This window comes from Promicromonospora umidemergens (genome assembly GCF_024171995.1).
GTDB classification, from domain to species: domain Bacteria; phylum Actinomycetota; class Actinomycetes; order Actinomycetales; family Cellulomonadaceae; genus Promicromonospora; species Promicromonospora umidemergens.
In genome coordinates, this window is sequence record NZ_JAMTCT010000011.1 from 57209 (window position 1) to 113935 (window position 56727).

General features: G+C 71.8%; 57 protein-coding genes and 1 pseudogene (2 of these 58 only partly in view). 34 read left to right on the top strand and 24 right to left on the bottom strand.

All coding sequences use genetic code 11. From position 1 onward, the window contains the following. The 3 genes from APR04_RS17265 to APR04_RS17275 form a co-directional block, all read right to left on the bottom strand. Positions 1-102 carry the 5' portion of a lysylphosphatidylglycerol synthase transmembrane domain-containing protein gene (locus APR04_RS17265; protein ID WP_253872311.1) on the bottom strand. The gene continues 2487 nt to the left of window position 1, outside the view, so the window shows 102 of its 2589 coding nt (coding positions 1-102); its start codon is at positions 100-102; its stop codon lies off the left edge, out of view. 106 nt (positions 103-208) lie between these two features. Further along, positions 209-988 carry a CPBP family intramembrane glutamic endopeptidase gene (locus tag APR04_RS17270; protein WP_253872312.1) on the bottom strand — a complete coding sequence of 260 codons (780 nt, stop codon included), beginning with the start codon at positions 986-988 and terminating at the stop codon, positions 209-211. Positions 989-1058: 70 nt separating this feature from the next. Next, positions 1059-2579, bottom strand: a complete 1521-nt coding sequence (locus APR04_RS17275; RefSeq protein ID WP_253872314.1) for a S10 family peptidase — start codon at positions 2577-2579, stop codon at positions 1059-1061. Between the two features lie 194 nt (positions 2580-2773). Here APR04_RS17275 and APR04_RS17280 point away from each other — a divergent pair, with 194 nt between their 5' ends. Genes APR04_RS17280 through APR04_RS17295 form a run of 4 tightly spaced genes read left to right on the top strand, consistent with a single transcriptional unit; the run spans position 2774 to position 5403 of the window. Further along, on the top strand, positions 2774-3493 hold the full coding sequence (locus APR04_RS17280) for a hypothetical protein (RefSeq protein ID WP_253872316.1): 720 nt from the start codon (positions 2774-2776) through the stop codon (positions 3491-3493). Further along, complete coding sequence (locus APR04_RS17285) at positions 3486-3788, top strand: transcriptional regulator (protein WP_253872317.1); 303 nt, start codon at positions 3486-3488, stop codon at positions 3786-3788. Before APR04_RS17280 ends, APR04_RS17285 begins: the two co-directional genes overlap by 8 nt. Further along, positions 3785-4633: an ABC transporter ATP-binding protein gene (locus APR04_RS17290; protein ID WP_253872318.1), complete on the top strand. Its 849-nt coding sequence runs from the start codon at positions 3785-3787 to the stop codon at positions 4631-4633. The genes APR04_RS17285 and APR04_RS17290 overlap by 4 nt, the downstream gene beginning before the upstream one ends. Next, positions 4630-5403 carry an ABC transporter permease gene (locus APR04_RS17295; RefSeq protein ID WP_253872319.1) on the top strand — a complete coding sequence of 258 codons (774 nt, stop codon included), beginning with the start codon at positions 4630-4632 and terminating at the stop codon, positions 5401-5403. Before APR04_RS17290 ends, APR04_RS17295 begins: the two co-directional genes overlap by 4 nt. An 18-nt stretch (positions 5404-5421) precedes the next feature. On the opposite strand, the gene APR04_RS17300 is transcribed toward APR04_RS17295, so the two are convergent. The 12 genes from APR04_RS17300 to APR04_RS17355 form a co-directional block, all read right to left on the bottom strand. After that, positions 5422-7881, bottom strand: a complete 2460-nt coding sequence (locus tag APR04_RS17300) for a heavy metal translocating P-type ATPase (protein ID WP_308292364.1) — start codon at positions 7879-7881, stop codon at positions 5422-5424. An 84-nt stretch (positions 7882-7965) separates the two neighbouring features. Then, a complete protein-coding gene (locus tag APR04_RS17305) occupies positions 7966-8274 on the bottom strand; it encodes a heavy-metal-associated domain-containing protein (protein ID WP_253872320.1) in 309 nt (102 codons plus the stop codon). Between the two features lie 32 nt (positions 8275-8306). Next, positions 8307-8627 carry a metal-sensitive transcriptional regulator gene (locus APR04_RS17310; RefSeq protein WP_301312647.1) on the bottom strand — a complete coding sequence of 107 codons (321 nt, stop codon included), beginning with the start codon at positions 8625-8627 and terminating at the stop codon, positions 8307-8309. 111 nt (positions 8628-8738) lie between these two features. Beyond that, entirely contained in the window at positions 8739-9677 is a 939-nt protein-coding gene (locus tag APR04_RS17315) for a hypothetical protein (RefSeq protein ID WP_253872321.1), read from the bottom strand. A gap of 66 nt (positions 9678-9743) precedes the next feature. Continuing rightward, positions 9744-10379 carry a hypothetical protein gene (locus APR04_RS17320; RefSeq protein WP_253872322.1) on the bottom strand — a complete coding sequence of 212 codons (636 nt, stop codon included), beginning with the start codon at positions 10377-10379 and terminating at the stop codon, positions 9744-9746. Next, positions 10376-10789 (bottom strand): hypothetical protein, encoded by a 414-nt coding sequence (locus APR04_RS17325; protein WP_253872323.1) that lies wholly within the window; start codon positions 10787-10789, stop codon positions 10376-10378. The genes APR04_RS17320 and APR04_RS17325 overlap by 4 nt, the downstream gene beginning before the upstream one ends. After that, complete coding sequence (eccCa, locus tag APR04_RS17330) at positions 10779-14897, bottom strand: type VII secretion protein EccCa (protein WP_253872325.1); 4119 nt, start codon at positions 14895-14897, stop codon at positions 10779-10781. Before eccCa ends, APR04_RS17325 begins: the two co-directional genes overlap by 11 nt. Beyond that, positions 14894-15691 (bottom strand): MinD/ParA family ATP-binding protein, encoded by a 798-nt coding sequence (locus APR04_RS17335; protein ID WP_253872326.1) that lies wholly within the window; start codon positions 15689-15691, stop codon positions 14894-14896. Before APR04_RS17335 ends, eccCa begins: the two co-directional genes overlap by 4 nt. After that, positions 15691-17049: an EsaB/YukD family protein gene (locus tag APR04_RS17340; RefSeq protein ID WP_253872327.1), complete on the bottom strand. Its 1359-nt coding sequence runs from the start codon at positions 17047-17049 to the stop codon at positions 15691-15693. Before APR04_RS17340 ends, APR04_RS17335 begins: the two co-directional genes overlap by 1 nt. Further along, complete coding sequence (locus APR04_RS17345) at positions 17046-17261, bottom strand: hypothetical protein (RefSeq protein ID WP_253872328.1); 216 nt, start codon at positions 17259-17261, stop codon at positions 17046-17048. The genes APR04_RS17340 and APR04_RS17345 overlap by 4 nt, the downstream gene beginning before the upstream one ends. Next, positions 17251-18417, bottom strand: a complete 1167-nt coding sequence (locus APR04_RS17350; protein ID WP_253872329.1) for a DUF6177 family protein — start codon at positions 18415-18417, stop codon at positions 17251-17253. Before APR04_RS17350 ends, APR04_RS17345 begins: the two co-directional genes overlap by 11 nt. Continuing rightward, positions 18414-19298: an FHA domain-containing protein gene (locus tag APR04_RS17355; protein ID WP_253872330.1), complete on the bottom strand. Its 885-nt coding sequence runs from the start codon at positions 19296-19298 to the stop codon at positions 18414-18416. Before APR04_RS17355 ends, APR04_RS17350 begins: the two co-directional genes overlap by 4 nt. Positions 19299-19571: 273 nt before the next feature. Here APR04_RS17355 and APR04_RS17360 point away from each other — a divergent pair, with 273 nt between their 5' ends. The 21 genes from APR04_RS17360 (at position 19572) to APR04_RS17460 (ending at position 38048) form a co-directional block, all read left to right on the top strand. After that, on the top strand, positions 19572-19907 hold the full coding sequence (locus APR04_RS17360) for a hypothetical protein (RefSeq protein WP_253872332.1): 336 nt from the start codon (positions 19572-19574) through the stop codon (positions 19905-19907). A gap of 39 nt (positions 19908-19946) precedes the next feature. Next, complete coding sequence (locus APR04_RS17365) at positions 19947-20258, top strand: pore-forming ESAT-6 family protein (RefSeq protein WP_253872334.1); 312 nt, start codon at positions 19947-19949, stop codon at positions 20256-20258. Positions 20259-20262: 4 nt separating this feature from the next. Next, a complete protein-coding gene (locus tag APR04_RS17370) occupies positions 20263-20610 on the top strand; it encodes a DUF6507 family protein (RefSeq protein WP_253872336.1) in 348 nt (115 codons plus the stop codon). A 71-nt stretch (positions 20611-20681) separates the two neighbouring features. Then, positions 20682-21314, top strand: a complete 633-nt coding sequence (locus APR04_RS17375; protein WP_253872337.1) for a hypothetical protein — start codon at positions 20682-20684, stop codon at positions 21312-21314. A 114-nt stretch (positions 21315-21428) separates the two neighbouring features. Further along, positions 21429-22064 carry a hypothetical protein gene (locus APR04_RS17380; RefSeq protein WP_253872338.1) on the top strand — a complete coding sequence of 212 codons (636 nt, stop codon included), beginning with the start codon at positions 21429-21431 and terminating at the stop codon, positions 22062-22064. A gap of 1 nt (position 22065) precedes the next feature. Further along, positions 22066-23013: a hypothetical protein gene (locus APR04_RS17385; RefSeq protein WP_253872339.1), complete on the top strand. Its 948-nt coding sequence runs from the start codon at positions 22066-22068 to the stop codon at positions 23011-23013. A gap of 330 nt (positions 23014-23343) precedes the next feature. Beyond that, positions 23344-23664 (top strand): hypothetical protein, encoded by a 321-nt coding sequence (locus APR04_RS17390; RefSeq protein WP_253872340.1) that lies wholly within the window; start codon positions 23344-23346, stop codon positions 23662-23664. A 77-nt stretch (positions 23665-23741) separates the two neighbouring features. Next, positions 23742-24443, top strand: coding sequence for an SAF domain-containing protein (locus APR04_RS17395; RefSeq protein ID WP_253872341.1), 702 nt, complete (start codon positions 23742-23744; stop codon positions 24441-24443). Position 24444: 1 nt separating this feature from the next. Next, entirely contained in the window at positions 24445-25239 is a 795-nt protein-coding gene (locus APR04_RS17400; RefSeq protein WP_253872343.1) for a CpaE/TadZ family protein, read from the top strand. Continuing rightward, positions 25236-26948 (top strand): TadA family conjugal transfer-associated ATPase, encoded by a 1713-nt coding sequence (locus tag APR04_RS17405; RefSeq protein ID WP_253872344.1) that lies wholly within the window; start codon positions 25236-25238, stop codon positions 26946-26948. The genes APR04_RS17400 and APR04_RS17405 overlap by 4 nt, the downstream gene beginning before the upstream one ends. Further along, a complete protein-coding gene (locus APR04_RS17410) occupies positions 26945-27820 on the top strand; it encodes a type II secretion system F family protein (RefSeq protein WP_253872346.1) in 876 nt (291 codons plus the stop codon). The genes APR04_RS17405 and APR04_RS17410 overlap by 4 nt, the downstream gene beginning before the upstream one ends. After that, the gene (locus APR04_RS17415) at positions 27820-28728 is read left to right on the top strand and encodes a type II secretion system F family protein (protein WP_253872348.1); all 909 of its coding nucleotides are present in this window, start codon (positions 27820-27822) and stop codon (positions 28726-28728) included. Before APR04_RS17410 ends, APR04_RS17415 begins: the two co-directional genes overlap by 1 nt. 67 nt (positions 28729-28795) lie before the next feature. Continuing rightward, positions 28796-28996, top strand: coding sequence for a hypothetical protein (locus APR04_RS17420; RefSeq protein ID WP_253872350.1), 201 nt, complete (start codon positions 28796-28798; stop codon positions 28994-28996). A 32-nt stretch (positions 28997-29028) separates the two neighbouring features. After that, positions 29029-29409, top strand: a complete 381-nt coding sequence (locus APR04_RS17425) for a TadE/TadG family type IV pilus assembly protein (RefSeq protein WP_253872352.1) — start codon at positions 29029-29031, stop codon at positions 29407-29409. After that, the gene (locus APR04_RS17430; protein ID WP_253872353.1) at positions 29406-29858 is read left to right on the top strand and encodes a TadE/TadG family type IV pilus assembly protein; all 453 of its coding nucleotides are present in this window, start codon (positions 29406-29408) and stop codon (positions 29856-29858) included. The genes APR04_RS17425 and APR04_RS17430 overlap by 4 nt, the downstream gene beginning before the upstream one ends. A 1-nt stretch (position 29859) precedes the next feature. Continuing rightward, positions 29860-30312, top strand: a complete 453-nt coding sequence (locus APR04_RS17435; RefSeq protein ID WP_253872354.1) for a pilus assembly protein — start codon at positions 29860-29862, stop codon at positions 30310-30312. Then, complete coding sequence (locus APR04_RS17440) at positions 30309-33635, top strand: LysM peptidoglycan-binding domain-containing protein (RefSeq protein WP_253872355.1); 3327 nt, start codon at positions 30309-30311, stop codon at positions 33633-33635. Before APR04_RS17435 ends, APR04_RS17440 begins: the two co-directional genes overlap by 4 nt. Positions 33636-33667: 32 nt before the next feature. Further along, positions 33668-34285: a hypothetical protein gene (locus APR04_RS17445; RefSeq protein ID WP_253872356.1), complete on the top strand. Its 618-nt coding sequence runs from the start codon at positions 33668-33670 to the stop codon at positions 34283-34285. After that, entirely contained in the window at positions 34279-35184 is a 906-nt protein-coding gene (locus APR04_RS17450; RefSeq protein WP_253872357.1) for a PKD domain-containing protein, read from the top strand. The genes APR04_RS17445 and APR04_RS17450 overlap by 7 nt, the downstream gene beginning before the upstream one ends. A gap of 42 nt (positions 35185-35226) precedes the next feature. Continuing rightward, positions 35227-37596 carry a hypothetical protein gene (locus APR04_RS17455; RefSeq protein ID WP_253872358.1) on the top strand — a complete coding sequence of 790 codons (2370 nt, stop codon included), beginning with the start codon at positions 35227-35229 and terminating at the stop codon, positions 37594-37596. A 251-nt stretch (positions 37597-37847) separates the two neighbouring features. Beyond that, the gene (locus tag APR04_RS17460) at positions 37848-38048 is read left to right on the top strand and encodes a hypothetical protein (protein WP_253872360.1); all 201 of its coding nucleotides are present in this window, start codon (positions 37848-37850) and stop codon (positions 38046-38048) included. Positions 38049-38078: 30 nt separating this feature from the next. On the opposite strand, the pseudogene APR04_RS31325 reads toward APR04_RS17460, so the two are convergent. Continuing rightward, positions 38079-38355: pseudogene (locus APR04_RS31325) on the bottom strand (transposase family protein); the annotation flags it as partial. Between the two features lie 142 nt (positions 38356-38497). On the opposite strand from APR04_RS31325, the gene APR04_RS17470 reads away from it, so the two are divergent. After that, entirely contained in the window at positions 38498-39550 is a 1053-nt protein-coding gene (locus APR04_RS17470) for a helix-turn-helix domain-containing protein (protein ID WP_253872361.1), read from the top strand. Between the two features lie 151 nt (positions 39551-39701). Then, positions 39702-40364 carry a hypothetical protein gene (locus APR04_RS17475; RefSeq protein ID WP_253872362.1) on the top strand — a complete coding sequence of 221 codons (663 nt, stop codon included), beginning with the start codon at positions 39702-39704 and terminating at the stop codon, positions 40362-40364. An 82-nt stretch (positions 40365-40446) separates the two neighbouring features. Here the strand turns inward: APR04_RS17475 and APR04_RS17480 are convergent, their stop codons facing one another. The 7 genes from APR04_RS17480 to hemE form a co-directional block, all read right to left on the bottom strand. After that, positions 40447-40746 (bottom strand): hypothetical protein, encoded by a 300-nt coding sequence (locus tag APR04_RS17480; protein WP_253872363.1) that lies wholly within the window; start codon positions 40744-40746, stop codon positions 40447-40449. 145 nt (positions 40747-40891) lie between these two features. After that, the gene (gene hemL, locus APR04_RS17485; RefSeq protein WP_253872510.1) at positions 40892-42235 is read right to left on the bottom strand and encodes a glutamate-1-semialdehyde 2,1-aminomutase; all 1344 of its coding nucleotides are present in this window, start codon (positions 42233-42235) and stop codon (positions 40892-40894) included. 35 nt (positions 42236-42270) lie between these two features. Then, positions 42271-43218, bottom strand: a complete 948-nt coding sequence (gene hemB, locus APR04_RS17490; protein ID WP_253872512.1) for a porphobilinogen synthase — start codon at positions 43216-43218, stop codon at positions 42271-42273. Positions 43219-43268: 50 nt separating this feature from the next. Further along, a complete protein-coding gene (locus tag APR04_RS17495) occupies positions 43269-44120 on the bottom strand; it encodes a uroporphyrinogen-III synthase (protein WP_253872364.1) in 852 nt (283 codons plus the stop codon). Then, positions 44117-45163, bottom strand: a complete 1047-nt coding sequence (gene hemC / locus APR04_RS17500; RefSeq protein ID WP_253872365.1) for a hydroxymethylbilane synthase — start codon at positions 45161-45163, stop codon at positions 44117-44119. Before hemC ends, APR04_RS17495 begins: the two co-directional genes overlap by 4 nt. 85 nt (positions 45164-45248) lie before the next feature. Beyond that, on the bottom strand, positions 45249-46673 hold the full coding sequence (locus tag APR04_RS17505; RefSeq protein WP_253872514.1) for a protoporphyrinogen/coproporphyrinogen oxidase: 1425 nt from the start codon (positions 46671-46673) through the stop codon (positions 45249-45251). Positions 46674-46700: 27 nt separating this feature from the next. Continuing rightward, a complete protein-coding gene (hemE, locus tag APR04_RS17510) occupies positions 46701-47786 on the bottom strand; it encodes a uroporphyrinogen decarboxylase (protein ID WP_253872366.1) in 1086 nt (361 codons plus the stop codon). Between the two features lie 49 nt (positions 47787-47835). On the opposite strand from hemE, the gene APR04_RS17515 reads away from it, so the two are divergent. The 3 genes from APR04_RS17515 (at position 47836) to APR04_RS17525 (ending at position 51837) form a co-directional block, all read left to right on the top strand. Continuing rightward, positions 47836-49317 carry a glutamyl-tRNA reductase gene (locus APR04_RS17515; protein ID WP_253872367.1) on the top strand — a complete coding sequence of 494 codons (1482 nt, stop codon included), beginning with the start codon at positions 47836-47838 and terminating at the stop codon, positions 49315-49317. Positions 49318-49462: 145 nt separating this feature from the next. After that, complete coding sequence (locus tag APR04_RS17520; RefSeq protein ID WP_253872369.1) at positions 49463-50755, top strand: hypothetical protein; 1293 nt, start codon at positions 49463-49465, stop codon at positions 50753-50755. A gap of 248 nt (positions 50756-51003) precedes the next feature. After that, on the top strand, positions 51004-51837 hold the full coding sequence (locus APR04_RS17525; protein ID WP_253872371.1) for a hypothetical protein: 834 nt from the start codon (positions 51004-51006) through the stop codon (positions 51835-51837). A 6-nt stretch (positions 51838-51843) separates the two neighbouring features. Here the strand turns inward: APR04_RS17525 and APR04_RS17530 are convergent, their stop codons facing one another. Next, positions 51844-53193 carry a CoA transferase gene (locus tag APR04_RS17530; RefSeq protein ID WP_253872373.1) on the bottom strand — a complete coding sequence of 450 codons (1350 nt, stop codon included), beginning with the start codon at positions 53191-53193 and terminating at the stop codon, positions 51844-51846. Between the two features lie 126 nt (positions 53194-53319). Here APR04_RS17530 and APR04_RS17535 point away from each other — a divergent pair, with 126 nt between their 5' ends. The 4 genes from APR04_RS17535 to APR04_RS17550 form a co-directional block, all read left to right on the top strand. Beyond that, positions 53320-54144 (top strand): DUF5926 family protein, encoded by an 825-nt coding sequence (locus tag APR04_RS17535; protein WP_253872375.1) that lies wholly within the window; start codon positions 53320-53322, stop codon positions 54142-54144. A 195-nt stretch (positions 54145-54339) separates the two neighbouring features. Then, a complete protein-coding gene (locus tag APR04_RS17540; RefSeq protein WP_372496125.1) occupies positions 54340-55137 on the top strand; it encodes a glycosyltransferase family 2 protein in 798 nt (265 codons plus the stop codon). A gap of 39 nt (positions 55138-55176) precedes the next feature. After that, positions 55177-56295: a diacylglycerol/lipid kinase family protein gene (locus tag APR04_RS17545; RefSeq protein ID WP_253872377.1), complete on the top strand. Its 1119-nt coding sequence runs from the start codon at positions 55177-55179 to the stop codon at positions 56293-56295. A 47-nt stretch (positions 56296-56342) separates the two neighbouring features. Beyond that, on the top strand, positions 56343-56727 hold the start of the coding sequence (locus APR04_RS17550; protein WP_253872379.1) for a hypothetical protein. 3959 nt of this gene lie beyond the right edge of the window; only the first 385 of its 4344 coding nucleotides appear in the window; its start codon is at positions 56343-56345; the stop codon falls past the right edge of the window.

The following is a 56727-nucleotide window of genomic DNA, read 5'->3' on the forward strand; positions in this document are numbered from 1 at the left end:
GGAGTCGACGACGCGGACGAGGCCGTACCCGGCCGGTGCTGCCTGCGGTGCGTCGGAGCGTTCGGCACCGGCGTCAGCGCGGCCGGTGCGCGAGTTGGACATCCTCGGATTCTAGGGGCGTTGGGTCGCGCATGACCGGAGGGTCGCGGGTGACGCCTGTTATGTCCGGGTCAGGTCGTGAATGTCCCCTGTGTCCACCTGCACGTTCTCACCGGATCCCCAGCGCCTCGCGCCACTCGGCGGGCACGAGGGCGTAGCCGACGAACGCCACCACGTCGAGCAGGGTGTGGGCGATGACCAGCGGGACGACCCGGCGTCGCCCGCCGGCCTGGAACCTCGGCGAGGTGTAGAACCACGAGAAGACGACGCCCATCACCACGTTCCCGAGGAACGGCCCGATGCCCTGGTACAGGTGGTAGGAGCCACGCAGGAGCGAGCTGGCGACGATGAACTTCACCCGGTTCCAGCCGAGCTCCCGCGTGCGCTCGTACAGGTAGCCGACGGCGATGACCTCTTCCACCAGGCCGTTCTGGAACGCGCTGAGCAGCAGCACCGGAACGGTCCACCAGTGCACGTCCAGGGCGCTGGCCTGCACCTCGACGGTGATGCCGAGCGCGCGCCCGAGGGCGTAGAACGCGAGGCCAGGGATACCGATCGCGGCAGCGAGGGCGACGCCCCAGCCGAGGTCCCGGCCCGGCCGGCTCCCGTCCAGGCCGAGGCTGCGGACGGCGCTGCGGCCCTGCCCGCTCAGCAGGTACAGGGCCAGGGCCACCGGGACCAGGGCGAACCCGATGCTCAGCAGCTGGTACACCAGGTCGAGGTACGGCCGCTCGGACTGGCTCGCGTTGAGCGTGGCGGTCTGCTCGGCGAGCGGTGTGCCCGCGGTGAGCCGGGCCGCGATGTTGACGATGGCGTACACCGCGGACTGGCCAAGGCTGAGCCCGAGCACTATCCACACCTCGGCGGCGACGCGACGGTTGGAAGACACGGGCCGTTTATAGCAGCCGCCGCTGAGCGCGGGCCGCACCCACGCTCAGCGGCGGCCGCCGTCGGCCCGGTCAGTCGCGGTCGGACGCGCGCCGGACGAAGTCCGCCAGGTCCGCCGCCTGCGCCGTCCGCGACTCCGGGTGGACGTACATCATGTGCCCCGCCGGGTAGACCCGGGTCTCTATCCGGTCGCGGTAGGACGCAGGGATCGCCATCTGGTCGAGGCTGTACTCGATGGCCTCGACGGGCACACCGCCGTCGTACCGGCCCATGGCTACGTGTACCCGCAGGTGCGGGTTGATGATCATCGCCGTAGCGAGCTTGTCGGCGACGTCGACGGCCTGGCCCTCGAACTCCTTGTACGACCACGGGTGCACCTGGCGGGACAGCACCTCGTAGATCGCGTCGTGCTCGTACTCGAGCTCACCGCGCAGGTAGTGGTGCAGCGCCGCGGTGTAGGCCCCGGCGGTGGCGGTCATGAACGGGTCGTACGGCATCTGCTCGTGGAGGTAGTTGTCCGCGGGGCCGGTGAACCGGGTGTCGAGGCGGCCCGTCACGAGCCGGCGGGAGCGCAGCAGCTCCGCGTAGACACGGGTGTGCTCCAGGCGGAGGTTCGCCCGGTCCACGTAGTCCTCGCTGAGCCCGGTCAGGGACGAGATCTTGGTGACGGCGGCGGCCCGCTCGTCGTCGGGCACGCGCGCGCCGCGGGCCAGGACGGAGGCGTAGGTTCCCGCCCAGTCCCGGGCCTCGGCCACCACGTCGTCCAGCGTGCGGTCGCCGAGGAGGCCGTGGTACTGCGCCGTCGCGGCGTAGAGCGGCAGGAACAGCGGGTGCGGCAGGTTGGAGCGCTCGCCGTCGAACAGGGCCTCCAGGTTCAGCGCCGGGGCCACCAGCATGACGCCGTTGAAGAACATCCCGAAGCGCTGCTGCAGGTACTCGGCGAGGGCAGCGCCCCGGGTCCCGCCGTACGACTCGCCGATCAGGAACTTGGGGCTCATCCACCGGTCGTTGCGGCTCGTCCACAGGCGGATGATCTCGCCGACCGACTCGAGGTCGCCCGTGAACCCGTGGAACGGCTTGGCCTGCTCGCCCTCGGTGGCGCGGGAGAAGCCGGTCGAGACGGGGTCGATGAACACGAGGTCGGAGACGTGCAGCAGCGTCTCCAGGTTGTCGACCAGCCTGTACGGAGGCGGGGTCAGGTTGCCGACGTCTCCCGAGTCGACCCGCCGGGGTCCGAGCAGGCCCAGGTGCAGCCACACCGACGACGAGCCGGGGCCGCCGTTGAACGCGAACGTCACCGGACGGCGCGTCACGTCGGTGTCGCGGGGCTCCGAGCCCGGCGCGGAGTCGAGCGTGTAGTACGTGATCGAGACCTCGGCCTTGGCCTTGCGCCCGTCGTACTTGTCCTCGGTGAGCACCTCCTGGCGCAGCACGATCCGGCCGGTCGTCGCCGTGTAGGAGAGGTCACCCTGCGGGGTGTGCAGCGTGTGGCTCGTGGTGACGAGGTCGTCGGTGGGTTCGGGCTTCTCCGCCGCCCTCGAGGTGTTCGTCGTCGCGGGGTCGGTCTGCGTCGTCTTCTCGTCGTCCGTCACGCGGGGGAACCTACCGCGCCGGGTGCGGCGACCTCCAGGGCGAATGTGTTCGGCAGCTCGTCAGGAGATCGGTAGTCCGGGCTACCGACCACCTGACATCTTGCCGACCACACCGGGGACTGAATTACCTTGCGCGCGACGCTCATCTTGTGCAAACTGGTTTGCAGGACAAACCGAACGACGAGGTGGAGACGATGGCAGACCACGACAACCCAGCGGGCGAGCGGGCTCGGGCGGGCGACGACCCGGAGGCGGGGTCGGACCGCGGGCTGAGCCCTGCCGAGACGCTCCGGATGATCCGGCAGCAGCAGGAGGCGGCCCGGGACGCCACCGAGCCCGACGGTCGCCTGCTGTTCGGGGTCTGGGGCCTCGCCTGGCTGGTCGGGTACCTGGCCATGTGGACCAGCGCCCGCGACACGGGCACCCCCGAACGCTGGGCCGGCTGGGTGCTCGCCGGCTGCATCGTCGGCGCGATGGCGTTCACGATCGTGCACAGCATCACGCGGACCGCCGGCACACGCGGAGCGAGCGCCCGGATCGGCGCGTTGTACGGGTGGACCTGGTTCCTGGCCTTCACGACGTTCGGCGTCCTGATCGGCGCCATGGGCGACGCCGGTGCTCCGCCGGAGGTGATGGCGATCGCCGCCAACGGGGTCGCGTGTCTCATCGTCGGCATCATGTACATCGCGGGTGGCCTCCTCTTCGACGAGAACCGCATGTCCGCCGTCGGCGCGTGGATGCTCGTCACGGCGGCGCTCGCGGCGTTCGCGGGCATGCCGAACACCTACCTCGTGATGGCGGTCGCGGGCGGCGGCGGCTTCCTGGCCATGGTCGTGGTGGAGCAGGGGATCCGTGCCCGGCGCAGGTCGACCGGAGCCGTGGCCGCGACGCCGGGCGGTGGGCGGGATGCCTGACGAGCTCGACCCCGTCATCCACGCCCCCGCGCGCCTGCGGGTGGTGGCCTCGCTCGCGGCCCTCGGCCGCGGGGACGAGGTGGCTTTTCCCAAGCTGCGCAAGCTGCTCGACATGACCGCCGGAAACCTGTCGACCCACCTGCGCAAGCTGGAGGACGCCGGGTACGTGCGGGTCACCAAGACGCACGAGGGCAGGATGCCTGCTACCTACCTGGCCCTCACCGAGACCGGCCGCACCGCGTTCGCGGACTACCAGGCGGCACTGATGGACCTTCTGAAGGGAGTACAGGGATGAGTGCGGTAGAGGTCAGAGGGGTGACCCGGCGCTTCGGCGACGTCGTCGCTCTCGACGACGTCTCGCTGGAGGTGGGACCCGGCGAGCTGGTGGGCATGCTCGGCCCCAACGGGGCCGGCAAGTCGACGCTGCTGTCGCTGGTCAGCGGCCAGCGCAAGCCCGATACGGGCGTGGTGCGCCTGGACGGCCGCGACCCGCGGGACGCCCGCACGCGCACGGTGCTCGGCCTCACCCCGCAGGAGACCGGGCTGCCCGCGACGCTGCGGGTGCGTGAGGTGGTCGACTTCGTGGGGGGCCACTATCCCGACCCGGTCCCGACGGGCGAGCTGCTGGAGCAGTTCGGGCTCGCCGACCTGGGCAAGCGCCAGACCGGCTCGCTGTCCGGCGGGCAGAAGCGCCGGCTGGCCGTCGCGATGTCCCTCGTGGGCAGGCCGAGCGTCGTGCTGCTCGACGAGCCAACCACCGGGCTCGACGTGTCCGGCCGCACCGCCCTCTGGGACGCCATCCGGGAGTACCACGCGGGCGGCGGAACGGTGCTGCTCACCTCGCACTACCTGGAGGAGGTGCAGGCCCTCGCCGAGCGCGTGGTCGTGATCGACCACGGGAAGGTGCTCGCGGACGACTCCCTTGAGGAAGTCCTCAGCCGGGTGGGCGTGCGCAGGGTGCAGCTCACCGACGCCGCCGGGGCGCGGCAGGAGCACCTCGTCCCCGACTCGGACGCCTTCGTACGTGACCTGGTCACCTCCGGCACGGAGTTCCGCGACCTGGAGATCCGGGGCGCGTCGCTCGAGGAAGCGTTCGGACAGCTGGTCAACCACGAGGCCCCGGAAGGAGCACTGCGATGAGCGCGACGACCCAGACCCAGCCCTTCCTGGCGCTGTCCTGGCTGCACCTGAAGTACCAGTTCCTGGAGACCGTCCGGGTCCCCATCTCGGTGATCGGGAACGTGCTGTTCCCCTCGCTGTCCATGTTCTTCTTCGTCGTGCCGCAGACCGAGGTCGCCGGAAACCCCGAGTGGGCAACGACCGCCGTCGCCGGCCTCGGCCTGTTCGCCGTGTGCTCGGCCAGCCTGTTCACCTACGGGCTGGGCGTGGCCGAGGACCGGCAGCTGCCGTTCTACCCGTTCCTGCGGTCCTTGCCCGCCGGGCCCGGCCCGCAGATGGTGGCGCGGGTGCTGAACGGCGGCATCTTCTCGCTGTTCGGCCTGCTGCCGCTGATCCTCATCGGCTGGCTGTTCACGGCGGCCACCGTGACCATCGGGCAGCTGCTCGCCGGCATCGGGACGATCCTCGCCGTGTCCGTGCCGTTCGTGCTGCTCGGCATGGCGATCGGGTACGCGCTGTCGGCAAAGGCCGCGCTACCCGTCGTGCAGGTCATCCTGTTCCCGCTGGCCTTCGCGGGCGGGCTGTTCCTGCCGCCCCAGATGTTCCCCGGCTGGCTGGACGCGATCTCGCAGGCCACGCCCACACGCGCCGGCCGCGACCTGCTGGTCCAGGCCACCACGGGGGCGGAGGCCTACACCCTGGCCCTCCCGGTCCTGGCCGGATGGACCCTGCTGTTCATTGCCCTGGCCGTCCGCTCCTACCGCACTGACGAGGGCCGCCGCTTCCGCTGACCCTCACAAAAAAGCGGGTCAGGAGGCGCTGCGGAGGCGAAGGGAGTTCGCCACCACCAGGACGCTGCTCAGCGCCATCGCTCCGCCCGCGACCATCGGGCTGAGCAGCCCGGCCGCCGCCAGCGGGAGCGCCGCGACGTTGTACGCGAACGCCCAGAACAGGTTCTGCTTGATGATCCGCAGAGTCTTCCGGGATAGGCGCACGGCGCTCGCGGCGGCCCGCAGGTCGCCACGGACCAGCGTGATGTCGCTCGCCTCGATCGCGACGGCGGTGCCGGTGCCCATCGCCAGACCGAGGTCGGCGGTGGCGAGGGCGGCGGCGTCGTTCACGCCGTCGCCCACCATAGCCACCGTGCGCCCCTCCGCCTGGAGCCGGGCCACCACGGTGGCCTTCTCGGCGGGCAGCACGCGGGCGATCACATCCGCCTCGGGGATGCCGACGGCCAGCGCCGCCACACGGGCGGCACCCGCGGAGTCCCCGGTCAGCAGGTAGGGGCGCAGGCCCAGCTCCTTGAGCTCGGCCACGGCACGGGCCGACGTCGGCCTGGCCCGGTCGCGCAGCGTGATCACCCCGCCGGCGGTGCCGTTCCAGGCCACGGCCACGGCGGTCGCCCCGGCCTCCTCCTGCTGCCCGACGGCGGCGCGTACCTCCGCAGGGACGGTCACCCCCTGGTCCGCGAGCCAGGCGGGACGGCCCACCAGTACCCGACGGGTGTTCAGCGCCCCGCCCAGGGCCAGGCCGGAGTGCGCGCGCCGGACGAGCCCTTCGACACCACCGCCCGCGTGGGCGATGAAGCCGGTGACCTCGAGGGGCGTCTCGGTGTCCGGCTCGCCGGCGGCCCGTCCCGCCGCGGTGATCGCCTGCGCGATGGGGTGCTCGCTCAGCGACTCGACGGCGGCGGCGTACCGGAGGACGTCGGGCGCGTCGGTGAGGTGGTTGGCGTCGTCGGGGGCCTCGACAGGCTGGACCACCGGACGGGCGGGCGCAGCCACCGATGGGGGCTGCCGGGTCCCGGCGCCCCACACGTCGACCACTCGCATGCGGCCCTCGGTGACCGTGCCGGTCTTGTCGAGCACCACGGTGTCGACGCGCCGCGTGCTCTCCAGGATCTCCGGTCCGCGGATCAGCACGCCGAGCTGGGCGCCGCGGCCCGTGCCGACCAGGATCGCGGTGGGAGTGGCCAGCCCCAGCGCGCACGGGCACGCGATGATCAGGACCGCGACGGCGGCGGTGAACGCGGCCTCGACGTCGCCGGTCACGGCGAGCCAGGCCGCGAGGGTTAGCACCGCGAGCACCAGCACCACCGGCACGAACACCGCGGAGATCCGGTCCGCGAGCCGTGCGACGGGTGCCTTGCCCGTCTGCGCCTGCGCGACGAGCCGCCCGATACGGGCCAGCATGGTGTCCTCGCCCACGCGGGTGGCGCGCACCAGCAGGTGTCCGGAGGTGCTCACCGTGCCGCCCACGACGTCGTCCCCCTGTGCCACGTCGACCGGTACCGGTTCGCCCGTGACCAGGGAGGTGTCGAGGGCGGTGGTGCCCTCCACCACCGTGCCGTCCGTGGCGACCGTTCCGCCGGGGCGTACCGCGAAGACGTCCCCGACCTGCAGTGCGGTGATCGGCACCGCGGTGGTGCGCCAGCCGCCGTCGGGCAGGAGCATGGGGGTGCCGTCGAGGCCGAGGGCGAGGCGCTCCGCGTCCTTGGCGCCGAGGCTGAGGAGGGCCCGCAGCGCATCGCCCGCGCGGCGCCGCGACCGGTGCTCCGCGTACCGGCCGGCCAGGAGGAACGTGGTGACCACGGCGCCGACCTCGAAGTACAGGCCGGGACCAGCACCGGCCCCCGCCGGCCGGAGGGCGCCGGCGACCAGGACCCAGAGCGACCAGAGGGTCGCCGCGAGCACGCCGATCGACACCAGCGTGTCCATCGTGGAGCTCGCGTGCCGCGCGGCGCGGGCGGCGGCGGTGTGGAACGGCCAGGCGCCCCACGCGACGACGGGAAGCGCCAGCGCGGCGACCACCCACTCGCTGCCCGGGAAGAACAACGCCGGGACCATCGACAGCAGCAGCACCGGGACGGTCAGCACCGCCGAGACGCGCAGACGGCGCAGCAGGTCGGCGCCGCGATACTCGGCATCGGCACCAGCACCGGCACCGGCGGGTGCGCCGCGGCCCTCGCCGGACGCACCCTCGGTGCCCGACGCTTCCTCGGTGCCGGACGGCGCGGCCCTGTTCGGTGTCCGACGCCGCGTCACGCGCGCCTCGTACCCGGCCGACTCGACGGCGCCGACCAGGTCCTGGTCCGTGACCTGCGTCGAGAGCACGACGTGGGCCGACTCCAGGGGCAGGTTGACGGTGGCGGCGACGCCGTCGAGCCGGTTGAGCCTGCGCTCGACCCGGGCGACGCACGAGGCGCAGGTCATCCCGGACACGGCGAGCTCCACCTCGCCGACGGGGTGCTCTGCCTCAGCGGTGGTCACGGATTCTCCTCGGGGCTGGCCGGTATCGCCCAGCGGAGGTCGTCCACAGGCCTGGCGGGGTGCGGGTCGTGCGTGGTCGAGCGGTCAGGACGAGACGATCGGCAGCGTCCGGTTGGCCTGGCGGGCCGGGGCCTGCGCGGCGGACTCGGCGGCGACGGCGTTCTCGAGCACGTCGACGTCGGTCACGTCGTAGCCGGCCTCGTCGATGGCCTCCCGCAGCGGCGCCTCGGCGAGCGGCAGCCTCGAGATCACGCGCACCAGGGACTCGGCGCCGACGTGCAGCTCCACGCTGACGTCCTGGACCTCCGGGACGTTCCGCAGCTCGTTGGTCACAGCGGACACGCAGTGCCCGCAGGTCATCCCGGTCACGGCAAGCTTGGTCACGGTGGGCATGTCATCTCCTCGGATCGCGTGCTGGTTGGCGTTCACATGCGGACGAGGCGGGCGATGGCCTCGGAGGCTTCCTTGACCTTGGCGGCGCCCTCGTCGTCGGACGCCTTGGCCGCGTCCACGACGCAGTGCCCCAGGTGGTCCTCGACGAGGGCGAGGCTCACCGCTTGCAGGGCCTTGGTCACCGCGCTGACCTGAGTGAGCACGTCGATGCAGTACTCGTCCTCGTCGATCATGCGCGCTATACCGCGTACCTGCCCCTCGATACGGCGCATCCGCTTGAGGTACGCGGGCTTGTCGGACGCGTACCCGTGGGGCCCGTCGTGCGGGTGGGTGGTCTCGGTCGCCTCGGTCATCACTCCATGAGATACCCCATGGGGGTAGCGAGTCAAGTGTGCTGGCCAGAGCCGCGGCGGCGCCCGGTCGACCGGCGGTCGACCGGCGGTCGGTCGGCGGTCGGTCGGCGGTCAGCCGGCGGAGCTGGCGGTGGCCCAGGACCGCGGCGCCAGCTGCACGGTCTGGGAATCGCGGAGCGCGTCGGCAGGGACCTGCATCTCGTAGACGCCGGCATCGATCTTCCGCAGGCCGAAGGCCTCGGCCAGGACCGAGAGGTGCTCCGTGTAGCTGACCCACAGGAGCGGGCCCTCCTCGCCCCGGTACACGTCCACGACCCGCACAGGGAGCCCCGCGACGGTCCCGGTCATGACGAGCTCGGTGAGCTCGGACAGCGCACTCATCGGGACCACCCTGCGGTAACGGCCCAGCGGCGTGCGCTCGAACCCGTCGGTCTCCTGGGCGGCGCACAGGGCGACGGACTCGCCGTCGAGCAGGGGATCGGCCGCAAAGGTGCCGCCCTGGTAGACCGCCGTCGGGCCGACCAGGCGCGACACCGGCAACGGGGCAGCGGGCGGCGTGAGCGCCGGGAGTCCTGGCGCCGCCTGCCATCCGGTCGCGGTGTCCACGAACGTTGCGACATGGGCGCGCTCGCCGACGGCGGTGACCCGGTGCAGCTCGGAGCCGGCGGGAACGCGCGAGTGGCGTACCCAGTAGACGGGCACGACATGGCCCGGCCAGGGGGCGAAGCCGGTGCCGGTGAACGGTGCGGGTTCGACGAAGGGGCCACCGGTCTTCTCCGCGCCCTCCTTGTCGTTCCCGCCGATCGCGTCCTCGACGTGCATCTGCGGCTGTGCGGGGAAGAGCAGCACGTGGATCTCGGCATCGTCGGCGCTGAACGGGCTGCCGTCGAACCCGAGCGCGTGGGCCTGGAACAGCGCGGCCGGGGTGGCGGCCTCGAGCCCGTCCGCGGCCCGCAGGGTAAATCCGGACACGCGGTCGAACCCGGACCTCAGGTAGCTGTCGAGCTGCTGCGGCGTCACGGCCTTCTGCAGGATCGTCTGGTTGCTCACTGCTCTCCCTCGTCGGGGCCGTCGGGGCCCGGGCGCTCGACGCCGGACTTGCTACGTGGCAGCACGCTATCCGATCGGGCCGGACGCCAGCGGGCCGCGGGCCGCCCTGCTGCCGGCGGAATATGCCCGCGCGAGCGCCTCGACGGCGACAGCGAGCACGGCGTCCCGGGCCGGGGCGCCGAGGAGGTCGTCGCGCACGGCACCGGGCGCGGTGAGCGCGACGTCGTACGGCAGCCCCAGATCGTCCGGGACCCGGCGGGAGCTGCGGTGCAGCCACGCCGTGTCGATCCCGACCAGGAGTGCGCCGGGCAGCCCTGCGGCCGCTCGGTCCGCGAGGTGCAGCCCTTCCGGGTGCCACGGCGCCACCACCAGCGGCACGGCGCCCGGCGCGCGCGCGGGCGTCTCGCCCGGCAGCAGCGCGGTGGCCCCGGCGCACTCGACCGAGACCTGGGCCATGCTGGGTGCCGCCCACGCCCAGGCGTCCGGCGGGTCGCCTGCGCGCTCGGCCAGCGTGCCACCGGTGTGGTCGACCAGGGCGACACGGCCCGGCCGCGCTCGTGCGACGACCCGGGCGACGAGGGCCGCGAGCGTGGTGGCACCCACACCGCCCGCGACACCCGCGACGACGACGCGCGCGGTGCGCGGACCCAGGTCGGCCGCGAGCCACTGCTGCGCGGCGAGGTCGTCCGGCGGGGCCGTCACGGGACGTCCCTGTACGTGTCGTCCTGGACCACGCAGGTACCGCCGACGTACCGCGCGATCGACTCGCACACGGTGTTGCCCAGCTCGCCCACCTCGGTCAGGGGCGCGTGCGCCTCGGTCCAGGTCGGCAGGGACTCGGGAGTGCTGTCCGGCCCCGCGTCCCGTGCGGCCTCCAGCAGCTCGGGGCTCACCGGCACGCCGGGCAGCAGCCGCTCGATCTCGTCCGGCGCGCGGAGCAACGCCGGCTGTCCGATCGAGACGACCAGCTGCTCGTCGTCGTTCAGGAGCTGGGTGAACGCGCCGTGCGCGATGACGCGGATGAACAGGTGGGGGTCCACCTCCCTCGCGCCCCGGATCACGTCCTCGAGGGTGACCGGGCGTGGCGCCAGGATGACGATCTCACGAGGCACGGTTGCCCCCATCTGTTGTCGCGGTGGCGGGCGGTGCGGTGGTGGGCGGTGCGGCGAGCCACGGGCGCCCCACCTGGACCAGCACGGGGCGTTCGCCCCGGCGGGCCCACACACCCCGGCCCGGCGGGAGGTGCTCGGCGCGGACGCCCGGGAACAGCTGCCCCTCGGACCGCTCACCGGACATGACGAACCCGCTGGCCCCGATGTCCCGCAGAGCCTGCAGCACCGGGTCGTACAGCGCGCGGGACGCGCCGGCGACCGGGCGGGAGATGATCACGTGCAGGCGCAGGTCGCGCGCTGCGGGCAGGTACCGGAGCAGGGGCCGCAGGGGATCGGTGCCGCCCGAGGAGAGGATGTCCTCGTCGTCCACCACCACCACGATGCGGGGGCCTTCGATTCCCGTGCCGCGCGGCGCACTGCCGAGCGACTGCGTCCGCTTCTCCAGCTCGACGGCCACGGTCGCCGACAGCTCGAGAGCCTTGATGGGGTTGGTCGCGAGCCCGCCGATGTACTCGTCGTCCGGGACGACGTCGGCCACGGAGCTCCGCATGTCGTACAGCGCCAGCGTGAGCTCGTCCGAGGTGTTCCGGTCGGTCAGGGCCGTGACCAGGGTGCGCAGCAGCGTCGAACGGCCGCTGCCCGAGTCGCCAAGCACGAGCAGGTGCTGGTCCTTGTTCTCGAGGTCCAGCAGCGCCGGCTGCATGGTGTCCTGACGAAGGCCGAAGGGGAGCCGATCGGGCTCGTCCAGCGGGTCCGGCAGATCGTCGGACGACAGGTCGTCGGGCAGCATCCGGATGGGTGGCGCGGCCGGGCCCGCCCACGCCTCGGCGGAGAGCCGCGCCAACGCCTCCACGCCGTCGCCTGCCCGCGCGCCCGCCTCGTCCGACCAGCCGGGCGTCTCCAGCAGCGGGAGCGCCACCTGCGCGAACAGCTTGTCGTCGGTCAGCACCCGGCCCGCCTGCCCGGCCCGGATCGTGCCGTTGAGCTTGCGCGCGATCGTCGAGTCGGCAGGATCGTTGAGCCGCAGCTCCACCTTGGTGCCGATCAGGTTCTGCTGCGCGGACCGCAGGTCGTTCCAGCGCCCCGTCGCCACGACCACGTGCATGCCGAACCCGCCGCCGCGCTGCAGGAGCTCGCCGAACCCCTCCTCCAGCTCCTCGAAGTCCTGGCGCAGCAGCCCCACGCCGTCCACCAGGAGCACCACGTCGGCCGCGGGCAGCTCCGGGATCCCGCCCGTGGCGTGCCGCGCGCGCAGCATCGCCAGCGAGTCGATCCGGTACCGGGCGAACATCCGCTCGCGGGTGGCCAGCATGCCGAGCAGCTCCTCGAGAAGCCGCCGCAGCTGGTCCCGGCGGGACCGGGTGGCGACCCCGCCCACGTGCGGGAACCCCCCGATGCGGGCCAGCCCGCCACCGGCCAGGTCCATCCCGTAGACGGCTACCTGCTGCGGCGTGTGGGTGAGCGCGAGGCCGACGGCGACCGACCACAGGAACGTCGTGCGACCGGACTGCGGTGCGCCGAGCGCGACGAGGTGCCCGCCCGCGCGGGTCAGGTCGAGCTCCCACGTCTCCTGGCGCTGGCGGGCCGGGTCGTCCAGCAGCCCGACCGGCACGGCCAGCGGGCGGCCGCGCACCGCGGCGCTCCCCAGCTCGTCCGACGTCGGTACGTGCGTCCGGCCCAGCACGTCGCCGAGGGTGACCTGGGCGGGCAGCGGGGCGAGCCACACCGGCCGCGCCCGCGCGCCGGCTGCGGCGAGCTGCGCCACGATGACGTCGACCATCGGCTTCTCGACCGACGGCCGGGCCAGCTCCGGCTCGCCGACGCTCGACCCCGCGGCAGCGATCCCGTTGGCTCGCCGGATGTCGTTGTACTGCCCCAGCAGCAGCGGACGGCGCAGCTGGTCGTCCGGCTCCGGCGCCGAGCCGGCGGCCTCGACGGGGCCGGACACGTACCCCGCGCGGAACCTCCGGTACACGCTCGTGTCGACCTTGAGGTATCCGAACCCCGGCACAGCGGGCAGGTGGAACGCGTCGGGGGTGTCCAGCACCATCGACGACTCCGCCTCCGAGAAGGTCCGCAGCCCGATCCGGTACGACAGGTACGTCTCCAGGCCACGCAGCCGCCCGGCCTCGATCCGCTGGCTCGACAGCAGCAGGTGTACGCCGATCGACCGCCCGATCCGGCCGATCATGAGCAGCAGGTCCACGAACTCCGGCTCCGCCGTGAGCAGCTCGCCGAACTCGTCGATGACCAGCAGCAGGTGCGGCAGCGGTTCCAGGTCGGGGCGCTCGCGCCGCATCTCGCGGTAGTGGGTGATCGACGGCGACCCGGCGTCGCGCAGCACCTGCTGGCGGCGCAGCACCTCGCCGGAGAAGCTCGCGCGGGCCCGTTCGGTGAGCCCCGCGTCGTCGGCCAGGTTGTCCAGGATCCCGGCCACGTGGGGCAGGCCCTCGAACGGCGCGAACGCGGCGCCGCCCTTGTAGTCCACCAGGATCATCGCCAGGTCCTCGGGCGGGTGGGACGCGGCGAGCGAGGCGACGAGCGTGCGCAGCAGCTCGCTCTTGCCGGAACCGGTGGCGCCCACGCACAGGCCGTGCGGGCCCATGCCGAGCTGGGCGGACTCCTTGAGGTCCAGCAGCACGGGCGCGCCGTCGTCGTCCATGCCGATCGGCACGCGCAGGAAGTCCCGCGGCGACCGCGGCCCCCACAGCGCGGGGACGTCCAGGTGCGTGACGTCGTCGACCCCGAGCAGCTCGTCCGTGCGCGCCGCGCGTTCGGCGGACGGTGAGCCGTCGGCGGACGACACGCTGAGCCGCACCGGGGCGAGGGCGTGGGCGATCCCCCGCAGCACCGCGGCGCTCGGGGCGTCCGGCGCCGCGCGGACCGGGGGCGGCGCCTGGGCGGCCAGGCCGTACCGCAGGTCGTCGACGACGAGCTCGACGTTGCCGTCGGACCCACCCGGCGAGCCCATCGAGCCCGTGGCGCCCGTCGCGCGCGCGGTGACGCGCAACGCGGTCTCCGAGGGTTCGTGCAGTCGGTTGGAGACGAGATGGATCACGGTGACGCCGAGGTCTGCGAGGCCCAGCGCGACGTCGGGGCTGCCGAAGGGCTGGGCGGTGTCGCCCCACCCGTCGACGACGACGATCAGCCGCGGACCGCGGTCGGCCGCTCCCGGCCCCGACCGTCGGTGCGCCTCAGCGGCGCGTGCGGCGCGGCCCTGCAGGTCCGCGCCCAGCAGGCGGCGCAGGCCGGCCGGGTCGGGCGCGATGCGTCGCACGGCGGCGGGCCCGTCGAAGGCCGTGTCGTCCACGACGTGGGGCAGCAGGTCCATCCCGCGCCAGTCGGCCAGCCGGTCCGGTGGGGCGACCAGGGCGACGCGCACGTCGTCGGGGGCGTGCAGGGCGGCGACCTGAGCGAGCATCGCGTGCACGACGTCGAGGGTCTCCGCGCGCGTGCCCACCACTGCGACGTCGCCGACGCTGTCCAGAGGGACCACCACGGGGACGTGCCGCAGGCGCGAGTGGCGGTCCACGACGCTCCGCGCCTCGGCCAGCAGCATGGGGTCCGGCGGCTCGGCCGGGCTGTCGGTCAGCGGCATCGTGAGACCGGGACGCGGCACATCGCCGACACCCACCCGGACCTCCAGGAAGTCCGGGTCCCAGCGCCGCCGTTCCCACAGCCGGGCGGGGTCGCGGACGACGTCGAGCAGCGCCTCAGGGGCCGGGTGCACCGTGTGCGCCTCGGCGCGGGCGGCGTGCTCAGCGGTGCGCAGGTCGGCGCGCAGCGTCTCCAGATGGTCCAGGTAGCGCTCGCGCTGGTCGTGTCGGGTACGGGTGGCGTTGCCGCGCTGGCTGAGCGCCGTGCCCAGTCCGCCGACCAGGGCCACGACCAGCACGACGAGCGCGACCAGCACCATCACCGGGTTGTTGCGCAGCACCAGCATCATCGTCATCGACGACACCGCGCCGACCAGCGGCAGCAGCGCCTGCATGGGCAGCCCGGCGACGTTGCCGCTGCCGACGGCCGGCGGTGTGGCCAGGGTGCGCTCCGGCGGCGCCGCGAGCGGGCGCACGGTACGGGCGGGGCGGTGCACGATCCGTTGTGTCATGCCGACCTCGCCTCGGTGAGCAGGTGCGCGGCCGTCTGCGCGACGGCGGCGCGGGTCTGTGCGTCGAGCTGCGGCAGGGGCGTCCCGAGCGACCGTGCCGCGGCATGGTCGTGCGGCACCGCCAGCGACCCGGGCCGCGCGCTGTGCACGAAGGGCGGTTCGCCGGGCGCCACCCCGACCAGGACGAGCACCACCGGGGCGTGGGGGAGCGCGCCGCGGAGGCTGTCGGCCAGGGCCCGGCCGGCGGCGAACGCCCCGGCGTCGGTCCGGGCGACGACGGCGGTCACGTGCGACTCGGCGGCGAGCTGAGCGGCGTCGTCTGGGGTCCGCCGTCCGGCGTCGGTCACGACCACCTCGAAGAACCGGCCAAGGGCCGCCGCCGCATCGGTCCAGAGGGAGAGGTGCGGCGGCCAGCTGGACGCCCCGGCGAGATGCAGACCGGGCCGGGCCTCCCGCGTGGCCTCTCGGGCGTCGGCGAGGGACCGGACGGGGGTGCCGTAGGCGACGTCGTCGAGCGCCGGGGCATCGTCGACCTCCAGGCGTGTACGCAGGGCGGACGGCCCGCCCGCCGCATCGAGCGCCAGGACGGGCCCGGTGCGCCGCCGCGCGAGGGTCAGGGCGACTGCCGAGGCGAGGGTGGTGGTCCCCGTGCCGCCGTCGGCCGCCAGGAACGTGATGCGCCGGCTGGTGCCCACCGGCGCGCGCACGGCGGTGTCCCAGGCGGCGGCGTCCTGCGCGAACCGGCCGGCGCCGCGCAGGACGGCGCGGAACGTGACAGCGGTGCCGGTCTCCATCAGAAGACCCCGAGCAGCAGCTCGTAGACACCGAACACGCCGAGCACCGCCGGCACCACGACCAGCATCGCGAACAGCTCCAGCACGTCCCCGGCCCGGCGCCAGCGCGCACGCTGCTGCGCGTTCGGCGTGCGAGACACCATGAACGTCACGAGCAGGGCCAGGGCACCGAGGACGACGGCGGTGAGCGTGGGCCGTCCACCCAGAGCGGCGAGGGCGCCGATGACCGTCGAGGCCGCCACCGCGCCCCACAGGGAGGCGACCTGGGCGGTGAGCGGCAGCGGACGCACGCGGAGGGCCGCGACGAGGAGCACCGCGATGCCGAGCAGCCACGACCAGCCCGTCGGGGTGGAGAGCAGGACTGCCGCGGCGAAGGCGAGCGCGATCCCGGCGGCGACGGTCGTCCAGGTCAGGGCACGGTAGGCCTCCTCGAGGGAAGGGACCACCACCTGCCGGTCGGGGGTGTCGCCCTCGAGCGTCGCGTCGTCCAGGCGGTGCACACCCGACGTGCTCAGCGCGACAGCGGGCAGCACCCCCAGGAGCATCGCGGCGACCGCTGCGACGACGGCGGCAGCCCGGTCGGACCCGAGGTCGAACCCGACCGGGACCGAGGCCACGAGGACCAGGCCGATGCCGGTTCCCGCGCCGGCGAGCATCCCCCGGCTGCGATGGGAGACACCGGCGGCCCACAGCGCACAGCAGGCGACGGCGAACGCGACGATCCCGGCGAGCTGGAGCGCCGCCCTGTCCGGGACGGGACCGACCAGGTCCGCCACGGGCGGGAGCGCGGCGACCGCGAGGCCGAGCGCCGGGCCAAGGCCCGTCGCCGCTGAGCCGGCCGCCAGCCGGAGCCAGGCGCCGCGCTCGCGGCGGCTGCGGGCGCGCGGGGCGGAGGCGCTGAGGACCAGGAGAACCAGCACGATGATGCCGAGCATCCCCGCGGCGGTGCTGTCCGGCCCGGCGCTGTACGCGGGGACGATCCCGGCCGCGCCGGCGATCAGGCCGACGCCGACGGCCCCGGTGGCACGGCGAGCACGCTCGTCCCACTGGCCGGGCAGGTCGGCGAGCACGTCGGTCGCCGCCTCGGTGACGTCGGCGATCTCGGCGGGCGGTGGTGCGTCCTGGGTATGGACGACCCGGAGGATCTCGCCGTCCGGCAGGCCGAGGGTGTCGAGGTCACGGGAGACGTCGAGCTGGTCGCCGGTGTGCCGCACCAGGGTGACTGCCCCTTGTCCGGGCGGCTCGGCGACGAGGTCGAGGATCTGCGGGAGCAGTACTGCGAGCTCCTCGTCGGACGGCAGCACTATGTCGCCGCGGCGGGCGGAGCCCACCACCGTGACGCGGGTGAAGCGGCTCACTGGCCCAGTCCTCCGAGGTTGGCCTGCACGAACGAGTACCCGGCACAGCCGGCGCACGCCACGGCGGCGAGCACGGTGCTGCCGATCAACCGCTTGACGTTGTCGGAGACGTTCCGCCGCCCGGCGAGGTCCCCGTGCAGAAAGGCGGAGATGAGGCGTGCGCGACGGGTCTCGACGGATTCGAGCAGCTGCCTGTCCGGATCACGCGCCATCGGTGGCCACCTCTCTGAGCGGGATCTGCTGCGTGTTGCCTAGGTTCGGCGGGTTGCCCAGGCCCGGCGGGCTGCCCAGCGCGGCCAGGACGTCGTCGGCCTCCAGCCAACGCACGACCTCCGACGTCGTGCCCCAGTCCGCGTGGTCGAACGTGCCCAGCGGGAAGCGGAGGCCGGGCAGCCGCCGCTTGCCGACGCGCACCGCGTCGAAGCGGCGGGCGGCCTCGTCGAGGTCGACCTTGAGCTGGCGTACGCCGGGTGGCCCGAGCAGCATCGCCAGCGGCACGGGCGGGGCCTGTACCTCGGACGGGACCAGCAGGTCGGCACGTCCGGTGCGGGTGGTGGCCAGGAAGAACAACGGGACCGACTCTTCGGCCAGCGCGTCGAACAGCCTGGCCACCCGGTCGACGACGTCCCGCGCGGCGGCTGACCCCGACGGGCCGGCAGCGAGCTCGAGCGTGGTGGTCTCTTCAAGGCCGTCCTTGGTGCGGCGCACCAGCACGGTGCCGATCGCGCCCCTGCCCACGACGACGAGGCGCGCGGGCTCCGGCATGCGCTTCCGGGCGTCCGAGGTCAACGCGGTGCGGTCCCACGGGACGAGCGCGGGCTCGTGCCTGCCCCACGACGTCGGTGGTGCGCCGGTCAGCGTCTCGATGGCGAGCTCCGCGGTACGGCCGAGCACGGTGGTGCGGCGCGCCGAGTGCCGCACGGACAGCGAGAGGGTGATCAGCCGCGCGGTCGGGGCCGCGCGGCGGCGCTCGATCTCCCGGACGACGTCGGGATCGGTGCCGTCGGGCGTCTCGCCGAGGAAGATGCGCGAGGTGGTCTCGAGTGCGAGCGGCCCGGCCGGGTACGTGATTTCCGCGAGCCGGTCGACGCTGCGCCCGGTGCTGGCGTCGCGGGCCTTGCCGCGCGGGGCCTCGCGCACCACCCACATCCCGCCCGTGCCGAGCAGCGCGTCGCGGAGGGGCGGGGTCAGGGACGACCGCTCGTCGGTCACCAGCACGAGGCGCTTGGAGCGCTCGGTGAGCTTACGGAGCAGACCGGCTCGGGCCTCGGAGAGCCCGACGACGCGCGCGCGGGTCTCGCTGAAGATCGCGTCGTCGTACCTGAAGTCGGCCAGCGGGTGGGACCGGTTGGAGTGGGCAGTGGTCATGGTGCCTCCACACGGAACGTGCGGTTGCCGAGCTGCACGCCGCCGCCCGCCGGGGCGGCGATGGGACGGCCGGCCTCGGCGCGCTGCCGCGTGCCGTCGGCCCGCACCACCCAGGAGCCGTTGGTGGATCCGCGGTCCACGAGCCACAGCGTGGCGCCGTCCCAGCTCAGCAGGGCGTGCGTGGACGAGACGGAACGGGTGGGATCGGTGAGCTGCACGACGGCGCCGACCTCCTCGTTCGGTTGGGGCCTGGGGCGGCGGCCGAGCAGCGCGGTGCTCGCCACCTCGATGCGCTCGGCGCCGTCGGTCAGGACCGCGACGGGGACGTGCTGGGGCTGTTGGGCCTGCTGGACCTGCTGGGGTGGTGCGGGGGATGCCGGGGCGGGCGTCGGCGTCGCGAGGAGAGTCGATGTCGCGACGGGTGCCGGCGGCGTCGGACGGCGCTGTGCGAGGCGGACCGACGCGACCCCGGCGCCCGGCCAGCGGCCCGGTCCGGGCGGCGTGCCGACGAGCGCGTCCACGTAACGGGTCCGGGTCAGCAGCGCGCCGGGCGTCCCGCCGGTCTGCCGGAAGGTCCGCACGAGCAGCACGGCGACGCCCGCGACGAGGACGAGGCCGAACGGGACGGCGACCGCGGGCGGCCAGACGCCGGCGGCGCCCAGCACGACGGGCACGGCCGCCAGGACGACGAGTCCGACGTCGAGGGCGGCGGCCAGCGTCCGGTCACTGCTCGACGCCGGGGCGAGGCTCGCCAGCAGCGCGGTCGTGACCGGGCGGGAACCGACAGCCGGGGCCTCGCACCTGTCGCACCGGGGCGCACCCGGCGCGAGCACCGCACCGCAGGCGCCGCACGATCCGATCGCGGCATGTCCTGCTGTCACGGTGGCGCCCCCCACTGGTCTTCGATGTGCCGGCCAAGTCGCGGCGTGGAAGATTCTGGCACGCCAGGCGGATCTTCTGGACGAAACTCCCAACGGGGATGGATTGGCCCGAAGTCCGTCTTCTGGGGGTCGTGGACGTTTCGTGGACACGGTGAATCGCGCCCTTGTACCTTGGCCCGGAGTCTCACGCCCCCCGTACGGGATCGCTCGTGCGCTGGTGGGGCGGCCGATCGGTGGTTGTTCCGATGTGATTCCGACGTGGGGGAGCTTGCTATGAAGTTCGCAATGGGTTCGGAAGTCCTCTCGACCTTGACGAAGAAGACCGGCGCGTCCTCAGAGGACCTGGGGTCGCTGGTGCGGGAGCTGGGCGCGGCCGCTGAGCCGTTGGAGGGCAAGTTCAACGGCGCGGGTCGCGCGGCGTTCGACGCCTTCAAGGGCCGGACGGAGGAGATCTCCATCGAGCTGAACCAGGCGCTCAACGCGGTCCTGACCGGTGTCTCGGGCATGGACAGGTCGTTCAGCGAGGGCGACACGACGATGGCCGACGAGACGCGGGCGAAGCAGGGCTCTGTCTCGTTCGACGCCGCGCGTTTCGGCGCCGGCAAGTAACCGGCAGACAGCACAGAGACCAGGGGAGGGCTAAGACTCATGGCCAATGCAATGGATCGTCGGGACTACGAGCTGGGTGCGTCGACCGAGACGCAGGAGAACTTCGAGCGAGTCGCATCCCGCCTGGAGGCGCTGATCGATCAGCGCGACGGGGACGTCAAGGCCGCGATGGCCGACTACGAGGCGTCGGGCGTCTCCGAGGACTACCGGGCCAAGGAAGTGCGATGGAACACCGTCGCCGGCGAGGTCCGGGGCATCATCCGCACGCTGCGTGGTTCGCTGGAGCAGAACGACGCGACTGCCCAGGACGCGATGTCGCGCGCCCGGGCCGCGGTCGACTCGATCGGCTGACCAGATGACCGGCTATCGGGTCTCGCCGGAGGGCGTTGAGGCGACGCTGCGCACGGTCCAGGACCGTGCTCAGTCGTTGTCCACCACCCTCGGCGGACTTGAGGGGCATGTGGCCATGGCGGTGACCGGTGCCGGCGAGAGCCCGATCATCGCCGAGGCGCTCGGGACGTTCTTCAGCGGGCGGGTCGAGACATTGAGGTCCATCGGCACGCGGATCGAAGCCGGTATGACGGGCGCCGTGCAGGCGGTCGGCAGCTATGACCGCGCCGATGACGAGATGGCCCAGACGCAGACGAGTGTTGCGTCGCGGGCGACGACGTCGGGTGGGTTCTCAGGCACGACCAAGGGGTGAGTCGTGCGGCTGGTTGACGTTGCGACATGCTTCGTTGCACGCCCCTGAACGGCCACCGAGGAGATTTCTGCATGTTCCGCACGCCCCGTCCCGCCGCTCTTGGTGCCGTTGTTGCCCTGGCCCTGACGGTTGGCCTGTCTGCTTGTCAGGCCGGGACTGAAGCGGCTGCCGAAATTTCGGCGTCACCGTCGGCTTCACCGACCCCGACAACCTCGCCGTCGCCGTCCGCGTCGCCGACTCCGGAGGATCCCGCCAAAGCAGCCAAGGCGAAGAACATCGCTGCGGCGAAGCAGCGCTACCTGGAGTACCAGGCGATCGCGAGTAAGCATGGGAAGAAGGGCGAGAACCCGTTCAGGGTGCTGATGAGCGGGGGTTACATCGGTAGCGCGGAGCTCCAGGAGTCGGAGCAGTCGTACTGGGAGCAGTTCGCCGACCTGGGTCTCAAGGAGACCGGCAATGCGAGCCTCGACGTTGTCGAGGCGACCAAGTACGAGGGCGACCCTCTCAAGAAGGACGTCACCGGTCAGCGCGTACGCATGGAGGTCTGCATAGATAGCAGCGCCGCGGACGTTGTCCGACCGGATGGGACCTCAACCCTCCAGAAGGGCGGTCCAGACCGGGTGCTCATGAAGGTCACCATGCAAGGACAGCAAGGCGGTCTGTGGTCGGTCAACGAGAACACGTCTACCGGGAAGAAGTGCTGACTGTGCCGGACGGCGACGTCGGTTCGGCTCGCAGGCTTGTCGAGGGGTGAGGCCGGTCGATGTTCCGACACACTTCGTTGCACGCCCCTGAACGGCCACAGAGGAGATTCCTGCATGTTCCGTAAGCCGCGTCCCGCCGCTCTTGGTGCCGTTGTTGCCCTAGCCCTGACGGTCGGCCTGTCGGCCTGTCAGGCCGGCGCTGAAGCGCCTGCCGAAATTTCGGGGTCACCGTCGGCTTCACCGACCCCGACAACCTCGCCGTCGCCGTCCGTGCCGCCGACTCCGGAGAACCCGGCCAAAGCAGCCAAGGCGAAGAACATCGCCGAGGCCAAGCAGCGCTACCTGGAGTTCCAGGAGATCACCACCGCGAAGTCGAAGAAGGGCCAGAGCCCGTTCTCGGAACTGATGAGCGGGGGTTACATCGGTAGTTCCGAGCTCCAGAGTCAGCAGCAGTCCTTCTGGGAGCAGTACACAGACCTGAAGCTCAAGCAGGTCGGCGAGGCGAGCATCGAGGTGGTCGAGGTGACCAAGTACGAGGGCGATCCGCTGCTGAAGGATGTGACTGGTCAGCGTGTGTACATGAAGGTGTGCATCGACAACAGTGGCAGGGACGTCGTCAATCCTGACGGGACCTCGGCCCTCCGGAAGGACAGCCCGGACCGGGTGCTCATGACGGCTGTGATGCAGGGTCAGAAGCAAGAGGGCATCTGGTCGGTCAACGAGACCACGTCTACCGGGAAGGCGTGCTGATATGCGCCGGATCGCGACGGTCCTCACGACGGTGGCCCTCGTCTTCGTTGGTATCCCGGCTGCGACTGCCGCGTTTGATGCGACGGCTGTGTTCACGGCCGACTCGGATCCCACGGGCGGCGCCGCCGCTGACAAGCAGGGTGGCGTCTTCCTTGAGATTGAGGCAGGCGGTACGGCTGGTGGCACCACCCCGGTGAGCAAGCCCAGCGGTGGCAAGAAGCCGGTCTGTAGTTACGAGGGCGAGAAGATTCCGTGTACCTCGGACGATGGGGTCTGGGACGGCGCTTGCTATATGAAGGCCGTCGACCCACAGCCTCCGAAGAGCGAGGCCGTGTGGCAGGGGAACGAGAACGGCCTGATCGTGACCTGCACGCCGTACTGCAACGAAGCAAACACCGACTACGGGAGCCAGATGGGGAACCCGGGGGTGTTGTGTGCAGTATCGGTCACCCGCTGGGTGCCGGCCCTGCCCGGCGCACCAGACCCTGCAGTGCTCGCTCAGCGCGCGGTGTCACAGATGCAGCTGCGCGGGATCGACGTCGGCATCGTGCCTGAGGAGGGTCCCGACCGGGTCGGGATCGTCGGGATGCCGCAGTGGATGTGGGTGAACGAGCCCGCGCCGAACACGTTCGGCCCGATCACACGGTCGGCATCGGCCGGCGGCGCTACTGTCACCGCTACGGCGAAGGTCGACAAGGTCGTGTGGGACATGGGTGACGGCACATCGGTCACCTGCGTGGGTGCTGGCACTCCGTACGAGGATCGGTTCGACATCATGGAGTCGCCGGACTGTGGACACCGCTACACGAAGCAGGGCAAGTACGAGGTGACCGCGACGTCCTACTGGACGGTGGAGTGGGAAGGCATCGGCCAGACCGGCACCATCCCGCTGGACTTCACTTCTACCGCGAACATCGTGATGGGCGAGGCTCAGGTCATCACCCAATGACCACCGGGCCTGCGGAAGTGGCGAGCCGTACGGCTGGTCGAGCCTGAGGCTGTTCCCGGAGTCGGCACTGACGTCGCTGGGACGCTCCAGGTCCGCCGAAGCCAGAACGACCCCTACACGATGCACGCGACACGCCGACGACAGCGTGCACGGTGTTGGAGTCGATTTCCCGGCCTGCCGAGCCACACGCCTCATGCGCGCAGAATAAGGACTCGGACGCCGAATTTCCACGAAAGTACGCAAGTGTAGATTTTCGCCCTTACCCCGTACCGTGGCCTCTGGAAAGTCGGGCGCATCCCAGGGCGCGCGACTCCGGTGGAGGGGGCGGGCATGGCCGCGGGGCGGATTCTTCGACTCGACGCGGAGCAGTGGGCCTCGATCCAGGAGCCGGCACTCGAGGGCGGCGGGACCGCCGTCGGTACGGCGTTGGCAGACCACCAGAAGGCTCCGGTGTGCGCGACGCCGGTCGCGACGGCCGGGCACCGCGGCTCGATCGCGCACCTGACGCCGCTCGACGTGCGTCGCCGGGACGGCGTGGCGACTCCGGTGGAACGTCCGGCCCGATCGGTCGCTGCAGAGCTCTCGTGGGCCCTGGTAAGTGCGATAGACGCGGTAGGCGAGGTTCCTGCTGATCTTTCCTCTGAATCCTGACAAGCCCCGATTACTATGCGGGGGCGGGCGCAACCTTCCCGTCCGAGGCCGTGCATACCCATGAGAGGCCCTTCAGCATGACGACGACCACACCCGCCCCCGACAGCGCCCGCATCGAGCGCCCAGGACGAGCCGGTGGCGGGGCGGCCGGTCCGGCTCAGATCGCGCCGCCGCCGAAGATGCGCCGTCGTCCCGCCATGGTCGCTCTGTCAGTGGCGTTGATCTGTGTCGGTGGTCTGGCGAGCGCGTGGGCGTGGCAGTCGACGTCGAACGCGCAGGAGGTGCTGACCGTCCGAGAGACCGTGCACCGTGGCGAGGTGATCGAGGAGGCCGACCTCGTGGCCGTGCAGATCGGCCTCGATCCGGCCATCCAGGCCGTGCCGGCCGCGGACCTGTCGACACTCGTGGGCAAGCGGGCGGCGCTGGACATCGCGGCGGGCGGCGTGGTTACCGCTGACCAGGTGACCGACGCGATGGTGCCGCCGAAGGGCTACGCGGTGGTCGGGCTGAGCCTGACCGCCGCGATGCTCCCGACGGACCAGATCATCGTCCCCGGCGATCTGGTGCGCGTCGTGACGACGGCAGGCGAGGCCGGCGCAGCTGTCGAGCCAGGCACCGAGATCCCGACGTATGCCGCGTCCGTCGTCGGGGTGTCCATTGACGAGATCACCGGCAACACGCTGGTCAACGTGCAGGTGGCCAGGCCGAAGGCCGCGATCGTGGGCGCGCTGGCCGCGAACGGCCAGGTCGCGCTCGTGCTGGACAGTCAGGAGCAGTGACATGGCGCTGATCGTCCTGACCTCCGCCAACGGCTCACCCGGCGTGACGACGACGGCGCTCGGTCTGGCCATGACCTGGCCGCGTCCCGTCGTCCTCGTCGATGCTGACCCCACCGGGGCCCGGGCGATCCCTGCCGGGTACTTCGGCGGCGCCCAGCTCCCGACCGACCAGACCATCGTCGACCTCGCGGTCTCGCACCGCCAGGGCACGCTGGCCGAGGACCTGCCGCGGATGCTGATGCCGATACCGGGCACCCAGGTGCAGCTGCTCTGCGGGCCGCTGAACCACTACCAGGCACGTGCCCTCGACAGCCTCTGGGAGCCGCTCGGCGGGGTGTTCAAGGCACTGGAGCGCACGGGGCAGGACGTGATCGTCGACGCAGGGCGCCTAGGTCTCGAGGGCTCCGCGATGAAGCTCGTCACGCAGGCCGACCTGGCGCTGCTCGTGACGCGGTCCACCCTTCCTGCTCTCGTCGCGGGCAGCTCCTGGGCGGTGACGCTGCGGGAGTCGTTCATCCGCGCCGGCGCCCTGGACAGCCTCGGTGTCCTCGTCGTGGGGCCGGGCAAGCCGTACGACAACCGCGAGGTCGCCAAGGTCCTGGACCGACCGGTGATGGCGAACGTGGCGTGGGACCCGGGATCGGCCGAGGTGTACTCGCACGGCGCGAAGCCGCCGCGCAAGTTCGAGTCATCGGTCCTGACCAAGTCCCTGCGCGCCGCGGTGCAGAGCGTCCGGGCCGGTGTGACCCGCTCGCGGGCCCAGCTGGGCGTCGTCGCCGAGGGGAACCTGCGATGACGGAGCAGCCAGTGGATCCCACCGCCCTGCCGATCTTCGGCGGGCCGGACCAGTGGCAGGATCCGCCGGAGCCCGTCCGCGAGTCGCCTGTCGGCCAGATCCGGCAGCAACGCCCGGGTGCGCACGCCCTGGCCGGGCGGATCGCGGCGCAGCCTGCGGTTCGGGTTCCCGCTGCCCCGGCGACAGTACCCAGCCCGAATCCGGCACCGCCCGTGCTGGCGCAGCCACCGTCGGGGACGATGAGCCCCTGGCCGGACAAGGTGGTCACCACCTACGTCGACCCGACGGCGGCCGACCGGTTCGCCGTCGCCCCTGGTTCCGGTACCACGCGGGCGCGGCCCCCCGTCGTCCCCACGGTCAAGATCGACTGGCACCAGGTGGCGATCTTCCGCGCCCAGGCGTCGGAGCGGCTGGTCGAGCGACTGGGCGAGGACAAGGGCAAGGACCTGGAGGCGGAGCGCGAGCTGGGCAAGACGATCATCCAGACCCTGCTCGACGACGCCGTGGCCGACCGGTTGCACGACGGCGAGCAGGTGTGGAGCACCGACGAGCAGGACGCCCTGGCCAAGGCGATCTTCGACGCACTGTTCGGGCTCGGCCGGCTGCAGCCCCTGGTCGACGACGACTCGGTCGAGAACATCATCATCAGCGGCGCCGACAACGTGTGGGTCGAGAAGATCGACGGTGAGCTGGTCCGCAAGGAGCCCATCGCGGACTCCGACAAGGAGCTGCTCGACGAGCTCGCCTTCATCGCGACGCGCTCGGAGTCCAGCGCCCGGAGCTTTTCCACGTCCAGCCCGCGGCTGCACATGCGGCTCGACGGCGGGTCCCGGCTCGCCGCCGCCGCGTGGGTCACCGCACGTCCGTCCGTCGTGATCCGGCGTCACCGGCTGCGCAAGGTCACGCTGGACGACCTGGTGGGCCGCGACATGCTGAGCGCGAGCCAGGCCTCGTTCCTGCGCGCCGCGATCCGCGCCCGCAAGTCGATAGTCGTCGCGGGTCCGCAGGGCGCGGGCAAGACAACGATGGTCCGGGCGCTGTGCGGGGAGATCCCCCGGTACGAGGCGATCGGCACCTTCGAGACGGAGTTCGAGCTGCACCTGCACGAGCTCACCGACGTCCACGACATCGTGCATGCCTGGGAGGCCCGGCCCGGGTCGGGCGAGATCGGGCCGGACGGCCGCCAGGCCGGCGAGTTCGGCCTGGACGAGGCGCTGTACGACTCGTTCCGGTTCAACCTGTCGCGCCAGATCGTCGGCGAGGTCCGGGGCAAGGAGGTCTGGGCCATGATCAAGGCCATGGAGTCGGGCGCAGGCTCGATCTCCACCACCCACGCAGCCGACGGCGAGGCGGCGATCCGCAAGCTCGTCACCTGTGCGATGGAGGCGGGCTCGCACGTGACCCGCGAGCTGGCGACGTCGAAGCTGGCCGAGACGGTCGACCTGATCGTGCAGATCAACCTGGAGACCAAGCCGACGGATGCGGCAGAGACCCAGTGGCGCAGGTCCCGGTGGGTCTCGGAGATCGTGCACGTCGCGCCGGGCGAGGCCTTCAAGGGCTACGCCACCACGCACGTGTTCAAGCCGAACCGCTCGGGCGGCCCGGCCCTCCCCGGCACGATCCCTGACGAGCTGCGCGAGCTCGAGAGCTTCGGGTTCGACCTGACCTCCTACCTGGCCGACAACGGCCGTGAGGAGCCCACGCGATGACCGTGATCTTCCCCGCCCTCGGCGGTGCGCTCTTCGTGGCGGGCCTGATCGGCGTGGTCGTCGGGCTGCGCAAGACCCCGGTCGACGCGGCAGCCCCGCCCCGGCGTCGTCGGAGCCGTGCCGCGACCCGGCTGATGCGGATGGACCGCCGTACCCGGCTGCTGGTCCTGGTGGGCCTGGCCGCTGGTGTGGTCGTCTACCTGATCACCGGTTGGCTCGTGGCCCTCGTGATCGGGCCGGTCGCTGGCATCGGCCTGCCGATCCTCCTGGCTTCCGGCGACGGAGGATCCACCGTCAAGAAGCTCGAGGCCCTGGAGGAGTGGGTCCGTAGCCTCGCCGGCGTGCTCACCGTCGGCGTCGGCCTGGAGGAGGCGCTGCGGATGACGCTGCGTTCCGTGCCCGACGCGATCCGGCCCGAGGTGACCACCCTTGTCGCTCGCCTGCGCGCCCGCTGGGGCACGGAGGCCGCGCTGCGCGCGTTCGCGGACGACCTCGACGACGCGACCGGCGACGTCGTCTCCGCCAGCCTGATCCTCGGCGCCCGTCGCCGCGGCGCCGGCCTGGCATCGGTCCTGGAGTCCACGGCACAGTCGGTGGCCGACGACGTCCGGGCCCGCCGCGAGATCGAGGCCGAACGTGCCGGACCCCGGTCGACGGCGCGCTGGGTCACGATCATCACCGCGTGCGTGCTGGGCGTCCTTGCCTTCACCGGCGACTACATCGAGCCCTACAGCACACCGATCGGACAGCTCCTCATCACGCTCTTCCTCGCCGCGTACGTCGGCCTGCTCGTGCTGATGCGGAACATGTCGAAGGGCTCGCCGCTGCCCCGCTTCATGGGCGCGGACGCGCGGGACGGGGCAGGATCATGATGACCACCGGTCTGCAGATAGCGCTCATGGGCGGGGCGGTGTTCGGCCTCGGCGTCGCGCTGCTGGTCTGGCGCCTGATGCCCGCCGACCCGGACGTGGTCGACGTCGTGCGGCGCTACTCGCCCGAGGCCGTCAAGGAGCGGTCGGTGGTGCGGACGGAGGTCGTCGCGCCGGGGACCATCGAGAAGGTCGGGATCTGGGCGATCCGCCGTTTCCCGGCGTCCGTGTGGGGCAGGTCGCCCACCAAGGAGCTCGCCCTGCTGCGGATGCCCCTCCACCGCCACTACGGCACCAAGGTGCTGTACGCACTGGCCGGCCTGGTGGTTCCCCCGATCCTGTCGTACTACTTCACGCTGGTCGAGCTGCCGGTCCCCGTGCTGGTGCCTGCGGGCGGCTCTCTGGTCCTCGCCGCCTTCCTGTTCATGGCACCCGACATGAACGTCCGGTCCGACGCCAAGAAGGCCCGCGCGGACTTCTCCCGGGCTCTCGGCGTCTACACCGACCTGGTCGCCCTCGAACGACTCAGCGGTGCCGGCTCACGCCAGGCCATGGAGAGTGCCGCAGAGGTCGGCGACAACTGGGTGTTCCGCCGCATCGGCGAGGAGCTGCAGCGCTCCCGCTGGAACGGTGTGGCGCCCTGGGACGCGCTGCAGAACCTGTCCGACGAGCTCGGCCTGCCCGAGCTCACCGACCTGGCCGACGTCATGCGCATGAGCGGCGAAGGATCCCAGGTCTACGACAACCTCCGGGCGCGCTCCGCCGCACTGCGCTCCGCGATGCTGAACAGCGAGCGGGCCAGCGCCAACGCCGCGAGCGAGCGCATCAACATGCCCATGTCGATGCTGGGCGTGGTGTTCATGGTCATCCTGGTCACCCCAGCCTTGCTGCGCGTGATGGCCAGCAGCTGACGGTGGCCGGCCGCCAAGAACCGGTCCGCACCTACCTCGACTCCAGATCCTCCAGAAAGGGACCCCGATGCTCCGCATCACCGCAATACTGCACACCTTCGGACTCAAGGTGGCAGACCGGGCTCGCGCCCGGCTGACCGACGCCCCCGAGCGGGGCAACGTCACCATCGAGCACGTCCTGTGGGCGGTGGCCGTCATCGCCATCGTCGGTGCCGTCGTCGCCGTGATCAGGGGCTTCGTCACGGCAGAAGCGGCAAGGATCGGGTGACCCGCCGTCCCCGGCACGCACGATGCTCCCGGGTGCGGCAATCCCGGAAGACCCAGGAGCGCGGCTCGGCCACGATCGAGCACGTGTTCCTCCTGCCCGCCCTGTTCACGCTGATGTTCGTCTTCGTGCAGGGCGCGATGCTGTACCAGGGCAAGGCGGTGGCGCTCGCCGCCGCGCAGCAAGGCGCGCGCGCCGCGGCCGCCGAGCACGGCACCACGGGGGCGGGAGTGGCGGCGGCGCACGAGTACGTGCGCTCGACGACGGTCGGGCTGGAGGGCACCACGGTGACCGGGCAGCGGACAGCGACGCACGCGACGGTCAACATCACTACGCACACGGTGTCGCTCGTCCCGGGCTGGCAGCCGACGGTCGAGCAGTCGGCGACCCTGCCCGTGGAGAGGATCACCGGATGATGCGACGGGTCCCGTGGCGCGCCGGCCGCCGTCCGGACGGCGAGCGCGGCTCAGGCTCCATCGAGGCGGTGATCGGCGTCTCGGCGTTCGTCCTGCTCGGTTCTCTCGTCATCGCAGGAGGCCGGGTCGCGATCGCGCACCAGGCGATCGAGTCCGTCGCTGCGCAGGCCGCCCGGTCGGCGTCGATCGCCCGTACCCAGGCGGAGGCCGACGCGTCGGCGGAGGCCGCCGCGTCGGCGAGCCTGGCCAACCAGGACGTCCGGTGCCGGACCAGCAGCGTCGCCGTGGACACCAGCGGGTTCGCCTCGCCGCCGGGCACACCGGCGGCGGTGGACGCCACCGTGTCCTGCGCGGTGGACCTGTCCGACGTCGCGCTGCCCGGCGTGCCTGGAGCACTGACGATCACCAAGACGATGTCCAGCCCTATCGATACCTACCGGGAGCACTGACATGCGCCGCCTGAGACGCCCGACGACGACGGACAGCACCGCACGCGAGCGCGGATCGGTGTCGTCCTGGCTGGTCACGGCGACGTTCGTGATGATCCTCGGCGTGGGCATCGCCGTCGACCTGACCGGGCAGGTGCACGCTCAGCAGCACGCGAGGGACGTCGCCGTCCAGGCTGCCCGTGCCGGCGGGCAGCAGCTTCAAGGCGGCTCCGCGATCCGTGGGCAGGGGGTGCACGCCAGCTCCCACCAGGCCGCCGTCGCCGCCCGGACCTATCTCGCCGCCGCGGACATGACCGGGACCGTCAGCGTGCCGGGGGGCGGCGACCTGGTCGTGGTGCGGACCTGGGACGAGTACGAGACCCAGTTCCTGTCGATCATCGGCCTGACCTCGATGACGGTGTCGGGCGAAGGCGAGGCGCGGGTCGCGCGTGCCGTGGGGGGTGTCGAGCAGTGATCAGTCGTCTGAGGGGCCTGCTGGCGCTGCTGGTGATCGTCGGCGCGACCGTGGGCCTGCCGTACGTGCTGCTCGCCGTCGGCGCCGACCCGTTCGCGGGCGGTGTGCCGTCGTTCGGGTCGGTGGTCGACCTGCTGACCTCACGCGACGACGGCACGCTGTTCATGGCCGTGCTGCAGGTGGTGGGCTGGCTGGCGTGGGCATTCCTCGCCCTGTCGATCCTGGTCGAGCTGGTCTCGCAGCTACGTGGCGTCCGCGCGCCCCGACTGCCCGGGCTGCAGCTGCCGCAGAGTGCCGCCCGCGGCCTCGTCGGCGCCATGCTGCTGTTGTTCACCGCAGTGCCGATGGCCAACGCCGCGGTGCTGCCCGCGAGCGCGGTGCCGGTGACGGAGCCGCACACGGTGTCGGTGTCCGCGCCGGCCGTGGTGACCGTGCCGACGGATCGGTCGGCACCTTCGACGCACCAGGCGACCGAGAAGGTGGCCGAGGAGGAGGTCGCGCCGGCGACCGTCCAGCACACAGTGGTGCGCGGGGACACGCTGTGGGGACTGGCCGAGACCTACCTGGGCGACGGGCACCGGTTCCGGGACATCGTCGAGCTCAACCAGGGCCACCTCGCCGACAACCCGGCCTTCCTGACGACGGGCTGGGTCCTGACGATCCCGGCGGCGCCCGATGCGACGCCCGATGCGACGCCCGACTCGGCGCCCGGCGCGGACGCCGGGCACTCGAGGGACGGCGCCGACAGGTCCGTGGTGGTCGAGCGGGGCGACACCCTGTCGGGCATCGCCGCGGAGGAGCTCGGCGACGCCACCCGGTACCCCGAGCTCTTCGAGGCCACGCAGGACGTCGACCAGCCCGGCGGCGCCCACCTGACCGACCCGGACCTGATCCACCCGGGATGGACCGTCCAGGTGCCGGGCGCCACGGAAGCCGCGCCGCACCCCGTCCCGGAGCGCAGGGCACCCGAGCCGAAGCCGGTGGCCCCGGTGGAGCAGGCGGCCTCGATGCACGCGGAGGCGCCCGCGTGGTTGTCGGCCGAGGTGACGCGTACCGGGGCCGAGACCCAGCGGCCGAAGGCCGCGCCCGCCCCCGCCCTCGTGCGGCAGGGCGACACCGCCACCGAGCGGCAGGCCGACACCGCCCACGACGAGGTGGCGGACGACGGTCTGTCCGACGAAGCACCCTGGCAGGTCGCGACCGCTACCGGCGTCGGGACGATCCTGGCCGCCGGCATGCTCGCGGTCCTCGCGCGCCGCCGCCGGGACCAGCAGCGGCTGCGCCGCCCGGGGCAGCGCATCCCGCTCCCCGCCGGCGACACCGCGGCGTTCGAGCAGACGATCCGGGCCGCCGCCGACCAGATGTCGGTCGAGACCGTCGACCTGGCGCTGCGTTCCCTGGCGAGCCTGTGCGTCGAGTCCGGTCGCCCGCTGCCGGTGGTGCGTGCGGCCCGGCTCACCGCCCAGGCCTTCGAGCTGTACCTGCAGGAGCCGACGCTCCTGCCTCAGCCGTGGCGCGCCGCTGCCGACTCCACGGTCTGGACGCTCGACGTCAGCGACCTGCAACGGCTCGCCCCGGTCGACATCGCCGTCGTCCCGGCCCCCTACCCGACGCTCGTCACCATCGGGTCCGACGACGACCAGGGCCACGTCTTCCTCAACCTCGAGCAGCTCGGGGCACTCGGGATCACCGGCGACGACTCCGCCACCCTCGAGATCCTCGCGGCCATCGCCGTCGAGCTCGCCACCTCCGTGTGGGCCGACGACCTCCAGGTGACCCTCGTGGGCGCGTTCCCCGACCTCGAGGACACGATGCGCACCGGTCGCATCCGTTTCCTGCCGACCGTCGGCCGGATCATCGAGGACCTGTCCCAGCGCGCGCACGCCGACCGCGCGGCGTTCGCGGCGCAGAGCGTGCCCGACCTGTACTCGGCCCGGGTGACCGGTGCGGTGCCCGACGCCTGGGTACCGGAGATCGTGCTGCTCGCCGACCAGGTCTCCGACACGCAGCGCGCGCGCCTGACCGAGCTGATGGACGTCCTGCCGCACGTAGCGCTCGCGACGATCACGGGCGGCACGAGTGTGGGCGAATGGGCTCTCCAGGTGCTGCCCGGGCACGAGCTCGCGGTGCTGTCGCCGATAGGTCTGGAGCTCCGTCCGCAGCGCTTGCCGTCCGACCAGTACGGGCACCTGCTGCAGCTCGTCTCCCTGGCGGACCCCGGCGAGCTCGAGGGGGCGGGCCAGACCGAGCCGAGCGTCGCGGAGGTCGAGGCGATCAGGCCGGTGCTGGAGCCGCGGACCGACACCGCAGAGGTCCCGATCGTGCCCGCTCCGCTGGTCGGGCATGTCGAGACCGAGCCACGGACAGATACCGCCGAGGTACCGATCGTGTCCCCGCCGTCGCTGACGGCGCCGGTCGAGCCGGCCCCGCGGGTCGAGCCGACCTCGCCGGTCGAGCCCGTCGAGGCCTCCCGCGGGAGCGACTACGACGAGCCCGCCCCCGACACCCTCGAGGTCGCGATCGTCCCGGCTCCCCGCACGGACGCCACGCCGTCGGCCGCCGCTCCCCGGATCCTCGCGCTCGGGGCGGTGGAGCTGCGGAACGCGACCGGCACCGTGGAGGACGGTAAGTGCGCCCGCCTGCTGGAGCTCGCGACGTTCCTCGCGCTGCACCCGGGCACGACACGCACGGCCATCGACGACGCGATCTGGCCCGGCCGAGCGAGCACAGACAACCTGAGCACCCGGAACGCAGCGACATCGCGGCTGCGCCGCTGGGCCGGGCAGGACGCCGACGGCCAGGACTACCTGCCGCGGCACCAGGCCGACGGCGGACACGGGTTCCTGCCGTCGGTCACCTCCGACGTCGGCGAATGGGACAGCCTGCTGGGCGGCGCGCCGCTGGCAGCAGCGTCGGATGACCTCGAAGCGGCGCTCCCGCTGGTGCGTGGCGTGCCGTTCGAGGGCGCGCACGGTCGTCGGTACGCGTGGGCGGAGCCGGTCCGGCAGCGCCTCGTCGCGGAGATCGTGGACGCGTCGTACGCGCTCGCGAAGCGACGTCTGCTGGAGGGCCGCTGGCGCTCCGCCGAGGAGGCGGTCGTGGTGGGCCTGAAGGTCGAGCCGGCGCACGAGAGCCTCTGGCGCGTCCGGATCCTGGCCGCGCACGAGAGTCGAGACGCCGGTGCCGAGACCGAGGCGATCGAGAGCCTGCTCAGCATCACCGAGCGCCTCGAGTGCGATCTGCAGCCCGAGACGGAACAGCTCCTCGCCGCGCTGAAGAGCCCTGGCGCCGGCTTCGACCGGCTCATGGTCGACGCGCTCTGATGAGAACTCAACTGTCCTGTAGGAGGACCCGTATGTCGCGCACGACCCGTATCGCTGCCCGGACCGTGAGCGCTGCCGCTGTGGTGGTACTCGGGCTGAGCCTTGGGGCCTGCTCTGGTGGTGCCGAGCCTGCTGCGGCGCCCTCGGAGTCGGCGCCCGCTTCGGCGTCGGCGTCGCCTTCCCCGACGGAGCTGTCGCCGGAGGACAAGGCGGTCAAGCTCGCTGAGCCTGTCGTGCATGAGTATTTCCGGTTGGAAGACAAAGCGCTGCAGAACCCGTCGAAATTCAAGTACCAGTGGTTCGGAGAGGTCTCCGTAGGGTCGGCTCAGAACTATCTCGAGCAGGAGCACAGCGCCGCAGGAGAGCAAGGGCTGCATCAGGTCGGAGCAACCGAGGTCGCGTCGGTTGAGGTCAACGAAGTGGACTTGACCTACAAGCCGAAGTTGACGCCACCTGAGATCCCGTTTGTCGAGTTCACGGTCTGCTACGACGTGACAGACCTCGACACAGTGGACAAGAGTGGAAAGTCAATCATCCCGGAGAGCCGTAAGGACCGGGGCGTTGTCGAGGTCGGAGTGGCTAACTATGAGTATCCGGACGGCCCATGGCTGGTTGACATCGTCGAGTATCAAGAGGACGAGACATGCTGAGGCGGGTCCTACCCGTCCTCGCGCTCTGTGCATCTCTACTGGTGGTCGCATCGCCCGCGAGCGCTGACGTGTTCTGCAACCCGAAGTCCGGGATCTGCACCGGTGATGCTGAGGAAACCGATAGTGGCGGTTCTACGGGCGACGGCATTGAGGCGCCGGCTGACAAGCCCGCCGACGGTGGAGAGGTGACCTGCACCAACCGTGGCAAGAAGGTCCCCTGTCGGTCGGTCGCTGGCGTCTGGAACGGGAGTTGCTATGTGAAAGCAGTGAAACCGCCACCTCGGGCCATCGATCCTGTGTGGGAGGGGCACACGGACGGGCTGATCGTGACGTGCACGCCGCCAGCGTGTGTGGAGCGGCCGGATCAGTCGTGGGTGCCTGACTGTGCATTTGACCGCTGGATTCCTTCCCTGCCAGACCCGAGCGGCCCGGATCCGGAGCAGTTGGCGTTGCGTGCGGTGTCGCAGATGGACCTGAATCCGATCGATATCGGGATCGTTCCTGAAGAGGGCCCTGACCGAGTTGGAATTGTTGGGATGCCGCAGTGGATGTGGGTCAACGAGCCAGTACCGAACACGTTTGGCCCGATCTCGATGACGGCAACGGCAGGGTCGGCGTCAGTCACGGCGACTGCGAGCGTCGACAAGGTGGTCTGGGATATGGGCGATGGCACGACGGTCACGTGCAACGGCTCGGGAACCGTCTACGAGGACCGGTTCGACATCATGGACTCCCCGGACTGTGGGCACCGCTACACGAAGCAGGGTGAGTACGAGGTGACGGCGACGTCGTACTGGACCGTGCAGTGGGAAGGCATGGGCCAGCGAGGGACGATCCTTCGGGACTTCGAAGCGAAGGCGAACATCGTGATGGGCGAAGCACAGGTCATTACGCAATGACCCGGCGCGGCTTGAGGATCTTGGTGCGAAGGTGTGGGACCTATGCCGGCGATTGATCCGAACCAGATCCCTGGCGATGATCCGAAACTGGATCCGGATGCTGTGGAGGACGCTGCACGCGCTCTGCGCGCCGATGCTGAGGCGATCCGCGAGACCGGCGGCGAGGTGGTCAATGCGTGGTCCCGTCTGCGCGAGGACTATCAGGCACTCGAGTCGGAGCAGCTGCTGCGGTCGATGGATCCCGTCCGGACTGCGACGGCTACCGTCGGCGACGATCTCGGTCGGGCCGCTGCCGCGCTGATGACCTTCGCGGGAGAGCTGCGCGAGATCAAGGCGCAGTTCGACCGCGTGCGGGTAGACGCGTTCGCGTTCAAGGACCGGATCAGGTCCAACCCGGAGTGGGAGTTCGACCAGGCGCTGATCGACGAGAACACCGCCCTGCTGGGCCGGGTCAACACCACGCAGGTGCAGCTGTGGGACGCGGAGCGGGAGTGCGCGAACGCCATCCGGGCAATCGACGACATCAAGCGCTGGCACTCGGGTATCGCGGAGGGCGACCAGTACGGGTACGGGCTGTCGTCGATCCCGGTGGGCACCGAGATGCCGTGGGGCGCACCCGTCGACAAGCAGGAGCACTGCCCCATGTCGGCCGCCATAGCGGTCAAGTCTGCGGTCTGGGACGGGTTCGGCCACGACGTGATCGTCGAGGGCTTCAAGGGCTTGGGCGGACTGATCGGCCTGGGCGAGGACGGCTTCACGATGGAGACGTTCGAGAGCACGTGGGGCGGCATGGGTGCGCTGATCGGGCGTGATGTCGAGACAGGGGACTGGGCCTGGGGTACCGCTGGCGATGCGTGGCTGGCGACCGGCAAGTCGCTCGTGGCTTGGGACATGTGGGCCGAGGATCCGGCACGTGCGACGGGCACGACGCTGGGGAACATCGCGCTGACGGTCGCGACGCTGGGCACAGGGGCGGCGATCAAGGGCGTCGCGTCGGCGGGCCGGGCCGGTCAGGTGCTCTCTGTCGCGGGGCAGGCTCTGCGTGTGGTGGGCAAGGCGATGGATCCGGTCGAGCTGCTCGTGGGTGGTGCGAAGGTGCTCAAGGGAGTGCACCTCCTCGACACCTTCGAGGCTGCGCGGTTCCACAGCAGCCTGAACACTGACGAGATCCTGAAGGGGCTGGAGTTCGACCCGGACGTTGACATGACGACGCCGGAGCCGGACGGGCTGGATGTGTCCCCGGCTGAGAACTCCGCGAGTCAGTCGGCGCCGGAAAGTGTGCGGGAGCCGGCGCTCGTCGGAGCGGCGACCCGGAACGCCGCCGACGTGGTGCAGGCTGGCTCGCATGTGTCGGTAGACCAGCCCTCGACCGGTGGTGGCCACGGTGGTGGCACGAGCTCCGGCGGCGGAGGATCTGGCGACGCCCCCGGCGTGGGTGGTGGTCACGGCGGTGGCACCGATGGGCCAAGCGTGCCGGAAGGATCGCCGGACGCGCCTGGCAACAGTGGGCAGGATGGGAGCCCACCGCGTTCAGTGCCGTCCACCCCGATGGGTGATGCCGTGGTGCGGGATCTGGATTCCGCATTTGACGGCCGGCTCGATGAGTTCCTGGCTGAACACTCGGTGACGCGGAGCCGGTTCGAGGACTTGGTCAATACGCCGATCCACGAGCTCACCCGGCCTGGACTGGAGAAGCTAATAGAGCTCAGGCAGGATCTCCCACCGGTGAATCCGGACACTGTTCTGCAGAAAGTCGTGACACCGGATGTGGTCCACCAAATCTTTGTGGATCTGATTGATACGGCGGATGTATCCGATCCGAAGCAGATGGCCCGCATGTTCGAGCTTGTAGAGACCCACGACGACATGATTCGCGATGTGCCGCCGGACGAGCGTAAGCCAACAAAGCTTGGTGGCTTTGTCACGCGAGCCGCCGATCTCATTGGGAAGGCGCCTGCTGAGATCTACCAACAGCTAGGCCTCGACTACAAGGGGACGCCGTTCCGCCCGGGCGACAAGTTCATGTTTGGTATCGAGTTTCAACCAGGACATCGGTTGCCGGACACCTCTCATTACGTGGCTCAGACCGCGCTCAGGCACTTTGACGAACTCCATGAGTTACCACCCGAGCAGTACAGGAGCAGGATTTTGGAACTTATAGGTAAGGATTATGCGGGCGCGCCCGGCGTGGACTCTATGATCAATAATGGGGGGTTTGCTCTCGACCCGCGCAACCCCTATCGAGGAAACGGTTTCGCTGGAAGCGGAGGTAATCTCATCAAGCCAGAATTCCAGTACTTTGATTACGCCAACGTCCCCGATGGTTCTGAACTTTGGCGCGTTGGGCCTGACGGTGCTCGCGAGATAGTCGCAGGATATAGCCGCGACTTGCAGCAGTGGGTCTTGCGATGAGGGCGGGACTCTATGCTGTCGTTGATGAAGATGTATTCCGAGCGGACGCATATGGCCCAAATATCCGGCTGTCTTTGCCGTCTTCGGAGCCGCGTCCGTCAGGATGGCGTGAGCAGCCAGGAGGAAGAGAGTGGTACTTGGTTGCGCCCCGGAGCGCTGCCGCACGCCTCTTCTTCGTGCGTACGAGCGCGACCTTAGACGGCCTTTCGGTCAAGGTTGTTGATGTCGATGAGCCGAGAGGTTTCGTCTTGGTGCACGCGACCTACCCTGCCTCGACCAGCGTCCACGATCAGCTCGCACAACCGCTGCATCCTGACCTGCGACTGGACAACGATGGCGCGACGGCGTCCAACTGGTTTGGCTGGATCGCGTTCGACCGCCTCTCGGATGTTCGGGAGACCGTCGAGGACCTCGATCCCCTTCGGGACGAAACTCCACCGCTGACCTGGTGACGGTGCGGAGTGGAGTGTGGCTTTCTCGCCTCATTGAGCGACGGGTCGTTGAAGGTGGAGCGGTAAGAGGGCGGCTGCGGTGATCTCGGTGATGCGCCAGGGATCGAGTTGGACTCCGCGGAGCGTGGGCCAGGTGGCCTTGAGCAGTGCGTTGGCGCGCTCGGCCGGGGCGCGCAGGGCGTTGATCATCGCGTTGCGGGAGACGTTGTCCGGGGGCGAGGATGTGACCCTTGATCGGCACCATGATGCCGATCCCGGCGCCGGTGTATCCCTTGTCGGTAAGTGTGAGCAGCCCGTCGGCCGCCGCGGCACGGCCAGCACGGCGGCAACATCCAGGTCCTGACTGGGACAGTGGAAGCGTGCGGAATCGACTAGTCCACTTGGCGGCCGCTGTTTCTCGAACTAACCTGTTTCTCATCATGAGAAACGCGCCCAGTCGAGAAACGGACATGCTTGACGATGCACTGCGCTCCATCGTCGAGCTGCTGCCTGCCTCCTGGAGATTCGACGAGCGCCGGGAAGTCGCGCTCCGAGGCGTGCGGCTCGACGCCGTCGTGGAGCTGATAGGCCCCAGCGGCGACCGAGCCTCGTTCGTGGTCGAGGCGAAGCTGTCAGGGTCCGTGTCGACAACAGTCCTCCTAGACGTCCTGCGCGAGCACGCACGCCGCGCGGGTCTGCCGGTGCTGTTTGTCTCCGACTACGTCGGGCCGTCCCTGCGAGCCGCCCTGATCGCCGAGAACATCAGCTTTGCCGATGCCACCGGATGGGTGCGAGTGATTTCCGAAGACCCCCTCATCCTGCTAACTGGCCACGGGGCCAAGCGTTCCCCGCAGACCCGGGTCGCCAGCGCAGTCACCCGGCTCAACGGGATCGCGGCGAGCCGCACGATCCGTGCCTTGTCGAACACCGATCTGCCCATCGGAGTACGGGAACTTGCCAACCTCGCCTGTGTCTCACCTGGCTCGGTCTCCAAGCTATTGGCCACCCTGGCATCCGAGGGCGTCGTCGACCGGGACGAGCGCGGCGGGGTCCACACCGTGCGACGGCGCGCACTGATCCGGCGATGGGCGCAGGACTACTCCTTCGCAAAGTCCAACCGCGCGGTCAGCTACTACATCGCGCCGCGAGGGCTCGACCGCGCGGTGACCCAGCTCTCAGATCGAGGGGGTATCGCGGTCACGGGATCGGCGGCGGCGCGCCGCATCCTGCCCGACGGGGTGACATCTGTCGTTCCGCTCCGGCTGCTCGCCCTGTATGCCGCTGAGCCAATCGCCCTGCCCCGAGAACTGGGTCTGATCGCCGCTGAGCCGGCGACCGCCAACGTCGTGATCGCCGCACCACAGGACAAGGACGTTCTCCCGGGGTTCAATGACCTGTCGCTGGCGACGGCACCGGTAGCGCTCGTGCTGGCTGATCTGTTGACACTCCCCGGCCGCTCAGACGCCGAGGCTGACCAGCTCATGGAAGCACTAGCGAAAAACGACCCCGCATGGAACGAATGAGATGAACGACCTTGCTCCCGAGTACGTCGCCGCGCGCCGCGTTCTCCTTGACGCTCTCGCCGCACTCGAAGGACACCTCGACAACCTGATCCTCGTCGGTGCCCAGGCGGTCTATCACCACACCGGCGCCGCTGAGCTGAACGTGCCGTTGATGACGACCGACGCGGACCTCGCGATCAACGCCACCGGTCTCGCAGACGTGCCCGAGATCGGCGAAGTGCTTCGGGCAGCCGGGTTCACGCACGGCCCCAACCCCGGACACTGGATCGCAGCCAGCGACGTTGCAGTCGACCTGATGGTCGTGCCACATCAGGCAGGCACGGCACGGGCCTCCGCCCGCGCGGCCCGCCTACAGCCCCACGACAAGCACACCGCCCGCATCGCCCGCGGTCTGGAGCCCGCGCTCCTCGACAATGAGCGGGTCACGATCACCGCGTTCGAGACCGCCGACACCCGCAGGGTTGACCTGCGAGTGGCTGGGCCGGCTGCACTGCTGACCGCGAAGGCGATCAAGATCGCCGAACGCCTCGAACAAGCCGACCAGCAGCCCGATCGGCTCAAAGAGAAGGACGCCCTCGACATGTTCCGCGTCCTACAAGCCGTCGAGACTGCCGACCTTGTCGGCGGGCTCAAGGCTCACTCGGCCGACGAGCACGCCGCTGCCGTCACCAACGAAGCACTCGACCTACTCCGCGCACGGGCTTCGAGTGCACAAGGACGGATCCCCGTCCTGGCGGCCAGCGCTGCACACGGGGACCCGACCGTGGCGCCAGCATTTGCCGCTCTCGTGAGCGAGTTGCTCGCCGCAATGTGACTACCTATCGATCCCACCTACTCCTTTACCTCGACGTCGCCAGGGAGCACGGCACGGAGCCGGTGCTGCTGTGACCCGACGGTCAGCCGGTCAGGTTACTGATGAGGATGGCGACGACGGTGACGGCTGCCCAGAGGAGCAGCCCGAACCGCCACCACAGGTTCAGCGTGAGCCGGTTGGGCGCGTCGAGCTGCATCGCTTCCTCGTCCGAGAGCTGGCGTGTCGCCCAGCCCGCCTCCGTAGCGGTCGCGAGGCTGTACTTCAGGCCCCAGGAGACCCGGAGCAACCAGAACAGGTGGAAGTACGAGTACCGCAGCACCAGGGCTCGCCCCGCGTCGAGCGGCGCCGTCTTGCTCTTGCTACCCCAGCCGAAGAAGACCATGTTCTCTTTTCCTCATCTCGAACGGCGCGCGTTCGCGCGCCCTCGCAGAGAGTGACAGAAGTCAGGGCCACGGTCTGTGGGGAGAACTACCCACGGTCGCCGGACCTCGGCGCCTGCGCTGTCCGTCGTCGGGCGGCCCCCAGGATCAGGCCGTCGCCGTGGCGGCAGCCCGCGCGGCGCCCGGCAGCGCCTCCAGGATCCGGTTCACCGCGGCGTCGTCATGCGCAGCGGAGACGAACCAGGCCTCGAAGACCGACGGCGGCAGGTTGACCCCCGACTCCAGCATCGAGTGGAAGAGGGCCGTGTACCGGAAGGTCTCCTGCGCCTGGGCCTGCGCGTAGTCGCGCACCCCGGACGCGGCGGCCAGCGGACCGAAGAACACCGAGAACAGCGAGCCGGCCCGCTGCACCCGGTGTTCGACGCCCGCGGCGCTCAGCGCCTCGCCGACGGCGCCCGAAAGCGTGGCGGCCACCTTGTTCACGTGGGCGTACACGGCGTCGTCGGCCAGCCGCAGGGTCGTCAGACCTGAGGCGACCGCCACGGGGTTACCCGACAGCGTGCCCGCCTGGTAGACGGGGCCGAGGGGCGCCAGGTGGTCCATGATCGACGCCGGCCCGCCGAGCGCGGCCACCGGCATGCCGCCACCGACGACCTTGCCGAACGTGAACAGGTCGGGCGTGTAGCCCTCGCCCCCGGCGGCGCGGATTGCGTCGTTCTCGAACCCCCACCAGCCGGACGGGCCCACGCGGAACCCGGTCAGGACCTCGTCCATGATGAACAGCGCGCCGTGCCTCGACGTGATCCGCCGCAGGCCCTCGTTGAACCCCTCCGCGGGCGGCACCACGCCCATGTTCGCGGGCGACGCCTCGGTGATGACCGCGGCGATCTCGGAGCCGCGCTGCGCGAACGCCGCCTCGACGGCCGCGAGGTCGTTGTACGGCAGCACGAGCGTCTCGGCCGCGGTGGCCTCGGTCACGCCCGCAGAACCCGGCAGCGCCAGCGTCGCGACGCCCGAGCCGGCCTCGGCCAGCAGCCCGTCCACGTGCCCGTGGTAGCACCCGGCGAACTTGATGACGAGCGGCCGGCCCGTAAACCCGCGGGCGAGGCGGATCGCCGTCATCGTCGCCTCCGTGCCCGTGGAGACGAGGCGGACGCGCTCGGCGGCGGGCACCCGGCGTCGGACCTCCTCCGCGAGGTCGACCTCGGCGACCGTCGGGGCGCCGAACGACAGGCCGCGCGCGGCGGCCTCCTGCACGGCGACGACGACGTCGGGGTGCGCGTGGCCGAGGAGGGCCGGACCCCACGAGCACACCAGGTCGACATACTCACGCCCCGCCACGTCCGTGACGTACGGACCACGGGCCGAGGCGAGGAACCGCGGGTCCCCGCCCACGCTCCGGTACGCGCGCACCGGCGAGTTCACGCCGCCCGGGATGGCGCCCTGCGCACGGAGGAACGCCGCGTGGTTCGCCTCAGGGGCGCGGCGCAGGCCCTGGGTCTCGACAGGCTCGGCCACCGGTTCGCTCACTTGATCCACTCCGCAATCTCCAGGGCCCAGTACGTGAGGATCACGTCCGCACCCGCTCGCTTGATGCTCGTCACCGACTCCATGACCGCCCGGTCGCGGTCGATCCAGCCGTTCGCGCCGGCCGCCTCGATCATCGCGTACTCGCCCGACACCTGGTACGCCGCCACCGGCACGTCGCTCCGGTCGGCGACGGCGCGCAGCACGTCAAGGTACGACCCGGCCGGCTTCACCATGACCATGTCGGCACCCTCGGCGAGGTCCAGGTCGGCCTCGCGCAGGCCCTCGCGGCTGTTCGCGAAGTCCATCTGGTACGTCTTGCGGTCGCCCTTGAGCTCCGAGTCCACGGCCTCCCGGAACGGGCCGAAGTACGCGCTCGCGTACTTGGCGCTGTAGGCCAGGATGCTCGTGTCGACGAAGCCGGCATCGTCCAGGGCGTCCCGGATCATCGCCACCTGGCCGTCCATCATGCCCGACGGCGAGATGACGTCGGCGCCCGCCTTCGCCTGCGCCACCGCCATGGAGGCGTAGCGGGTGAGCGTCGCGTCGTTGTCCACAGCCCCTGTGGACGTGAGGACGCCGCAGTGGCCGTGGTCGGTGAACTCGTCGAGGCAGGTGTCGGCCATCAGCACGGGGGTGGGGGCACCCGGGGCGAGCCCTTCGTCCAGCACGGCGCGCGACGCCCGCAGCGCCCGCTGCAGGATCCCGTTCGGTGCGTCGCCCTGTGAGCCGTTGGCGTCCTTGGCCACCGGGATGCCGAACAGCATGATGCCGCCGAGGCCGGCGTCGCGTGCGGCCCGCACCGCCTCCACCAGGGAGTCCTCGGTGTGCTGCACCTGCCCGGGCATGCTCGTCAGCGGTGCGGGCTCGGTCAGCCCCTCCTTGACGAAGAGCGGCAGCACCAGGTCGGCCGGGTGCAGCCGCGTCTCCGCGACCAGGCGCCGCATGCCCGGTGTGGCCCGCAGACGACGCGGTCGGTACACGATCCCGGTGGAGCTCAAGGTGTCCTTCTTCCTGTTCTGTTCCTGAGTTTCTGACACGCTCGCAGGACGGCGTCGGCCAGGGCCGCGTCCGTGGGCCGTCCGGCCACGGCGAGCACCGTGTGCCCGACGGCTCGTGCCGTGCTGGCCGACGGCTCCCCGATCGCCACCACCCGCTGCGGGCCCAGCTGGGCCGCGACCTGGCGGGCGGCCGAGCCCGACGCGACCACGACGACGTCGAACCGCCGCCGGAGCTCCGGGGGGAGCGTACGCGTGACCGTGCGGTAGGCCGTGACGACGTCGACCGCCCAGCCCTTCGCCTCGAGGCCGGCGCGCAGCGTGCCGGACGCGAGGTTCCCGAGCGGGAGCAGCACGCGGGGGGCGGCGCCCCGCCCTGCCGGGCCAGGCAGATCGCCTGCGCCGCGGCCGCTCGGTGCTGCCGGGAACGCCTCGGCGAGGCCGGCGCCGGTCGCGTCGTCGGCGACGAGGTCGACGGCGACGCCGTGCGTGACCAGCGCCTGCCGCGTGGCGGGCCCGACGGCGGCCCACCGGACCGACCCGGCGGTGACCGCGCCGGCCGTCGTCGGACCGAGCAGGGCGTCCACCGCGTTCACGCTGGTGATCGCGACCCAGGCATAGGCGCCGTCGGCCAGGCGCTCGCGGGCGGCGGCGAGCTCCGCGGGGTCCTCGGCCGGCGCCCGCTCGATCACGGGTGCCGCCACCGGGTCCAGCCCGTGCTCGCGCAGCAGCGTCAGGAGTCCGGCGGCCCGCTCCGGGTCGCGCGCGACGAGCACGTCGGCCGGCCCGGTCGCGCCGGGAGCCTGGTCCGTCGCGGGAGACCCGGCCGCAGGTGGGTCCGGCTCGGTCACGCCTTCTCCGGGACGGTGGTGCTCAGCGGGGCGAGCCGTTCGGCACCGTCGGCCAGCAGGTGCTCGGCGACGGAGACGCCCAGCGCCCGGGCGGCGTCATCGATCACCTCGGGTGCGATGTCCGGGGAGAGTCGCGTCTCACCGCCGCGCGACATCTGCTCCGAGCCGTCGACAGCGGCCACCACGGAGCGCAGCCGGAGGACGTTGCCGGACACCGTGGCATACGCGCCGACCGGTGCGGCGCACCCGGCCTCCAGCCGCGCCAGCACGGAACGCTCGGCGAGGACCGCGAGGCGGGTCGGGCGGTGATCGAGCAGGTGGATCGCCTCGGCGAGGTCGGGTACACGGGGCGCACCGCCGCCGTCGGACACGATGTCGGCAGTGCGCACCTCGACGGCGAGCGCGCCCTGGCCGGGCGCCGGGACGACGACGTCGACGTCGAGGGCCTCCGTGACCACCTCGGTACGGCCCAGCCGCGCGAGCCCCGCGTAGGCGAGGACCACGGCGTCGAGGTCGGCCTCGGGGCCCAGCGCCCGGTCGAGCCGGGTGCCGACGTTGCCGCGGATGTCGACGACCTCCAGGTCCGGCCGGGCGGCGCGGACCTGTGCGGCGCGCCGGGGCGAGCCCGTGCCGACGCGCCCGCCGCGGGGCAGCGTCGTGAGAGTGAGCCCGTCGCGGGCGCAGAGGGCGTCGCGCGGGTCCGCCCGCTCGGGCGTCACGAAGGTGAGGTGCGGCGCGGGAGTGGTGGGCAGGTCCTTGAGAGAGTGGACGGCGACGTCACAGCGGCCGTCCAGCAGCGCCTCGCGCAAGGCCGTCACGAACACCCCGGTACCGCCGAGGCTCGCGAGGCTCCCCGTCTTCACGTCGCCCTCCGTCTTGATGCGCACCAGCTCGACCGGCCTGCCGGTCAGCTCCTCCAGGCGCTTCGCCACGAGCCCGCTCTGGGTGGTGGCGAGCGCGCTCGCGCGCGTGCCGAGACGGATCGGCACGACGTCGCCCGTGGTGCTTCCGGGGGTGCTGACGGGAAGGGGGGTCGGGGTCACCATCCCAGTCTCTACCCGATCCCCGCGGGGACGAAACCGGGCGGCACATCTCACACGGTTGCTGGCGAGCTGTCAGAACGTTGTGTCAGAACCCCGGCTCTCCGAGCCGCTCGGCCGTGCGCCGTGCGTGCCCGACGATCGCCGCGAGGCCCGTTCCAGCGATCCAGCCGCCGGTCGTGTCGAGGCCGGGCTGGGCAAGGACGGCCTCCTCGATCTCCTTGACGACAGCTCGGTAGGCCGGCGTCGGCGGGGGCAGCGACCCGTCCCAGCGCTGGTGCAGGCTGTCCCGCACGCGGCCGGTCAGGTCGACGCCGAGCAGCGCCGACGCGTCGTGGGCCGCCTCCTCCGGGGTGGGGTCCGGCGTCGGCTCGCCGATGCGGCCGTAGCTGAGCCGCACCACGTGCCACCCGGGCCCGACGGCGTCGCGCACCCGCCGGGCGAGCCACGGCCACTTCGCCGTCGCATGGGTCAGTGCCTTGGCCCGGACGGCGCCCGGCGAGCTGCCCGGCGCCACGAGCATCCCCGAACCGCGCGGGGCCGTGTCCAGCTCCGGTGCCTCGACGAGCAGCGTGACCAGCCGTATGTCCGCGCCGCGCTCGGGGGCCGGCGGCGCGAGATCGGTACTTCGCTGCACCTCCGCTTCGATCTCGGCACCGCTGACACGAGTCGCCAGCACCAACCGGGGCGCTCGCAGCGCCGGACCGCCCTCGACGCTCACCAGCCAGTCGGCGCGGCCGCCCATGGCCTCGCCCATCGCCTGCTCGCCGCCGGTCACCTGCTCGACGGCGACTGCCCGCGCTCCCAACCGCACGTCGAGCCGTTCCAGCAGGGCGTCCACCAGCGAGTGGATCCCGCCGTCGATCCCCCGCACCGCGGAGCCGGGGGGAGCCGCCGCTCGCAGCGACGCCACGGCCCGCGACAGCGATCCGCTCCGCGCGTACGCGTCGAGCAGGCCTGGTGCGACGGCCGCGACGTCGAGCCGGTCGAGCGGAGCCGAGTGCACCCCTGCGGCGACCGGGGTCACGAGCCGGTCCGCCACCCGGGACCCGAGCCGGGACCGCGCGAACGTCCCGAGGTCGGTCGTGTCGACGAACCGGGACGGCAGCACCCGGTCCAGCGTGCCGCGCAGCACACCCGGCCAGCCGATCGCGCGCCGCACGTCCGCTGCCCACGGACGCGCGGGAATCCCCAGGACGCCGGCGGCAGGCAGCTGGAACGCTCGCCCGGCGGCGTAACCCCAGGCCGGGAGCCCTGCGGGTGCCTCGACCGACAGCCCGAGCTCGTCCGCCAGCCGTTCGACCGCGCCACCCCGCACCGCGAACGACTCGGCCCCCAGGTCCAGCGGCACGTCCGGCAGGGACGCGAACGACCCGCCGCGGACCGGCCCGCCGGCCCGCTCGGCGGCCTCGAGCACGACGACGCGCAGCCCACGTGCGGCGAGCGTGTGCGCGGCGACGAGCCCGCCGATCCCGGCCCCGACGACGACGGCGTCGGCCGCCTCGCTCTGCATGGTCACCGAGCCCCGGTCAGCGACCGGTCACAACGAGTGCACCAGCTCGACCACGCGGGTCAGGACGGTCGGGTCCGTGTCCGGCGGAACCCCGTGGCCAAGGTTGACCACGTGCCCGTTGGCCTTGCGCCCGCGGGCGACCACGTCCCGCACGTGCGCCTCCAGGACGTCCCACGGCGCGCCCAGCAGGGCCGGGTCGATGTTGCCCTGCAGGGGGACCCCTGGCAGCAGGGCGGCGGCCTCGTCGAGCGGCGTCCGGTAGTCGACGCCGACGGCGTGGTCCGTGATCCCGGCCGAGACCAGCACGGACCGCATGGCGGGCAACAGGTGCTCGGTACCGGTACCGAAGTGGATGCCGGGCACACCGGTGTCCGCGACGTGGCCGAGGGCCCGGGTCGACGCCGGGGCGACGCGGGACGTGTAGTCCGCGAGCGAGAGTGATCCGGCCCAGGAGTCGAACAGCTGCACGGCGCTCGCCCCCGCCTCGACCTGTGCCCGGAGGAACGCCCCGGTGAGGTCGGCGGTCCACGTCACCAGCGCGTCCCACGTCTCGGGGTCGGCGTGCATCAGGGTGCGGGCGGCCAGGTGGTCGCGCGACGGCCGGCCCTCGACGAGGTACGCGGCGAGCGTGAACGGCGCACCGCCGAAGCCCAGCAGCGGCGTCGGGCCCAGCTCGGCGACGGTCAGCGCCACGGCTTCCCGGATCGGGTCGAGGGCAGCGGGGTCGAGCGTGCGGGACACGAGCCCCGCGACGTCGTCGGCGGTGCGGTAGGGCTGGTCCATGACCGGGCCGACGCCCGGCGCGATGTCCACGCCGACCCCGGCGAGCTTGAGCGGCACCACGATGTCGGAGAAGAAGACCGCAGCGTCCACCCCGTGCCTGCGCACGGGCTGCAGTGTGATCTCCGACGCAAGCTCCGGCCGCAGGCAGGCCTCGAGCATGTCGGTGCCCTGGCGCACCTGGCGGTACTCGGGCAGGGAGCGGCCGGCCTGGCGCATGAACCAGACGGGCGTGCGACCAGGCCGATCGCCCCGGAGGGCCCGCACAAGGGGCGCGGCGGAGGTCCGCCCGTCGGCGAGCGGATGAGTGGGGGCGATCGTGGTGGACTTCACGCTTCCCGATTCTGCCTTGCCGGGCCGGGGTGCATAAAGTTGGAGCACTGTGGTTCTCCTCTCCCTCACCGCCAGCCACCGCGAGCTCGACCTCGACGCGCTGGAACGCCTGTCCACGGGTTCGTCGTCAGTGGGTCGCGTCGTCGTCGGTACGTGCGGCCCCGTCGCGGGCGCCGTCGTGATCTCGACGTGCAACCGCTTCGAGCTCTACCTCGACGTCGATGCCCCGCTCAGCGGCGACAGCGTCCGGCACGCGACGCGTCACGTGGCCGAGCTGGTGGCGCACGCCTCCGGCGTCACCGGCGACGTCGCGGCCCGGAGCTTCACCGTCCGTACCGGACCGGAGGTCACCGAGCACCTGTTCGCGGTGGCGTCGGGCCTCGACGCCATGGTGGTGGGCGAGCGAGAGATCGCCGGCCAGGTGAAGCGCTCGCTCGTGGTCGCCCGCGAGCAGGAGACGACGTCCAAGACGCTCGAGCTGCTCTTCCAGACGGCGTCGCGCACCTCCAAGCGGGTCGGCACGGACACGGAGCTCGGTGCGGCCGGCCGGTCGGTCGTCGCGCTCGCCCTGGACCTCGCAGAGCGCGAGCTGCCACCGTGGGACGGCACGCGGGTCGTGCTCATCGGCACCGGCTCGTACGCGGGCGCGTCCGTCGCCGCCCTCCGGGCGCGCGGCTGCGACGACATCCGCGTCTACTCGCGGTCCGGTCGTGCCGGGGTGTTCGCCGACTCGCACGGCGTCCAGCCGGTGGACTCGCTCGTCGAGGCGCTGGCCGACGCCGACCTGGTGGTCAGCTGCAGCGGTGCGCGCGGTCGCGCGCCGGCCGGGCCGGCGGAGCACTCCCAGGCGGTGCCCGGGCAGGTCGAGCCCTCGGTGGCCGAGCCAGTCGAGACCCGCCTCCGCGGTCTGACGAGCGAGGACGGTCCCGAGGCGAGCCTCGGTCACGTCCTGGACGCCGCGGCGCTGGTCCGGGCGCGGGAGCGCGCAGCGGACCGGGCCGGCGACGAGCCGGAGCCCCGACCGCTCGTGATCCTCGACCTCGCGCTGCACCGCGACGTCGACCCCGGGGTGGCCGACGTCGAGGGCGTGCTGCTCTTCGACCTCGCCACCCTGAAGGCGCACGCACCCGCTGTGGCCCACGACGTCGTCGCGCAGGCGCAGGTCATCGTGGACGGTGCCGCCCGGCGCTTCGAGGAGACCCGCCTGGGCCGCGAGGCCGACGCCGCCGTGGTCGCCCTCCTGGACGAGGCGGAGGTCCGAGTGGTCGCAGAGGTCGCCGACGCGGTGGCCGGGCTCACTGCGGAGCTGGCCGCACGGGGCGGTCCGGCCCCGGGGGACGCCGAGGCCGACGCCATCGCCCGCGAGGTGCGCAGGCGGGTGCATGCCGAGCTGCACGACAAGATCGTCGCGGTCCGGGCGAAGGCCACTGCCGAGGCGAAGGCCGCAGAGGCCGCACTGGTCCACGGTGCAGAGGCCCTGACGATGCGGGCGTCCGCCCAGCGAGACGCCGGCCGGCCCGGCCGCCGATAACTCCTCGGCGCGAATTGGCGGAACAAGGCGGACGGACCGGGTTTCAAGGTCCAATTCGGCCTGTGTAACACAATCGTAACAAGGGTGATTTTATTCACCCGGTGGGAGGGGGCTAGGTTCGGGGGCTCAAGGACCGAACGCGCATATGCGCAACGAGATGCTGGAGCACCTTTTGAAGCACGCAGCACACAAGAAGAAGACCGCATCGGCGGGCGCGCGAACCATCGCGACCGTCGCCATCGCAACAGCGGCCACGAGCATGGCCGCCCCGGCCATGGCCGCGGAGGCCTCGCCGCTGGACTCCCTCGGTGACGTCGGCGCGACGGCCGAGGGCCTCAAGTCCGGCCTCCCCGCCATCTCCTCCACGTCGATCGACCTGGGCGAGCTCACCGGCGCCGTCCCCACGGCCGACGCGGTGGCCAAGAAGCTCCCCGCCTCGATCGCCCCCACCACGGCGCTCGCGCCGAACTACGAGCCCGCCCAGTACGTGTCGGGTGCGGTCCAGGGCGCCACGCCCCAGGCCGTCTCGAGCGCCGTGCGTGGCGTGACCAACGGTTCCGCCGTCTCCGGCGTGACCGGTACCGCCCACTCCGTCTCCGGGGTGACCGGTACCGCCCACTCGGCGTTCGCGAACGTGCTCGGCGGCAACGGCGCCGGCACCGCGGCCGGCGTCGCGACCGGTGCGGTCGAGAACGTGCCCGCCACCGTGGCCGACGTGATCCGCAACCTGCCGAACGTCGTGGGCGGCGTGACCGGCCCGGCCGCAGGCCTCGCCGCGACCCTGCCGGGCGTGCTCGGTGGCGTGGGCAGCCTCGTCAACAGCGTCGTGTCGCAGGTTCCCGGCGTGGTCGCAGGGGTGCCGGGAGTCGTGGCCAAGGTCACCACACCGGCCGCCGGTGCCGTAGAGGCCGTCGTGGGTGACGTCGCCGTCGACGGTGTCGTCAAGCCGGTCGCCGCGGGGACCGTCGGCGCCGTCGGCTCCGTGCAGGGCAACGTCGTGCCGGGCGCCGGCTCGACCGTCGGCCACGCGACGGGCTCCGTCGTTCCGGGTGCCGCAGGCACCGTGGCCGACGACGTCCTGCCGGCCGTCGTGAACGGTGTGGCCAAGCCGGTCGGTGGCGTCGTCGTCGACGGTGTGGCCAAGGGTGTCGTCAAGGGCGACGTGGTCGACAACGTGGTGAAGCCGGTCGTCAGGGACACCGTCGTGGACGGCGTCGCGAAGCCGCTGGTCAAGGGCGCCGTCGTGGACGGCGTCGCGAAGCAGGTCGTGAAGGACGGCGTCACGGAGCCCGTCATGGACACCGTGGACAGCACCGTCAAGGGCGTCGCTGGCGGCGCCGCGAAGGACACCGTCGGCGGCGTCACGGGCGCTGTGGACGGCGTGACCGGCGGCGCTGTGAGCGGTGTCACGGGAGGGCTTCTGGGCGGCCTTTCCTGACCCGAACTCCGAGAGGACCCCAGCCTCTTCGGTCTTGACGTAGCAAGGTGGAGCGCCATTGGCGCTCCACCTTGTTTACGTTTTACGGCCCTTTGCTCAGGTTCCATTCTCCTGCCGGTTGTTATCTAATCGTTACCATCGGATCGGGTTTTTCCGGTCTACCCCTTTTGCTCCAATTCTTGATCCGGTAGCGTCATCGCGTCCCCCGGGTTCCGGGCCGTTGTAGCCGACCAGCTGGAGCAGCTCCCATGAAGCACGCCGCCGTCAAGCCTTCGTCCGTCGCCAGGTCCACGGCCTCCCGTGTCGTGGCGACGATCGCGCTCGCCACCGCGGCGACGGCGGTCGCCAGCCCGGCGATGGCCCACGAGGGCGGCGGCCACGACGGGCACGAGGGCTATGACGGCCACCAGGGCTACGGCGGTCACGACCTGGACCGCTGGCACGACGACGGCCGCGACTCCTCTGACGCCCCGCGCTCCTACGAGCCCGCCCGTTACAGCGAGCCGGACTACGACATGCCGCGGTACGGGTCCCAGCAGGGCGACTGCGACCGGGGCGAGAGCCAGGTCCGCTCCGACTGGGACGAGGACGACCGCGAGCAGGTGCGCGAGATCGTGCGGGAGCACGTGAACGAGGCCGACGCGCCCGCCCCGAAGCCGGAGCCCGCCGTCGAGACAGGCGAGCGGCCGGTCGCGGATACCCCGAAGAAGGTCGCGCCGGTCGAGGCGCCGGCGGTCGCGGAGCCTGCGGCGCCCGCGGTGGCCGAGACGTCCGAGCCTGCCCTGTCCGAGCCTGCCCCGTCCGAGCCGCCGGTGGCCGTGCAGGCGCCCGGGCAGCAGTGGCAGGGCAGGCCGACGGCGGCCGACACCGCAGGGGCCGAGCTCACCTCCTACGTCCCGTCCGAGGGCGCAGAGGCGATCGGGCAGGACGCCTCCGCGCTCTCCGAGGCCACCCTCGACGCCCCGGTCCGGCTCGCCACGACCGGTGCGGAGGCTGCCGCCCTCACGGCCGCGGCCGGCGCCCTGGTGATCGGCGGTGCGGGATCGCTGCTGGTCGCCCGCCGCAGTCATGTCCGCGCCTGACCCCACTCATGCCCAGGCCGGGGCGTCCGTACCCCACGGGTGTGCGGGGTGCGCGTAGTCGTCGTATCCCGGGAGGGCCGGCCGCGCGGTGGTGACCCGCCCGTGTGTCACGGTCTCGGTCGCCGGCACCCGGCAGGGCTCGGCGCGTCGCGCGCCGGCGGGCTCAGCACGGCGCGGCACCGCGGCCGCCGGGCGCAGCGGGTCGCGTCCCGGGAGGTCAAGCAGCCAGGTGGCGGTGCGCGCGAGCGACACCGACACGTCGCGGCCGGGCCCGTCGTCCCGGAGGGTGAGCGCGTCGACGATCCCGGCAGCGAGCAGGTAGCCGGAGGCGTGATCGAGCACCTGAGCGGGAAGCGCCCCTGGCGCCCCGTCCCGGCCCTCCAGCAGTGCGATGCCGCTGGCCGCCTGCACTATCGAGTCGAACCCCCGCCGACCGGACCACGGCCCCGTGTCGCCCCATGCGGACACCCTTCCGGTCACCGTGCCACGTGGAACCCGGAGCCCGAGCGACTCGATCGCGCCGGGCCGGTAGCCCGTGACCAGCACGTCGGCCGTGTCCAGCAGGTCCTGCGCGGTACGGCGGCCGTGCGCATCCCGCAGATCGAGGACGGTGCTGCGCTTGCCCTGTCCCGTGTCGAGGTGCTGCCACTCGATCTCCGCGGGATCCGGCGGGTCGACGCGGAGCACGTCGGCGCCGAGCAGCGCGAGCGTGCGCGTGGCGACGGGGCCGGCGATCACCCTGGTGAGGTCGAGCACGCGGATGCCGGCCAGAGGCGTGGCTCCGCCGGCCGACGTGCCGGTCGGGGGACGCCGTCCTGAGCCCGGACGCGGTCCTGGGCCTGCAGGATCGGTCCGCTGCCCCGTCCGTACCAGGGGGCCCGACGCCGCCGCGCGCCCCGGCTCCGACGCTCGCCACTCCTGCTCCGTCCGTACGCGCGCCACGATCGCGCCGGCATGCGGTCCTGAGCCTGCCGGGCCGGCCGCGCGGTCCTCGAGCTCCTGTCCCGACAGCACCGTGAGGCGGTGGGCGAACGCGGCCCTGCCGACGTCGTCGGGCAGGCCGACGAGGGCCGTCAGGCGCGACCGGTGGTGCGGGTAGTTCGCGTGGGTGCGGACCCAGCCGTCGGCTGTGGCGAAGAAGCCGGAGAGCTGGGCGAACCCGGCCATGGGCTGTCCGTCGAGCGCGAAGACGCGGTCAGAGGCGAGCGCGGCGGCGAGCCGGGCGGGATCAGGCAGGGGAGGCTCGTCGGCTCCTCTCGCCCCTCGTCCGGCCCGCGCGGCCGCGCGCTGGACCGCTCGGACCGCGTCGAGCGCGAGGTCGAGCACGGGCAGGTGGGCGGCGAGCCAGGGTTCCACAACTCAATCATCGGCCCGGCCCGTCCCCGTCCCACCGGCGGCGTGTGACGGAGCGGCGACGGACCACTTTCCAAAACATCACCGGCCCGACAGATCCGAGCTCATGCACGCGGATACACTCGCCGCATGGCCAAGAATCCCTCCTCCGACTTCGTGCTGCGGCCCTTCGAAGGTCTCCCTGGAGAGACCGACTGGGTCGCGATGCGCGAGATCGTCCCGTCAGCGACCGCGACGGCCCGCACGACCGCAGAGTACGGCTCCCGCGACGTCACCGTCGTGACGCTGCTTCCGGGCGCCTGGACGGCGCTGCACCGTGCCGACGGCACGATCCTGCTCGCCGTGCAGGGCATCCTCGGATCGGGTGACGTGAGCCGGGATCTCGCCGCCGCGCTGCTCGAGGCGCTGGAGCTCGAGCCGGGCACCGCCGTCGAGCCGGGCGAGCTGCCGGGTGAGGGTCCGCGCCTGCAGGACGTGCTCGACCTGAGCGTCCCGTTCGAGGCCACGGTGCACGAGACGTTCGACTTCTGGCTCGACCCGAGCGCCGACGTCACGCCGGAGCTCAAGGAGAGCCTGGAGGACGCCGCCGACGGCGCGATCCCCACGGTCAAGGTGTCCTCCGTCGAGTCGGCCTACTGGTGCAGCATGACTCGCGAGTTCCTCCGCTGGGCACGCCCTGAGCCGGAGGACGACCTCATCGACGCCCTCTCTCGGCTGCACGCAAAGCGCGAGTCAGGGCTCGCGGGTGGGAAGTTCGTGGGAGCGTTTCGTGCTTCTGGGCTGGTCGTCCCCGTCTGGGAGCTGCCGAAGGGTACTGAGGCAGCGGATCTGGAGGGCCCGGCGACGGAGCTCGGCGACAAGCTCACGAAAGCACTTTCCATCAAGGAGCCGCTTGATGCGAACGAGCGACGCGCAAGAGCAGGTATCGTCTCCCGGCAGGTCACCCTGCGTTAGTCCGGACACCCCGGTCGGGCGCGCGCGAGCGGCCCGGAACGCGTCGGCAGTCACCGAGGATCGCCATGAGCGGTCCAGGTTTCGGCAACTAGCGGACCAAGGGAGTAGGATTCCAGGGGTAAACCTTTGCACTCACCAAGCAAAGGGCTATCCGGCCACCCACCAAGGCAAATCGACGCTTCAGGCAGGACAGGTGTGAACGCTCTCCCGGTCGCGAAGACCACGCGTCCCGGCAATGCTCAGGCAGGTAAGAACGTCCAACGGGTTGCGGCGATCATCCCGGCGAAGGACGAAGCCGACCGCATTGCCGCCACCGTGCGCTCTGCGCGTGCGATCCCCCACGTCGACCTCGTGCTCGTGGTCGACGACGGCTCCGAGGACGACACGCAGCATGTCGCGCGTGCCGCCGGCGCCGTCGTCGTGCGCCATTCGCACAACCGCGGCAAGGCAGCGGCGATGGAGACGGGCGCGGCAGTGGTGGCGATGCGCGATGCCGACGGCCGCCCCCCGCGCCTCCTCATGTTCATCGACGGCGACCTCGGCGACACCGCCGTGAACACCGCTCCGCTCGTGCGCCCCGTCCGAGAGGGCGTGGCCGATCTCACGATCGCGCTGCTGCCCAAGCAGGCCGGCGCCGGCGGGCGCGGCGTGGTGGTGGGCGCGGCCCGCCGGGCGATCGAGGCGATGACGGGCTGGAGCCCGTCGCAGCCGTTGTCCGGCATGCGCTGCCTCACTCGCGAGGCCTTCGAGGCGGCCACCCCGCTCGCGCGCGGCTGGGGCGTCGAGACGGGGATGACCATCGACCTGCTGCGCAAGGGGTACGTCGCCGTCGAGGTGCCGTGCGACCTCAAGCACCGTGCGTCGGCGAACGACCTCAAGGGCCAGATCCACCGCGCGGCGCAGTACCGCGACGTGCTGCTGGCCGTGAACGCGCGCAAGATGCGCGGCGCGGTGGACGCGGTACGGCACGCGGGCTCGAACGTCCGTAGCTGATGAGCGAATACCCGCACGCCTGCCCCGTATCCTGATCCCATGGGGTGGCAGGTCTGGCTCGGGATTGCCGCGATCGTCGTGGCTCTGCTGGCACTAGCCGTCGCCACCGGGGTCTGGACGCAGCAGGCACGGATGCGGCGCAGGGACCACCGTCGGGTGACGCCGCCGAGCGCGCAGGCCGCGACCCAGCTCGCGGTCGTCGCGAACCCGTCCAAGCAGGGTGCCGCGGGCCTGCTGGTCCAGGTCCGCGCGCACTGCAGCGCCCATGGTCTCCCGGAACCCCTCTGGTACGAGACCACCGTGGACGACCCGGGCAAGGGACCGGCTCTGCGGGCACTGGCCGACGGCGCCGACGTCGTCATCGCGGCGGGCGGCGACGGAACCGTGCGAGCCGTCGCCGAGGCCATGGTCGGCACGGACAAGCCGATGGGCGTGCTGCCCGTCGGCACGGGCAACCTCCTTGCCCGGAACCTCGAGCTGCCGCTGGCCAGCGTGGACGGCGCCCTCGACGTGATCGTGCACGGTCGCACGCGGGCCATCGACGTCGGCTGGCTGCGGGTGACCGAGTTCGCCGACATGCCGCGCAACGGGGACCACCCCAACCAGCCCGACCACGAGCCCGACACCGAGCGGGAGCACATCTTCCTCGTGATCGCGGGCCTCGGCTTCGACGCGGCGATGGTCGCGACCGCCGACGCCGACCTGAAGAAGCGGGTGGGCTGGATCGCCTACTTCGTGGCGGGGCTGTCGCACATGCAGGCCCGGCGCATGCGTGCCCATCTGCAGCTCGACGACAGCCCGCCGGTGGAGGCCCGCGCCCGGTCGATCATGGTCGGCAACGTCGGGATCCTCCCGGGCGGCGTGACGCTCCTGCCCGACGCCGTGCTCGACGACGGCGTGCTCGACGTGGCGGCCGTCGACGTCCGCGGCGGGGTGCTCGGCTGGGCCCAGCTGACGCTGGAGATCGCCATGCAGGGCGTGGGGGTGCGCAACGACCTGCCGGAGAAGCTCGGCCGCATCGACCACACCAAGGCACGGCGCGCGCGCATCCGGGTACCGGCAGGTGAGGAGGCCCAGGTGGACGGTGACCCCCTCGGGCGGGCCGTCGAGATCGACGTCCACGTCCAGCCGGGCGCCCTGCTGGTCCGCGCACCGTGACCGCTGGTCCGCGCACCGTGACCGCGCGGGCCATCTACCCTAGGCGGGTGAATCCCCGTTCCACACGAGCCATGGCCGTGCCCGCCGTCCTGGTCATGGTGGTGGCGGCGCTGCTCGGTCTGCTGGGTCCGGCGGTCGCCGCGGCGGCACCGCGGGCCCAGGCGGCCACGGGGTCCGAGCCGGCCCCGGGGTCACAGCCCGCCGCCGGGTCGGGTTCGGCCTCGGAGCCCGTCGCTCCCGTCGTGGTGGTCGGGGTGGCCGGCCTGCGCTGGACGGACGTGTCCCGGAGCACCACCCCGAACCTGTGGCACATGGTCGGCGGTGGCTCGGTCGCCTCGATCAACGTCCGCACCGCGGCACCGGCCACCTGCCCGCTGGACGCGTGGCTCACCCTCTCTGCCGGTACCCGGACGGTCTCGGCGGGGACCGCGG

Excerpts from the sequence above, each read along its gene's own strand:
- eccCa (WP_253872325.1), bottom strand. The coding sequence starts at position 14,897 with ATGACACAACGGATCGTGCACCGCCCCGCCCGTACCGTGCGCCCGCTC.
- APR04_RS17360 (WP_253872332.1), top strand. The coding sequence starts at position 19,572 with ATGAAGTTCGCAATGGGTTCGGAAGTCCTCTCGACCTTGACGAAGAAG.
- APR04_RS17400 (WP_253872343.1), top strand. The coding sequence starts at position 24,445 with ATGGCGCTGATCGTCCTGACCTCCGCCAACGGCTCACCCGGCGTGACG.
- APR04_RS17405 (WP_253872344.1), top strand. The coding sequence starts at position 25,236 with ATGACGGAGCAGCCAGTGGATCCCACCGCCCTGCCGATCTTCGGCGGG.
- APR04_RS17375 (WP_253872337.1), top strand. The coding sequence starts at position 20,682 with ATGTTCCGCACGCCCCGTCCCGCCGCTCTTGGTGCCGTTGTTGCCCTG.
- APR04_RS17280 (WP_253872316.1), top strand. The coding sequence starts at position 2,774 with ATGGCAGACCACGACAACCCAGCGGGCGAGCGGGCTCGGGCGGGCGAC.
- APR04_RS17285 (WP_253872317.1), top strand. The coding sequence starts at position 3,486 with ATGCCTGACGAGCTCGACCCCGTCATCCACGCCCCCGCGCGCCTGCGG.
- APR04_RS17470 (WP_253872361.1), top strand. The coding sequence starts at position 38,498 with ATGCTTGACGATGCACTGCGCTCCATCGTCGAGCTGCTGCCTGCCTCC.
- APR04_RS17450 (WP_253872357.1), top strand. The coding sequence starts at position 34,279 with ATGCTGAGGCGGGTCCTACCCGTCCTCGCGCTCTGTGCATCTCTACTG.
- APR04_RS17305 (WP_253872320.1), bottom strand. The coding sequence starts at position 8,274 with ATGCCCACCGTGACCAAGCTTGCCGTGACCGGGATGACCTGCGGGCAC.
- APR04_RS17430 (WP_253872353.1), top strand. The coding sequence starts at position 29,406 with ATGATGCGACGGGTCCCGTGGCGCGCCGGCCGCCGTCCGGACGGCGAG.
- APR04_RS17295 (WP_253872319.1), top strand. The coding sequence starts at position 4,630 with ATGAGCGCGACGACCCAGACCCAGCCCTTCCTGGCGCTGTCCTGGCTG.
- APR04_RS17335 (WP_253872326.1), bottom strand. The coding sequence starts at position 15,691 with ATGGAGACCGGCACCGCTGTCACGTTCCGCGCCGTCCTGCGCGGCGCC.
- APR04_RS17365 (WP_253872334.1), top strand. The coding sequence starts at position 19,947 with ATGGCCAATGCAATGGATCGTCGGGACTACGAGCTGGGTGCGTCGACC.
- APR04_RS17535 (WP_253872375.1), top strand. The coding sequence starts at position 53,320 with ATGGCCAAGAATCCCTCCTCCGACTTCGTGCTGCGGCCCTTCGAAGGT.
- APR04_RS17420 (WP_253872350.1), top strand. The coding sequence starts at position 28,796 with ATGCTCCGCATCACCGCAATACTGCACACCTTCGGACTCAAGGTGGCA.
- APR04_RS17395 (WP_253872341.1), top strand. The coding sequence starts at position 23,742 with ATGACGACGACCACACCCGCCCCCGACAGCGCCCGCATCGAGCGCCCA.
- APR04_RS17455 (WP_253872358.1), top strand. The coding sequence starts at position 35,227 with ATGCCGGCGATTGATCCGAACCAGATCCCTGGCGATGATCCGAAACTG.
- APR04_RS17390 (WP_253872340.1), top strand. The coding sequence starts at position 23,344 with ATGGCCGCGGGGCGGATTCTTCGACTCGACGCGGAGCAGTGGGCCTCG.
- APR04_RS17385 (WP_253872339.1), top strand. The coding sequence starts at position 22,066 with ATGCGCCGGATCGCGACGGTCCTCACGACGGTGGCCCTCGTCTTCGTT.
- APR04_RS17415 (WP_253872348.1), top strand. The coding sequence starts at position 27,820 with ATGACCACCGGTCTGCAGATAGCGCTCATGGGCGGGGCGGTGTTCGGC.
- hemB (WP_253872512.1), bottom strand. The coding sequence starts at position 43,218 with ATGCGGCGCCTGGTCGCGGAGACGCGGCTGCACCCGGCCGACCTGGTG.
- APR04_RS17480 (WP_253872363.1), bottom strand. The coding sequence starts at position 40,746 with ATGGTCTTCTTCGGCTGGGGTAGCAAGAGCAAGACGGCGCCGCTCGAC.
- APR04_RS17410 (WP_253872346.1), top strand. The coding sequence starts at position 26,945 with ATGACCGTGATCTTCCCCGCCCTCGGCGGTGCGCTCTTCGTGGCGGGC.
- APR04_RS17475 (WP_253872362.1), top strand. The coding sequence starts at position 39,702 with ATGACGACCGACGCGGACCTCGCGATCAACGCCACCGGTCTCGCAGAC.
- APR04_RS17370 (WP_253872336.1), top strand. The coding sequence starts at position 20,263 with ATGACCGGCTATCGGGTCTCGCCGGAGGGCGTTGAGGCGACGCTGCGC.
- APR04_RS17350 (WP_253872329.1), bottom strand. The coding sequence starts at position 18,417 with ATGACCACTGCCCACTCCAACCGGTCCCACCCGCTGGCCGACTTCAGG.
- APR04_RS17445 (WP_253872356.1), top strand. The coding sequence starts at position 33,668 with ATGTCGCGCACGACCCGTATCGCTGCCCGGACCGTGAGCGCTGCCGCT.
- APR04_RS17435 (WP_253872354.1), top strand. The coding sequence starts at position 29,860 with ATGCGCCGCCTGAGACGCCCGACGACGACGGACAGCACCGCACGCGAG.
- APR04_RS17310 (WP_301312647.1), bottom strand. The coding sequence starts at position 8,627 with ATGACCGAGGCGACCGAGACCACCCACCCGCACGACGGGCCCCACGGG.
- APR04_RS17520 (WP_253872369.1), top strand. The coding sequence starts at position 49,463 with ATGCGCAACGAGATGCTGGAGCACCTTTTGAAGCACGCAGCACACAAG.
- APR04_RS17345 (WP_253872328.1), bottom strand. The coding sequence starts at position 17,261 with ATGGCGCGTGATCCGGACAGGCAGCTGCTCGAATCCGTCGAGACCCGT.
- APR04_RS17545 (WP_253872377.1), top strand. The coding sequence starts at position 55,177 with ATGGGGTGGCAGGTCTGGCTCGGGATTGCCGCGATCGTCGTGGCTCTG.
- APR04_RS17290 (WP_253872318.1), top strand. The coding sequence starts at position 3,785 with ATGAGTGCGGTAGAGGTCAGAGGGGTGACCCGGCGCTTCGGCGACGTC.
- APR04_RS17525 (WP_253872371.1), top strand. The coding sequence starts at position 51,004 with ATGAAGCACGCCGCCGTCAAGCCTTCGTCCGTCGCCAGGTCCACGGCC.
- APR04_RS17380 (WP_253872338.1), top strand. The coding sequence starts at position 21,429 with ATGTTCCGTAAGCCGCGTCCCGCCGCTCTTGGTGCCGTTGTTGCCCTA.
- APR04_RS17505 (WP_253872514.1), bottom strand. The coding sequence starts at position 46,673 with ATGCAGAGCGAGGCGGCCGACGCCGTCGTCGTCGGGGCCGGGATCGGC.